This is a genomic window from Streptomyces sp. PU-14G (assembly GCF_041028275.1).
Taxonomy (GTDB): domain Bacteria; phylum Actinomycetota; class Actinomycetes; order Streptomycetales; family Streptomycetaceae; genus Streptomyces.
Window position 1 is genome coordinate 1 of the sequence record NZ_JASKYT010000007.1, and the last position, 54490, is coordinate 54490.

General features: G+C 72.0%; 40 protein-coding genes and 1 pseudogene. 31 read left to right on the plus strand and 10 right to left on the minus strand.

The window, feature by feature from the left end; translation table 11 throughout:
* The first annotated feature begins 481 nt into the window (after positions 1-481).
* The 4 genes and pseudogenes from rpsA to AB8Z75_RS01795 all read left to right on the plus strand — a co-directional run bounded on the left by rpsA (position 482) and on the right by AB8Z75_RS01795 (position 4617).
* A complete protein-coding gene (rpsA, locus tag AB8Z75_RS01780; protein WP_369199537.1) occupies positions 482-1996 on the plus strand; it encodes a 30S ribosomal protein S1 in 1515 nt (504 codons plus the stop codon).
* Positions 1997-2320: 324 nt separating this feature from the next.
* Positions 2321-3301 carry a proteasome assembly chaperone family protein gene (locus tag AB8Z75_RS01785; protein WP_369199538.1) on the plus strand — a complete coding sequence of 327 codons (981 nt, stop codon included), beginning with the start codon at positions 2321-2323 and terminating at the stop codon, positions 3299-3301.
* Positions 3302-3339: 38 nt separating this feature from the next.
* A pseudogene (gene coaE, locus AB8Z75_RS01790) lies at positions 3340-3930 on the plus strand (dephospho-CoA kinase); the annotation flags it as partial.
* Between the two features lie 288 nt (positions 3931-4218).
* Positions 4219-4617, plus strand: a complete 399-nt coding sequence (locus AB8Z75_RS01795) for a tetratricopeptide repeat protein (RefSeq protein WP_369199539.1) — start codon at positions 4219-4221, stop codon at positions 4615-4617.
* 69 nt (positions 4618-4686) lie between these two features.
* Here the strand turns inward: AB8Z75_RS01795 and AB8Z75_RS01800 are convergent, their stop codons facing one another.
* On the minus strand, positions 4687-5205 hold the full coding sequence (locus AB8Z75_RS01800; protein ID WP_369199570.1) for a hypothetical protein: 519 nt from the start codon (positions 5203-5205) through the stop codon (positions 4687-4689).
* 41 nt (positions 5206-5246) lie between these two features.
* Positions 5247-6734 carry an amidase family protein gene (locus tag AB8Z75_RS01805; RefSeq protein ID WP_369199540.1) on the minus strand — a complete coding sequence of 496 codons (1488 nt, stop codon included), beginning with the start codon at positions 6732-6734 and terminating at the stop codon, positions 5247-5249.
* Positions 6735-6799: 65 nt separating this feature from the next.
* On the opposite strand from AB8Z75_RS01805, the gene AB8Z75_RS01810 reads away from it, so the two are divergent.
* Positions 6800-7195 (plus strand): hypothetical protein, encoded by a 396-nt coding sequence (locus AB8Z75_RS01810; protein WP_369199541.1) that lies wholly within the window; start codon positions 6800-6802, stop codon positions 7193-7195.
* A 124-nt stretch (positions 7196-7319) separates the two neighbouring features.
* Here AB8Z75_RS01810 and AB8Z75_RS01815 read toward each other — a convergent pair whose 3' ends face one another.
* Positions 7320-8144, minus strand: coding sequence for an endonuclease/exonuclease/phosphatase family protein (locus AB8Z75_RS01815; protein WP_369199542.1), 825 nt, complete (start codon positions 8142-8144; stop codon positions 7320-7322).
* Between the two features lie 231 nt (positions 8145-8375).
* On the opposite strand from AB8Z75_RS01815, the gene AB8Z75_RS01820 reads away from it, so the two are divergent.
* On the plus strand, positions 8376-11624 hold the full coding sequence (locus AB8Z75_RS01820) for a DEAD/DEAH box helicase (protein ID WP_369199543.1): 3249 nt from the start codon (positions 8376-8378) through the stop codon (positions 11622-11624).
* Positions 11621-13615, plus strand: coding sequence for an SWIM zinc finger family protein (locus AB8Z75_RS01825; RefSeq protein ID WP_369199544.1), 1995 nt, complete (start codon positions 11621-11623; stop codon positions 13613-13615). The genes AB8Z75_RS01820 and AB8Z75_RS01825 overlap by 4 nt, the downstream gene beginning before the upstream one ends.
* Positions 13616-13736: 121 nt before the next feature.
* Here AB8Z75_RS01825 and AB8Z75_RS01830 read toward each other — a convergent pair whose 3' ends face one another.
* Complete coding sequence (locus AB8Z75_RS01830) at positions 13737-14822, minus strand: NAD(P)/FAD-dependent oxidoreductase (RefSeq protein ID WP_369199545.1); 1086 nt, start codon at positions 14820-14822, stop codon at positions 13737-13739.
* 80 nt (positions 14823-14902) lie between these two features.
* On the opposite strand from AB8Z75_RS01830, the gene AB8Z75_RS01835 reads away from it, so the two are divergent.
* The 5 genes from AB8Z75_RS01835 (at position 14903) to AB8Z75_RS01855 (ending at position 19180) form a co-directional block, all read left to right on the plus strand.
* Complete coding sequence (locus tag AB8Z75_RS01835; protein WP_369199546.1) at positions 14903-15508, plus strand: helix-turn-helix domain-containing protein; 606 nt, start codon at positions 14903-14905, stop codon at positions 15506-15508.
* Positions 15509-15826: 318 nt separating this feature from the next.
* Entirely contained in the window at positions 15827-16510 is a 684-nt protein-coding gene (locus AB8Z75_RS01840) for a GPP34 family phosphoprotein (RefSeq protein ID WP_369199547.1), read from the plus strand.
* Positions 16511-16885: 375 nt separating this feature from the next.
* On the plus strand, positions 16886-17635 hold the full coding sequence (locus AB8Z75_RS01845; protein WP_369199548.1) for a hypothetical protein: 750 nt from the start codon (positions 16886-16888) through the stop codon (positions 17633-17635).
* Positions 17628-18068 (plus strand): type II toxin-antitoxin system PemK/MazF family toxin, encoded by a 441-nt coding sequence (locus tag AB8Z75_RS01850; RefSeq protein WP_369199549.1) that lies wholly within the window; start codon positions 17628-17630, stop codon positions 18066-18068. The genes AB8Z75_RS01845 and AB8Z75_RS01850 overlap by 8 nt, the downstream gene beginning before the upstream one ends.
* A 329-nt stretch (positions 18069-18397) precedes the next feature.
* Positions 18398-19180, plus strand: a complete 783-nt coding sequence (locus AB8Z75_RS01855) for a PIG-L deacetylase family protein (RefSeq protein WP_369199550.1) — start codon at positions 18398-18400, stop codon at positions 19178-19180.
* Between the two features lie 162 nt (positions 19181-19342).
* Here AB8Z75_RS01855 and AB8Z75_RS01860 read toward each other — a convergent pair whose 3' ends face one another.
* The 3 genes from AB8Z75_RS01860 to AB8Z75_RS01870 form a co-directional block, all read right to left on the minus strand.
* Positions 19343-20608: an MFS transporter gene (locus AB8Z75_RS01860; protein ID WP_369199571.1), complete on the minus strand. Its 1266-nt coding sequence runs from the start codon at positions 20606-20608 to the stop codon at positions 19343-19345.
* 260 nt (positions 20609-20868) lie between these two features.
* A complete protein-coding gene (locus AB8Z75_RS01865) occupies positions 20869-21495 on the minus strand; it encodes a methylated-DNA--[protein]-cysteine S-methyltransferase (RefSeq protein ID WP_369199551.1) in 627 nt (208 codons plus the stop codon).
* 303 nt (positions 21496-21798) lie between these two features.
* On the minus strand, positions 21799-22785 hold the full coding sequence (locus tag AB8Z75_RS01870) for a glycerophosphodiester phosphodiesterase (RefSeq protein WP_369199552.1): 987 nt from the start codon (positions 22783-22785) through the stop codon (positions 21799-21801).
* Positions 22786-22991: 206 nt separating this feature from the next.
* Here AB8Z75_RS01870 and uvrB point away from each other — a divergent pair, with 206 nt between their 5' ends.
* The 4 genes from uvrB (at position 22992) to AB8Z75_RS01890 (ending at position 29267) form a co-directional block, all read left to right on the plus strand.
* Positions 22992-25115, plus strand: a complete 2124-nt coding sequence (gene uvrB / locus AB8Z75_RS01875; protein ID WP_369199553.1) for an excinuclease ABC subunit UvrB — start codon at positions 22992-22994, stop codon at positions 25113-25115.
* Between the two features lie 173 nt (positions 25116-25288).
* On the plus strand, positions 25289-25867 hold the full coding sequence (locus tag AB8Z75_RS01880) for a TerD family protein (RefSeq protein WP_114020900.1): 579 nt from the start codon (positions 25289-25291) through the stop codon (positions 25865-25867).
* Between the two features lie 55 nt (positions 25868-25922).
* A complete protein-coding gene (locus tag AB8Z75_RS01885) occupies positions 25923-27977 on the plus strand; it encodes a TerD family protein (RefSeq protein ID WP_369199554.1) in 2055 nt (684 codons plus the stop codon).
* 252 nt (positions 27978-28229) lie between these two features.
* Entirely contained in the window at positions 28230-29267 is a 1038-nt protein-coding gene (locus tag AB8Z75_RS01890; RefSeq protein ID WP_369199555.1) for a TerC family protein, read from the plus strand.
* 101 nt (positions 29268-29368) lie between these two features.
* Here the strand turns inward: AB8Z75_RS01890 and AB8Z75_RS01895 are convergent, their stop codons facing one another.
* On the minus strand, positions 29369-32635 hold the full coding sequence (locus tag AB8Z75_RS01895; protein WP_369199572.1) for a phosphodiester glycosidase family protein: 3267 nt from the start codon (positions 32633-32635) through the stop codon (positions 29369-29371).
* Between the two features lie 635 nt (positions 32636-33270).
* Between AB8Z75_RS01895 and AB8Z75_RS01900 the strand changes: the two genes are divergently transcribed.
* Complete coding sequence (locus AB8Z75_RS01900) at positions 33271-34797, plus strand: sugar porter family MFS transporter (protein WP_369199573.1); 1527 nt, start codon at positions 33271-33273, stop codon at positions 34795-34797.
* Positions 34798-34872: 75 nt separating this feature from the next.
* Here the strand turns inward: AB8Z75_RS01900 and AB8Z75_RS01905 are convergent, their stop codons facing one another.
* Positions 34873-35307 (minus strand): Rieske (2Fe-2S) protein, encoded by a 435-nt coding sequence (locus AB8Z75_RS01905; protein WP_369199556.1) that lies wholly within the window; start codon positions 35305-35307, stop codon positions 34873-34875.
* Positions 35308-35475: 168 nt separating this feature from the next.
* Between AB8Z75_RS01905 and AB8Z75_RS01910 the strand changes: the two genes are divergently transcribed.
* Together AB8Z75_RS01910 and AB8Z75_RS01915 are read left to right on the plus strand one after the other, a co-directional pair.
* Positions 35476-36303: an alpha/beta fold hydrolase gene (locus AB8Z75_RS01910; RefSeq protein ID WP_369199557.1), complete on the plus strand. Its 828-nt coding sequence runs from the start codon at positions 35476-35478 to the stop codon at positions 36301-36303.
* Positions 36304-36313: 10 nt separating this feature from the next.
* The gene (locus tag AB8Z75_RS01915; RefSeq protein WP_369199558.1) at positions 36314-37261 is read left to right on the plus strand and encodes a helix-turn-helix domain-containing protein; all 948 of its coding nucleotides are present in this window, start codon (positions 36314-36316) and stop codon (positions 37259-37261) included.
* A 719-nt stretch (positions 37262-37980) separates the two neighbouring features.
* Here AB8Z75_RS01915 and uvrA read toward each other — a convergent pair.
* Positions 37981-41034 (minus strand): excinuclease ABC subunit UvrA, encoded by a 3054-nt coding sequence (gene uvrA / locus AB8Z75_RS01920; protein ID WP_369199559.1) that lies wholly within the window; start codon positions 41032-41034, stop codon positions 37981-37983.
* A gap of 207 nt (positions 41035-41241) precedes the next feature.
* On the opposite strand from uvrA, the gene AB8Z75_RS01925 reads away from it, so the two are divergent.
* The 12 genes from AB8Z75_RS01925 to pgi all read left to right on the plus strand — a co-directional run bounded on the left by AB8Z75_RS01925 (position 41242) and on the right by pgi (position 54227).
* Entirely contained in the window at positions 41242-41943 is a 702-nt protein-coding gene (locus AB8Z75_RS01925) for a maleylpyruvate isomerase family mycothiol-dependent enzyme (protein WP_369199560.1), read from the plus strand.
* Positions 41944-41953: 10 nt separating this feature from the next.
* Complete coding sequence (locus tag AB8Z75_RS01930) at positions 41954-42610, plus strand: MBL fold metallo-hydrolase (RefSeq protein ID WP_369199561.1); 657 nt, start codon at positions 41954-41956, stop codon at positions 42608-42610.
* A 109-nt stretch (positions 42611-42719) separates the two neighbouring features.
* Positions 42720-44855, plus strand: coding sequence for an excinuclease ABC subunit UvrC (gene uvrC, locus AB8Z75_RS01935; RefSeq protein ID WP_369199562.1), 2136 nt, complete (start codon positions 42720-42722; stop codon positions 44853-44855).
* A gap of 93 nt (positions 44856-44948) precedes the next feature.
* On the plus strand, positions 44949-45893 hold the full coding sequence (gene rapZ / locus AB8Z75_RS01940; protein WP_369199563.1) for an RNase adapter RapZ: 945 nt from the start codon (positions 44949-44951) through the stop codon (positions 45891-45893).
* A gap of 5 nt (positions 45894-45898) precedes the next feature.
* The gene (gene yvcK / locus AB8Z75_RS01945; protein WP_369199564.1) at positions 45899-46924 is read left to right on the plus strand and encodes a uridine diphosphate-N-acetylglucosamine-binding protein YvcK; all 1026 of its coding nucleotides are present in this window, start codon (positions 45899-45901) and stop codon (positions 46922-46924) included.
* A complete protein-coding gene (gene whiA, locus AB8Z75_RS01950; RefSeq protein ID WP_027736604.1) occupies positions 46915-47892 on the plus strand; it encodes a DNA-binding protein WhiA in 978 nt (325 codons plus the stop codon). The genes yvcK and whiA overlap by 10 nt, the downstream gene beginning before the upstream one ends.
* Positions 47893-48151: 259 nt before the next feature.
* Positions 48152-49156, plus strand: coding sequence for a type I glyceraldehyde-3-phosphate dehydrogenase (gene gap / locus AB8Z75_RS01955; RefSeq protein ID WP_242750339.1), 1005 nt, complete (start codon positions 48152-48154; stop codon positions 49154-49156).
* Between the two features lie 117 nt (positions 49157-49273).
* A complete protein-coding gene (gene pgk, locus AB8Z75_RS01960) occupies positions 49274-50506 on the plus strand; it encodes a phosphoglycerate kinase (protein ID WP_369199565.1) in 1233 nt (410 codons plus the stop codon).
* A gap of 96 nt (positions 50507-50602) precedes the next feature.
* Positions 50603-51379 carry a triose-phosphate isomerase gene (gene tpiA / locus AB8Z75_RS01965; protein WP_369199566.1) on the plus strand — a complete coding sequence of 259 codons (777 nt, stop codon included), beginning with the start codon at positions 50603-50605 and terminating at the stop codon, positions 51377-51379.
* Positions 51380-51591: 212 nt separating this feature from the next.
* Positions 51592-51825: a preprotein translocase subunit SecG gene (gene secG, locus AB8Z75_RS01970; protein ID WP_369199567.1), complete on the plus strand. Its 234-nt coding sequence runs from the start codon at positions 51592-51594 to the stop codon at positions 51823-51825.
* 210 nt (positions 51826-52035) lie between these two features.
* Entirely contained in the window at positions 52036-52371 is a 336-nt protein-coding gene (locus AB8Z75_RS01975) for an RNA polymerase-binding protein RbpA (RefSeq protein WP_369199568.1), read from the plus strand.
* A 200-nt stretch (positions 52372-52571) separates the two neighbouring features.
* A complete protein-coding gene (gene pgi, locus AB8Z75_RS01980; protein WP_369199569.1) occupies positions 52572-54227 on the plus strand; it encodes a glucose-6-phosphate isomerase in 1656 nt (551 codons plus the stop codon).
* The last annotated feature ends 263 nt before the right edge of the window (positions 54228-54490 follow it).

Consider the following 54490-nt stretch of genomic DNA (forward strand, 5'->3'; position numbering starts at 1 on the left):
GGGTGCTTCGAGGGGGCCGGGGGAGCCCGGGCGGTCACCGTCCGTCATCGGAGGCCCACCGGAGGGGCGGACGGCGCCACCCACCTCGTGCTTTTGTTCCATCGCACCTGTAGTCGTACCCTTCGTCGCAGCTCGCTGCCGTGCGCCGCGGGGGTCCGTCGGGTGGTCCCTCGGACACCGCGGGAGCGGGCCGTGCGGGGCCATCTGCCCTTCCGCCGAGGCGAGTTCTGCCGGAAATGGCGCCTTCCGCCCCAGGTGTGCTCTTTCGCGCATTGACCATGCCCAGCGGCCCCCGTATGCTACAAGTTGCGCTGCGGGCCTGCGTGCCTCGGACGGAGCAGGCCGCGCTCGCATCTGTTGTATGTCCCCTCGGGTTTCCGGCTTATCTGGCTGTCCGGCTGACTTGCATGCGGTGCGATCAAAGGGCTCTCGGCGTAGCAGTACCTACGACTTCATGTCCGTACCGGAGACCCTTTCCCACATGACGAGCAGCACCGAGACTTCCGCCACCAGCCCGCAGGTTGCGGTCAACGACATCGGTTCCGAGGAAGCCTTCCTCGCCGCGATCGACGAGACGATCAAGTACTTCAACGACGGCGACATCGTCGACGGCGTCATCGTGAAGGTCGACCGGGACGAGGTCCTGCTCGACATCGGTTACAAGACCGAAGGTGTCATCCCTTCCCGAGAGCTGTCGATCAAGCACGACGTCGACCCCAACGAGGTCGTCGCCGTCGGTGACGAGATCGAGGCCCTCGTTCTCCAGAAGGAGGACAAGGAAGGCCGCCTGATCCTCTCGAAGAAGCGCGCCCAGTACGAGCGCGCCTGGGGCACCATCGAGAAGATCAAGGAAGAGGACGGGATCGTCACCGGTACCGTCATCGAGGTCGTCAAGGGCGGCCTCATCCTCGACATCGGCCTGCGCGGCTTCCTCCCGGCCTCCCTGGTCGAGATGCGCCGCGTCCGCGACCTCCAGCCGTACGTCGGCAAGGAGCTCGAGGCCAAGATCATCGAGCTGGACAAGAACCGCAACAACGTGGTTCTCTCCCGCCGCGCCTGGCTGGAGCAGACCCAGAGCGAGGTCCGCCAGACCTTCCTCACCACCCTCCAGAAGGGCCAGGTGCGCTCCGGCGTCGTCTCCTCCATCGTCAACTTCGGCGCCTTCGTCGACCTGGGCGGCGTGGACGGTCTGGTCCACGTCTCCGAGCTGTCCTGGAAGCACATCGACCACCCCTCCGAGGTCGTCGAGGTCGGCCAGGAGGTCACGGTCGAGGTCCTGGACGTCGACATGGACCGCGAGCGCGTGTCCCTGTCGCTCAAGGCGACCCAGGAAGACCCGTGGCAGCAGTTCGCCCGGACCCACCAGATCGGCCAGGTCGTGCCCGGCAAGGTCACCAAGCTGGTGCCGTTCGGTGCGTTCGTCCGCGTCGACGAGGGCATCGAGGGCCTGGTCCACATCTCCGAGCTGGCCGAGCGCCACGTGGAGATCCCGGAGCAGGTCGTCCAGGTCAACGACGAGATCTTCGTCAAGGTCATCGACATCGACCTGGAGCGCCGCCGCATCAGCCTCTCGCTGAAGCAGGCCAACGAGGCCTTCGGCGCCGACCCGACCGCGGTCGAGTTCGACCCGACCCTCTACGGCATGGCCGCGTCCTACGACGACCAGGGCAACTACATCTACCCCGAGGGCTTCGACCCGGAGGCCAACGACTGGCTGCCGGGTTACGAGAAGCAGCGCGAGGAGTGGGAGCGCCAGTACGCCGAGGCGCAGTCGCGCTTCGAGGCGCACCAGGCCCAGGTCATCAAGTCCCGCGAGGCCGACGAGCAGGCGGCGGCCGAGGGCACCACCAGCGGCGGCAGCGCCGGCGGTGGCCAGGGCGGCGGCCAGGGCGGCGGCTCGTACTCCTCGGAGGGTTCCGACGAGGACTCGGGCGCGCTGGCCTCCGACGAGGCCCTGGCGGCTCTCCGCGAGAAGCTGGCGGGTGGCCAGAGCTGAGCTCATCTCCCGGCCGATGCCGGGAGGCGCCTCCGGCCGCTGAGATGATTCGGCAGCCGCTGAGGTGATCAGCCGACACGAGGCCCGCATCCCCCCGGGGGATGCGGGCCTCGCTGCGTGTGCCGCCGCCCCTGCCGACAGGCGTTCCCGTCGGCGGGGGCCGTTCTTGTCGGCGGACCGTCTCCCGGTGAGAGACGACGGGCTCCCGATGAGAGACGACGGGCCGTCGCCGGGGACGGGTCGTTCCCGGCGACACGGCTGTCTGCGGGACGCCCGAGGCGGAAGTGCGGGAATGCGGGGCGGTGGGACGGCGTTGCCAGTGGTATGCGAATGGAGCGGGAATCCTTGTACGCGTGGGATCAGGCCGGGCTCGACGCCGTAGACGCGGTGATCGGGGAGCCCGACAGTGCCGGGCTGGTCATGCTGTACCACTTCGAGGGCTTCATGGACGCCGGCGACACCGGCGAACAGATCGTCGAACAATTGCTGGAGACCCGGCCCTACGTCACGGTCGCCCGCTTCGACGTGGACCGTCTCATCGACTACCGGGCGCGGCGCCCGATGATGACGTTCCGCAGTGACCGCTGGGTGTCCTACGAGACGCCCCAGCTGGAACTGCGGCTGATGCGGGACGCGACGGACGCGCCGTTCCTGCTGCTCTCCGGCCCTGAACCGGACAACGAGTGGGAGGGGTTCACCCAGGCCGTGGGCGAGATCGTGGAGCGGGTCAGGGCCCGGCTGTCCGTGACGTTCCACGGCATCCCGATGGGCGTCCCCCACACCCGCCCCGTCGGCCTCACCCCGCACGGCAACCGCACCGAGCTGGTGCCCGCGCAGCGCTCCGTCTTCGAAGAGGCCCAGGTACCGGGCAGCGCGGCTGCGCTGACCGAGCTGCGGCTGTCGGAGAGCGGGCACGACGTCCTCGGTGTCGTCGCGCACGTCCCCCACTACATCGCCCGCTCCCGGTACCCGGACGCGGCGCTCGTCGTCGCGGAGGCGATCACCTCCGCGACCGGCCTCGTCCTGCCCGACACGGCGCACGCGCTGCGCACGGAGGCGCTGCGGACGCAGAACGAGATCGAGCGGCAGCTCGCGGAGGGGGACGAGGAACTCGTCTCGGTGGTCCGCGGTCTGGAGCAGCAGTACGACGCCGTGGCGGGCGCTGAGACCCGCGGCAACCTGGTGGCCGAACCCGTGGAACTGCCCTCGGCCGACGAACTCGGCGCCGTCTTCGAGAAGTTCCTCGCCGACCGCGAGAGCGACCAGGGCCGCGGGCAGGGCCCGGACCACGGCGACCGGGACTGACCGGCCCGCCCGGCGCCGCACCGTATAGCGTGGCCCGCATGCTGAAGGTGGGTCTGACGGGTGGGATCGGAGCGGGCAAGAGCGAGGTGTCGCGGCTGCTCGCGGAGCACGGCGCCGTCATCGTGGACGCCGACCGGATCGCGCGGGAGGTCGTGGAGCCCGGCACGCCGGGTCTTGCGGCGGTCGTCGCCGAGTTCGGCGAGGAGGTCCTCACCCCGGACGGCAGCCTCGATCGGGCACGCCTCGGCTCCGTCGTCTTCGCGGATCCGGACCGCCTCGCCGCGCTGAACGCCCTCGTGCACCCCGCGGTGGGCGAGCGTTCGGCGCAGTTGGAGCGAGAGGCGGCCGAGGCGGATCCGCAGGCGATCGTCGTCCACGACGTGCCGCTGCTGACCGAGAACGGGCTCGCGCCGCTCTACGACCGGATCGTGGTCGTGGACGCGTCACCGGCGACGCAGCTGGACCGGCTCGTGCGGCTGCGCGGCATGGCCGAGGAGGAGGCCAGGGCCCGGATGGCGGCGCAGGCCGACAGGGACCAGCGGCTGGCCGTCGCGGACCTCGTGATCGACAACGATGGCCCGCTGGAGAATCTGGCGCCCCGCGTGCGCGAGGTGTGGGAACAGTTGCGCGAGGCCGGCCGACAGTCCGACACCGAAGAGAACGCCGGGACAGGGACCGGGACGGGGACAGGGACCGGCATGGGCTCCGGGACCGGAACCGGCAGGGGCTCCGGCGCCGGCACGGGTTCCGGCCCCGGCTGAGCGGCGGGGGGTCGTCGGGCTCCGGCCCCGGCTGAGCGGCGGGCGGTCGTCGGGCTCCGGCCCCGGCTGAGCGGCGGCCACCGGCGCCCGTATCCCGGGAATGGTCATGGCCGATTCGGCGTTGTGCTGTGCCGGAACCCGAAGGAGGGCGATGCTGTGACGAGCCCCGAGACGAACCTCATCCAGTTCCGTGCCGCGGAACAGCTGCTGGAAGCGCGCGATCCGCGCGGCGCGGTCGACCTCCTCGACGGTGTGATCGAAGAGCACCCCGAACACCGGGGCGCGCGGCTGCTGCGCGCCCGTGCGTACTTCCTGGCGGCCCGCCTCCGGTCGGCCGAGCAGGAGTTCCAGTGGGTGCTGGAGCGCGAGCCCGACAACGCGTTCGCGCACTTCGCACTGGCCCGTACCCTCCAGCGGGCGGCGCGGGACCAGGAGGCCCGCGGGCACTTCAAGCTGGCCGCCGCGCTCAATCCGCGGCCCGACTTCGTGGAGGCGGCGGGCTTCGACGACTTCGCGCCACCTGAGCCGGGCTCGACGGAGGATCTCGGCAACTGAGGCCGGGCGCTCAGGCCGCGTGCCCGGCGCTGCCGGGCGGCCCGTCGGGCAGCGCGGGCTCGGCTTCCGCTACCCGTTCGGGTGGTCGTGTGCCCAGCGGGCGAGCGTGGCGAAGTCGTCGTCGCGCAGCCCGCGCCGGGCATCCACGTGGTGGACGAGCGCCGCGCCGGGGTGGTGCGCGGCGACGAACCGGCGTTCCTTCGCCGTCACCGCGTCGTCCACCCAGGCGAACGGCCTTCCGGCCGCCCACGCCACCACGTGCCGGGTCTTGAACAGCAGCCCGTCCACCTCGGGCACGATCTCGTCGGGCCAGTCGACCACGGGCAGCCGGGGGAGCCCGATCAGGGGCGCTATGTAGTCGTTGGCCTCGGCGGCCCAGGTGGTCGCCCACACGAGGTCGTAACCGAGTCCCAGCAGCCGGGCGCCGTGCGCGGCGTTCAGCCGCACGCGCAGCGGTTCTGTGCTGCGGCCCGCCGCCTGCCTGCGCGCGACGTAGCTGGGCGGCGACATCCGGTGGGTGCGGTAGCCGCGCGGGCGGCGCGGCCAGCGCGCCGCGAACGGGTTGAGGGGCCCGTCCACATCGAGCATCAGCAGCGGACGTGCCGCCTGGGCGGAGCGCGTCTCGTCCCTCACACCAACCCCTCCCTCTCGGCTGCGGCTGCCACGGCGAGGAGGTCGGCTTCCCGACCGTGCGGTGCCACCAACTGCAGTCCGACGGGCGCGCCGCTCGCCGTCCGTCCGGCGGGAAGACTCAGCGCGGGATGCCCCGTGACGTTGAAGGCCCAGGTGAGCGCGACGCTGAGGGACGCCCCCGGCCCGTCGTGCCCGTGGGGCGGCCCGGGAGTGGTGGGCGTGGCGAGCATGTCCACCTCCGCGAAGACCTCCTCCAGGGCGCGGGCGAGACCGGACGCGGTACGTGCCGCCGCCGCCCCCGACACGCGGTCCGCGTGGTCTGCCCGGGCCGCGTGGTCGGCATGGCCCGCATCGTCTGCATGGTCCGTCCGGGCCGCACGGTCCGTCCGGGCCGCACGGTCCGTCCGGGGTGTGAGGGCCGTGAGGGCCGTATGAGGGGGCGCGAGGGAGGAAGGCCTCGCGCGCCCCGCGCGCGTGCGGTTCGAGACGGGCGCGGCGCCGGATGTGCTCGCTGTGCCCGTCGGTCGAGGCACCCGCGCGCGCAGGTGACGCCAGCAGTCGGCGGGGTCGGGCAGCACGACGGTGACGGCGGGGCGCGGGGCGGTGATCCGCGCGCTCGTCAGCGCCTCCAGGAGCCCGCGCGCCGTGTCCGCCACCTCGCCCTCGGTTTCCGCGCATCCGAGCGTCGCGGACCAGGCGGTACGGACCGGGTGCGGGGGCACCGTATGCCGCACCGGGCCCAAGCCGGTGCCCTCACCGACGCTCTCGCCGATGCGGCTGCCGACGCTCTCACCGACACCGGTGCCGCTGCCCTGGAGCGCCGCGACGTAGGCGGCGGCGTCACCGGCCGTACGGGCCAGCGGACCAGGCGCGCTGCGCACCGTGCGGCCGTGTGCCGGCGCGAGCCCACCCGTCGTCTTCAGCCCGATGACGGCGCACCAGGCGGCCGGGATACGGATGGACCCCGCACCGTCGCTCCCCGTCGCGAGCGGCACCATGCGGGCCGCCACGGCCGCCGCCGACCCCGCGGAGGAACCGCCGGGAGACCACCGGAGGTCGAGAGGGTTACAGGTGGGACCGCGCTCGGTGGCGCCCCAGGTCTGCCAGTCGGTGCCGGGGCCCGGCGTGGCGGTGGCACCCACGGGCACACAGCCCGCGGCCGTCAGCCGGGCCAGCCGTGGCGACGTCACCCGCTGCGTGTTCTTCACCGCCAGCGGGACTCCGGCGAGCGGCAGCCGCGCCCCCGCACGGACGGCGCGGTCGACCTCGGCGGCGCGTTCGGCGGCCCACGCGGGCCACGTCTCGGTGAAGGCACGCACCGCCCCGTCGGCCTCGGCGATCCGCGCCAGCGCGGCCTCGGTGACCTCCCGCGCGCTCAGACGCCCTCCCGACACTTCGGCGGCGATCTCACACGCGCTCATGCCGCCGTACGCGGCCGTGTCGAGCCCCGCAGGCGACCGGCGGCGCCCCCCGTCCCCGTCCATGCGGAAAACGGTACAACCGGCGGCGGCCTGGCACGGTGCCGACGGCGGCATCTACCGTATGACGCATGGACATTGACGCCGCTCTCAGTCTCGCCACGACCGCCGCCTCAGTCGCCGCGGGCAGTGCCGCGGGCGCGGCCGGGCAGTCGGCATGGGAGTCGCTGCTCTCCCTCGTACGGCGGGTGGGCGGGCGCCGTCCCGACGGGGTGCCTGACGAGGACGGTCCTGCGGCGGTCGACCCCTCCGACGAGGGACAGGTCCGCGTACTGACCGGCTGGCTCGGCGAGCAGGCACGCGCCGACGAGGAGTTCGCGGCACTGCTGCGCGGGTGGGCCGAACGGCACGCCCCCGTCCTGCGCGCCGAGCGCTCCGAGGTCCACAACACCGTCTCGGGAACCGCGCACGTGAGCGGCCCCGTGATCCAGGCACGCGACATCCACGGCGGCATCAACCTGGGCTGAGTGGACGGGCAAGGTCTCGCCCCGTTTCTCCTCCGGCGGCGCGTTCGGCATCCCGGTCGCGCCGCCGCCCCCCCCCCGCGGGCCTCGTCGGACTCCGCGTCGCTCCGGCGCCTAGGTGGGCCGGTCAACGCGCCCAGGCGCCGGGCGGATGGTCCGGCGGAACGAGATCGGCGACGAGCCCGTAATGGTCGCTCACCTGCACCCCGTCCACCGGTTCGACCATGACGCGTTCGCAGCCGGAGACGTGCAGCGTGGGACCGTGCGGCCCGCAGCCGACCAGGATGTAGTCGAGGCGCCGCTCCGCCGCCTCCGGCATGTCGCCACGGCGGACCAGTGGGTTCTCGGGCGTGAACGTGGGCCCGGCCGCCCCGCCGGGGTGCGCGCTCACCCACGCGTCCTGGTAGCAGACACTCGTCCCGCCCAGCGACTGGAAACCCCGCAGGAACCGGACGCTCGCCGCGTCGGGCGTGGCGTCGAAGTCGCCCAGCAGCAGCGTGTGCCGTGCGGAGTGCGCGTCGGCCATCTCCTCGACCAGCCGGGCGGTGACCAGCGCCTGCTGTTCGCGTTCCGCCTCGTACCCGTAAGGCCAGCTCGGCTTGTGGTGCCCGACGAGCAGCGGACCGAACGGCTCCGGCAACGGCAACAGCGCGGCCACGACGCCGCACCACTCGGTGCGCGCCGTACGGTCCGACACACTGAGCGGGTCAGTCGTGACGGCGGAGAAGGGTGCGCGCGCGGCCAGCACCGCCCCGACCCCGTCCGAGCCGTACCGGGGATGAGGCACGACATGCCACCCGTCCCCGGCGAGCGCGGCCACGTCGGCACGGGTGACCTCTTGGAGCGCCAGCACGTCCGGGGCCAGCCTGGTCAGCTCGCGGGCCAGCACAGCCCTTCGGCCGGTGCCGTCGGCGTACTCGGGCGCCAGCACGTTCATGGTCACCACTCGCACGGAACGCAACGCTACCCCCACCGGCGCGGCGGTGGGCGCCGCACTGCTCTGACCTGGGTGCCCCTTGATCGCGGGAGGGTTTGTCAGTGGGCGCTCCTAGACTCGTTCGCGAGTTGAGGCCGGTGTGTGGTGAGTGCGGAAGCGGTGGCGCGTATGGGGTCGGGAAGCGGTGCGGACCTCCTGCGGTGCGCTGCGGTGTTCCTGCCGGGGGAGGTGCCGCGGCAAGGGCGCGTGGCGTTCTGGGCGGTCGACGGGGGCGAGCTGCCGCAGGTGGGCGAGCCGGGAGAGCTGACGGTGCTGCGACCTCACGCGCAGGAGGTCAGGCCGCAGGTGGTGGCGGCCCGCCGGCTGGGGGTGGCAGAGGCGCTGCCCGTCCTGATGAGGGCGCGCACCGCCGGTGGGGCGCACCCGGCCGCCGCTTGTTGGGGCGCCGCCGCGTTGCAGGGCATGCGGTTGGTGGCCCGGGGCCGTCTGGTGCCGGGCGTGGGGGAGGGCGGCACGGATGTGTGGCGGGCGGGCCCGCTGGACGAGGAGGATGTGACGCATCTGCGCGCCGTGGCCGCCGCGATGCCCCCGGAGGCGCACGCGGTACCTGTGGCGCCGGACGACCGCGCGGGGCCGCCGGACGACCGCGCGGGGCCGTCTGTTGACCGCACCGGGCCGCCGGACGACCGCGCGGGGCGGGGCGCTCTGGCGAGCGACGCGCGCACGGCGGACGCGCCGCGAGGGCTGCTCATGTCCCATCCGGTGGCGGACGCGCCACCGGATCCGCTCACGTCCGGTCCGGCGGCGCCCGGGCCGCTGCGGGTGCCGGAGCCGGAAGGACTGGTGCGTGCCTTCCTCGACGCGGTCGCCGACGTGCTGCCCCGTACGCCCGCGGGGCCCGCCGCCGCGGGGCCCGCCTTCGCCGCGAGGGAGCCGCAGCGGCTCGCGGAGCGTTATCCGCGGCTGCGCCAGTGGGCGGCCGAGGTGGCGTCCGGCACCGAGGCCGGAATCCGCATCTCCCTGCGTCTCGACCTGTCGGCCGACCGCATCTTCGACGGCGGCCCGGACGAGCTTCCCGCTCCAGCGGAAGCCGAAGCGGAAGCCGAAGCCGAAGTCGAAGCGGTGGCCGGCAGCGGCAGCGGCAGCGGCATCGGCACGGGCACCGCTGTGGCCTCTGTCCGCGGCGGCACCCCGGACGGCGGGTTCTCCGACGGCCGGGCCTCCGCGGGGGACCGGTCCGCTCGGGTCGCCCCCGCTGACCCTTACGTCGCCGCCGCCGTCGTGCAGGCCGCGAGCATCGCGGACGCCCTGCTGGTCGCGGACGTGGGCGCGCTGTGGCGCGGCGAGGCGGAGTATCTGGGCCCTCGCGCCCGCGTGGACACGGTGCTTGCCATCCGGCGTGCGGCGCGCGTCTGGCCGCCGCTGGAGAGGCTGTTGGAGCGGCCGGCACCTGACGTGTTGCCGTTGACGGAAGCGGAACTGAACGATCTGCTGGGCCGCGCGTCCCGCGATCTGGCCGCGGCGGACGTGGCCGTGCACTGGCCGCGCACGCTGGTGCGTGAGCTGCTCAGCGCGACGGCGGTCGTCCGTCCCGGCCCGCAGGCCCCCGGCTCGTCGGCGGATGGTTTCGGCTTCTTCAAGGAAGAGCAACTTCTGGAGTTCCGCTGGCAGATCGCCCTCGGAGGCGAGCCGCTCACCGACGGTGAGATGGACGAACTGGCGGAGGCCCACCGTCCCCTGGTGCGGCTGCGGGACCAGTGGGTGATGGTGGATCCGGAGCTGGTCCGCAAGGCACGTAAGCGGCATCTCGGACTGCTCTCGCCCGGGGACGCGCTCGCGGCTGCCCTCTCGGGGGAGGCCGAGGTCGACGGCGAGCAGGTCACGGCGGTCCCCGAGGGCGCGTTGGCTGCTCTGCGCGACCGCCTCGCCGAGGCGGCGCGCGGTGCGGCCGGCCCGCCGGAAGAGGGCATCGGTCCGAGCGTGACCGCTCCCGCCCGGCTGAACGCCGAGCTGCGCGGCTACCAGCTCCAGGGCCTCGCCTGGCTGGAACTGATGGCGTCGCTGGGGTTGGGCGGCTGCCTGGCCGACGACATGGGGCTGGGCAAGACCGTCACCCTCATCGCGCTGCACCTGCGCCGTGCGGAGCGCGGCGAAGCGGCACCGACGCTGGTCGTCTGCCCGGCGTCGCTGCTGGGCAACTGGCAGCGGGAACTGGCCAGGTTCGCGCCGGACGTGCCCGTCAGGCGCTACCACGGGCCTGGCCGCACCCTCGACGGGCTCGACACCACGGAGGGCGGATTCGTCCTGACGACCTACGGCACCCTGCGCGGCAGCGCTGAGCGCCTCGCCGGCCGGCGGTGGGGCCTGGTCGTCGCGGACGAGGCGCAGCACGTCAAGAACGCGTACTCCGCGACCGCCCGCGCCCTGCGCACCCTTCCCGCCGCCGCACGCGTCGCCCTGACCGGCACACCGGTGGAGAACAACCTCTCCGAGCTGTGGGCGCTGCTCGACTGGACGACGCCGGGGCTGCTCGGCCCTCTCAAGACGTTCCGCGCCCGCCACGCGCGGGCGGTCGAGAGCGGCGAGGACCCGGAGGCGACGGCGCGCCTGGCCCGGCTCGTGGGGCCTTTCCTGCTGCGCCGCCGGAAGTCCGACCCCGGCATCGTCCCGGAGCTGCCGCCCAAGACGGAGACGGACCACACGGTCGAGCTGACCCGCGAGCAGGCGTCGCTGTACGAGGCGGTGGTGCGCGAGACGATGGCCCGTATCGAGGCGGCCGAGGGCATGGAGCGGCGCGGCCTGGTGATGAAGCTGCTGACCTCGCTCAAACAGATCTGCAACCACCCGGCGCAGTACCTGCGGGAGGGCACCGGAAGAAGCGCGGCCGGTCGTCCCGCGAGCCGCTCCACCGACCGTGACGCAGCGCGTTCCCCAGGCCGGTCGGGTCTTCTCGGCAGCGGCCGTGCCCGCTCGGGCAAGCTGGGCCTGCTGGAGGAGCTGCTGGCCACGATCCTGGCCGAGGGCGATTCGGTGCTGGTGTTCACCCAGTACGTGGAAATGGCACGGCTGTTGGAGAAGCACCTGGCCCAGCGGGGCATCGGTTCGCAGCTGCTGCACGGGGGCACGCCCGTCGCCCGACGGGAGGAGATGGTGGACGCCTTCCAGGCGGGCGAGGCGCCCGTCTTCCTGCTCTCCCTCAAAGCGGCGGGCACCGGCCTGAACCTGACGCGGGCAGGGCACGTCATCCACTACGACCGCTGGTGGAATCCCGCCGTCGAGGAGCAGGCGACCGACCGCGCCTACCGCATCGGCCAGACCCAGCCCGTGCAGGTTCACCGCCTGGTGACATCGGGCACCGTGGAGGACCGCATCGCCCAGCTCCTGGCTGCCAAGCGGCAGTTGGCCGACGCCGTCCTCAGCGGCGGCGAGGCGGCGCTGACGGAGCTGACGGACGCACAACTCGCCGACCTGGTGTCGCTGCGGAGGCGCTCGTGAGCGGGTTCGCGGAAGGGGACGAGGCGGCCGGGGGAGAACGGAACGGTAAGCCGCGTCCGCTGCCGGACGACGCGGGCGAGTACGGCCCCCTGGGCAGCGCGTGGGTGCGGGCGGTCCAGGCCACGGCGGGCGACGGCGCACGCGATACGGCGCGGCTGGCGCGGGGGCGCGCCTACGCCCACGAAGGCGGAGTGTTCACGGTGCGGGTGGGGCCCGGCCGGGTCTCCGCATATGTCAGCGGTAGCCGTCCGCGCCCCTACCGCGCCCAATGGCGCCTGCCCGCGCTGTCGGAGCGGGAGTGGCACACCTTTCTGAAGACGCTCGCGGCCCGGCCGGCGCACGTGGCCGCGGTGCTGGACGGCGCGATACCGTCGCAGGCCCTCGCCGAGGCCGCCTCCGCCGGCGCCCGGCTCCTGCCCGCGCCGGGCGACCTGACGCCGGCCTGTAGCTGCCCTGACCAGGGCGCCCCCTGCAAACACGCCGCCGCTCTCGGTTACGAGACGGCCCGCCTCCTGGACGGCGACCCGGGGCTGCTGTTCCGGCTGCGCGGGCGCAGCGCGGAGGCCGTGAGGGCGGAACTCCTCAAGAGGGCCACCGCGCGGGAGGCCACCGCCCGGTTGGGCCGTCCCCCGGGGCCTGGCCCGGGTTCGGTGGCCGATCCGGGGCCTGCGGACGATCTGGCTCCGACGGGCGGCCCCGGCCCGATGACCGATCCGGGGCGGCTGAGCGGCGAGCCGGGGCGGCCGGTGCCGGTACCGGGGCGGCCGGTGCCCGAGCCGGGAGCGGGGCAGGTGGCGGACGGTGGCGCCGGGCGCGACATCGGTCGCTGCGGAGGTGCGACCTCCGCGCCGGGCTCCGCCGAGGTGGGCTCCGCCGGGGCGCACACTCCCGGGGGCGGCGTCTCCGTTCCCGAGTGGGGCGTCTCCACTCCGCAAGGGGAGGTCTCCACTCCGGAGGGGGGCGTCTCGGGGTCGGACACCGCTGAGGGCAGCACTCCCGTCGCCGGCTCGCGGACGACCGAACCGCCTTCCTGCCGGGTACCCGCCCCCGCCCGGACCGCGACGGCGGCAGCGGATGAGGCGTGCGGCAGTGCGACAGGCCCCGCCGGTCTGTCGGCGCCCGCCCGACCGCCTCACGGCGGGGAGGTCGACCTCATCGTCACCGCAGCGACCACCGAGGCTCCCGGTGTCACCGGCGCTCCCGGCATCACCGACGCTCCCGCGGTCACCGACGCTCCCGTGGTCACCGATGCCCCGGGGGGTTCCGGCGCCGCGGGCACCATGCTCGCCAGGGAAGTGTTCGCGACGACCGTGCGGCCTCCCTTGCCGGCCCCTCTGCCGCCGCCGGAGGAGGCGGACGTGCACCAGGCGGTGTATCCGGAGTTGGCGGGTGCGCCCCACGCGGACGCCCTCGCGTTCCTGGCCGCGGATGCGGCGACCCGCGCCCGGCAGGCCCTCAGCGCGGTCGAGGAGGAGGCCGCCGGTGAGCAGCCGGGGCCCGACCCGTTGCCGGAGCTGTCGCTGTGGCACGACACCATCCGGCTCGCCGCCACCCATCCGCGGCTCACCGGCCGCCGTACCCTCTCGCCGCTGTTCGCAGCGCTTGCCCGGTCGGCGGGGCGCGAGGTGCTGGAGCTGGCCCGTGCCGCGGCAGCCTGGCGGCAGGGCGGGCAGGCGGGGCTTGAGGTGATGGACACCGTCTGGGACCCGCCTGCGGGCGCCTTCGACCGGGGCCGCAGCGCCCTCGCCGCCCTGGGCATCACCATGACCATCCACCGCAACCGCCTCACCCACACCTCCCGCCCTGTCCAGCTGCGGTACGGCAAGGACGGCCGCTGGTATCCGTACCGCGCGGATCCCGTCGACGCGCCGGCGGCGGGCGGGAGAGCCGAAGCGGATGCTCAGGACGGCCTGGCGGAGGCGGAGTGGTGGCCCGAGGGCTCGGCCGCCCTCGATCCCGTGCGGGCACTGACCGGGCTGCGGGAGCACTGACGTCTCCCCGCCTGACCGCAGTCTCCGGGCAGGGCATCAGTCCCGGTCAGGGCGTCAGCACCCTGAGCACTCTCAGAGTCCTCACTTGCAGCGTCCTCACTCTCAGCTCCCTCGGCTTCTCCTATGCCGCGTCTGCCGGGCCCTGCGGGCCCTGCGAGCCTGTCGGGTCCACCGCGTCGGCGTGGGCGCGTGCGGCTGCGACGGCCTGCTCCGTCTCCTCGTTGACGAGGTCGGCGTTGATCTGAGCCGCCGCCATGGCGCCCGATGCCGCGGCGGCACCGACCTGGGCGGCCGGATCGGTGAGATTGCCCGCGGCCCACAGGCCTGGCACCTCGGTGCGTCCTGTCGCGTCGCCGGGTACGTACTCGCCCAAGGGGTGCTCGGCGGTGCGCAGGCCAAAAGCGGCGAGGAAGCCGGCTCTGGCCACCAGCCGCGAGGCGACCGCGACGGTGTCGCGGTCGATCACCGTGCCGTCGCCCAGCCTGACCCCCGACAGCCGGTCCTCGGTGATCCGCAGGCCCGCAACCTCTCCTTCCACCACGCGGATACCGCGGGCGGCGAGCTGTTCGGACTGCTCCTCGGTGGGCGGCGGCATGGTGTGCGAGAACAGTGTCACATCCGCGCTCCACTGGCGGAACAGCAGCGCCTGGTGCATCGCCATCGGCCCGCTGGCCAGCACCCCGATGGCCCGGTCGCGGACTTCCCAGCCGTGGCAGTACGGGCAGTGCACCACGTCCCGGCCCCAGCGCTCGCGCAGTCCGGGCACCTGCGGCAGCTCGTCCACCAGGCCGGTGGCCAGCAGCAGCCGACGGGCGCGGACGGTGCGGCCGTCGCTCAGCGTCACCTCGAAGCCGTTCCGGGTGCGGGGGGCCGCGCTCACCTCGCCTCGGACCACGTGCCCGCCGTAGTGGCGTACTTCTCTGCGGCCTCGTTCGAGCAGTTCGGCGGGGCTCATCCCCTCTCTGGCCATGAGCCCGTGCACGGCGTCGGCAGGGGCGTTGCGTGGCTGTCCGGCGTCGATCACGGCCACCGAGCGGCGGGCCCGGGCCAGCATGAGTGCTCCGTTGAGTCCTGCGGCACCGCCGCCGACCACCACGACGTCGTAGCTGTCGGCCAGCGGATCGGCCAGCGGGACGGCCAGTGGGTCGGTCGGCGCGTGCAGCTCGCCGGACACCGCGTTCAGCTTCTGGTTCAGTCCTTCGGTCATCGGTGACCACCTCCACGGAAACCGTGCACGCATGACCGGCGTACTGGCAAACGTGCTTGCTGTTGTGGCAATCTGTGTCCATGGACGACGATCTCGATCAGGCACTCGACGCGGTGGGGCCCAGGATTCGTGCACTGCGCAAGCAGCGCGAGACCACGCTGGCCGAGCTGTCGGCGACGACCGGCATCTCGGTGAGCACTCTCTCCCGGCTGGAGTCCGGGTCCCGCCGCCCCACCCTCGAGCTGCTGCTCCCGCTGGCGCGGGCTCACGGCGTCTCCCTCGACGAACTCGTCGACGCCCCTCCCACCGGCGATCCGCGTGTCAACCTGCGCCCGGTCACGGCCCACGGCATGACCATGCTGCCGCTCACCCGCAAGGCAGGCGGCATCCAGGCCTACAAGCTGGTGCTCCCCGCCGCCGAAGCGCCGAAACAGCCCGATCCGCAGACCCACGAGGGCTACGAGTGGCTCTACATCCTCAACGGCCGGCTCCGTCTCGTCCTGGGTGAACACGATCTGGTGCTCTCGGCGGGAGAGGCGGCCGAGTTCGACACCCGTGTGCCGCACTGGTTCGACGCTGCCGGTCCCCAACCGGTCGAGTTCCTCAGCCTTTTCGGCAGGCAGGGCGAACGCGTCCACCTGCGCGCCCGCTCCCGGTCCAGCTCCGCCTCGCACGAAGCGGACTGACAACGCGCGGCCGGGAGTTGTCACCGGAGTCCTCTTCCGTATCGGCAGCGGAAGCGAGGAGCACGGCTGCCTGGCCAAGAATCGGCTGTTCCGTCACCCGGTTCTGCCACCTTCCGCGACCCGGTGCTGCCACCTTCCGCGACCCGGTTCCGCTCCCTTCCGCCACCCGGTTCTGTCCTCGGTTCCGTCAGCCGCTTCGGCCATCCGGCAGGGGTGTCCCACGCGGACCCGGGACACTTCGAGACGATGCGTGGCCCAAGGCAGCCGAGCGGGCGGCAAAACCTAGGGTGGACGGGCGACCGTAGACCAGGGAGGAACATGCCCGGCTTCCTGCCCCACCCCCTGTCCCTGCCCGAGGAGTTCGTCCTGCTGTCCCACCTCCCTTCGGGAAAGGTGCACGGCTCCACCCGGGCGGCCATCGGCTGTGCGGCGGCCGAACTCGGCGAACTCACCCTGCGGCGCAAGATCCTCCCTCGGCCCTGGAGAACCACCGTGCTCGGCGTCCGAGTCGACGTGACGCACCGCGCCGGGATCGAACTGCTCGACACCACCGCCACCGGCCTGCCGTGGGCCGACGAGGTACTGGCCGAGCTCGGCCACTTCCCCGTTTCCGACGGGGGGCGCATCAGCATCCGGCGGTGGCTCCGGAAGCGCAGTGAAGCGTTTCCGCTGCACAGGGCGGCACTCATGGAGCGTGGCCTTCTCCACCAACGGTCCGGCGTCCTCGCGCGGAAGCGCTGTGCTCCCGACCAGGCGGCCCACGACCCGCTGGTCATGCACCTCCGGGCGATCGGGGCGGGGCAGTGCCCGGTCGACGCGCACGGGCTGTTCCTGTGCGATCTGATCCGTGCGGTCGGGCTGCACAGAACACTGCGAGTCCCCATGGGCATGCACACGAAGCCGTACCGCAGCCGCGGCGCCGGCTCGGCGGAGTCCGTGCCCGAGGAACTGCGCCACGCCAGTACGGCACTCGCCACCTTGGTTCCGAGCCACGACCGCTAGTCGGACGCGTATTTGGATGTGAGATGTGAGGGGCGGTAGGGGAAGCGGCCACCGTCCCGCGTGGTCGGAGTGAGAGCCGACTGTGACGACTGTCACCACGCGAGCGGCCCGACGAGGGGCATGAGGGGCACCGGAGGCCGACACGCCGCCTCAACTCCGCCGGACAGATGGGCTTTTACGGCGGTCCCGTGCGTGGTATCGCGCGGGACCGTGACCGCTCCGGGGCCCCTGTCCGCCCCGGAAGCGGGCCGTGCCCGTTCCCTGTACTGGCCTGCGGTGGCCCCGGGCGGGGGAGTTGTCAGATTCGCCGAGTACTCTGCGCCGAACAAAAACTGCGCCGTCCACACCACGGCGAATCGAGCGAGGAGTGGTCCGATGGCCTTTCGCAAGGCGACGATGAAGAAGCAGGTGGCCGAGGCCATCGCCCAACAGGCGCCGGGAGACCAGCCGCTGGTCTCGGTCGGGACCGTCGCCGGCCCGACCCCGTGGCTCAGCGTCGGGTTCCTGGGCCTGATCGGCCAGTTCCTGATCAAGTACTACTTCATCACGGTCACCGAGCAGGCGTTGCTCTTCCACCGGATGTCCCGCTTCTCGCAGCGGCCGAAGGAGATCGTGCACGCGATCCCGCGCGAGCAGGCCCGCACCCTTTTCGGCGAGATCCAGCTCAACCCGCTGTGGAGCTTCTACTACATGGCGCTGCCGGGTGAGGCCAAGCAGGTGCGGATCAACGTCCACCGCATGTGGCGCAACGAGCTGGAGCAGCTACTCGCCATCGTCAACGGCGCGGCGGGAGCCCAGGGTTACGCCCAGCCCCAGCAGGGATTCGCCCAGCCCCCGCAGGGTTACGCCCAGCCCCAGCAGGGGTACGCGCCGCCCCAGCCGCAGCAGGCGGCCCCGCAGGCCCCGCCGCCCGGGCAGCAGTACGCCGAGCCCCAGCAGGCACCCGGCGGCTACCAGCAGCCCCAGGCGCCCCAGCAGCCCGGCCCCTACTACGACGCACCGCAGAACCCGGGCGCCCCGGCCGCTCCGCCGCAGCAGGCCCCGCAGCCCGGCCCCTACTACGGAAACCCGGGCCAGCAGCAGGGCGGCGCCCCCATCGACCCCCGCAGCAACCCTTATGGGTGAAGGGCCGGCAGCGTCCCCTGCCACCGTGACGACCGAAGTGGACCCCCGGTCGGTCGGACCCGTGCGCATGACGTACGCGCCGGATCCGGACGGTGACCCCGACCCGGGCGAGATCGTGTGGACCTGGGTGCCGTACGAGGAAGCCGACGGCCGGGGCAAGGACCGGCCGGTCCTCATCGTCGCCAGGGAAGGACGCGGCGCCACGGGACCGGTTCTGGCGGTCCAGCTCAGCTCCAGGCAGCACAACGGCGACCACGAATGGGTGCCGCTCGGTTCGGGCCCGTGGGACCGCGAGGGCCGCGAGTCGTGGGTAGGACTCGACCGGGTGCTGCGCGTCCATGCGGACGGCATGCGGCGCGAGGCCTGCGCCCTGGATCGTGCCCGCTTCAACACGGTGGTGCACCGCCTCCAGCAGGTGTACGGCTGGCGCTGAGCCGGAGCGGAACCGCGGCGCGGCAGCGCCGCCGCGACCGAGCCGCGCAGGGCTGGCCCCGGGCCGCCCGCCGACTCACGAGAAACCGGCCTCCGTCGGAACCTCCGGGTCCGGGGCCTCCGTCGGAAGCCCCGGACCCGGCCCCCCGCCGGAAGTCGCGGGCCCTCTCCGGGCCGGGGTCGGGAGCCCCCGGCCCGGTCCACCGTCGGACGGCGGACACGGCTCGGCCGAACGGCCGAAACCGCCGTGGCGGGGAACAGCGTGCTCGCGCTGGGGCGTTGCCCTGGTGACCGGCGCCAACGGGGGCGCGGTGACGGAAGGTGGAACTGATGACGGCCACAGCACAGACCGCGGAGGAACACGGGGCCGCCCCCGGGCTCGCCGCGATGCCTGAGGACTGGTCGCGGGCGCTCGCTGTCGTCGCGCACCCGGACGATCTGGAGTACGGGGTGGCGTCGGCCGTCGCCGAGTGGACGGCAGGCGGCAAGGAGGTCACCTATGTCCTGGCCACGAGGGGCGAGGCGGGGATCGACACCCTGGAGCCGGCCGAGGCGGCCCGCATCCGTGAGGCGGAGCAGCGCGCGAGTGCGGCCGTCGTCGGCGTCACGGACGTGGAGTTCCTCGGCCACCGGGACGGTGTGCTGGAGGAAGGGCCGGCGCTGCGCCGCGACATCGCCGGGGCGATCCGCAGGCACCGGCCCGAACTCGTCCTCACGCTCAACCACTACGACACCTGGGGCGACGGCCCCGGCAGTCCGTGGAACACGCCGGATCACCGCGCCCTGGGCCGCGCCGTCCTCGACGCGGTGGGCGACGCGGGCAACCGGTGGATCTTCACCGACCAGTTGGAGCAGGACGGTGTCCTGCCGTGGCCCGGTGTGCGGTGGGTGGCCGTCGCCGCCACGCCGACCGTGACCCACGCCGCCGCGGTGGGGGAGGAGGCCGCCCGCAAGGGCCTCGCCTCCCTGCTGGAGCACCGCGCCTACATCGAGGCGCTCACCGACGAGGATCCCGAGGCGTACGCGCGCTCGATCGTCTACGGCGGTCTGGACCGGTACGCCCAGCGCAACGGCGGACAGCGCGCGGTCGCCTTCGAAGTCCACCCCCGCTGACGGCTCTCTCCTGGCCCACCCCCGCTGACGGCTCTCTCCCGGGTCATCCCTGCTGACGGCACTCTCGCGGGCCACCGCCGCAGTGGCGCTCGGGCCCCTGTGGGCGTGGCGCTCAGCCTCGCGGACGGGCGTGACGCTCAGCCTCGCGGACGGACGTGACGCTCAGCCTCGCGGACGTCGGCGCAGCACCGCCGCGAGGGCGAGCGCCGCGACGGGCACGAGCAGGGCGGCGGCCATGGCGTTCAGCCATCCGTAACCCGCCTGCGCGACGACCAGCCCGGAGAGGGCACCGCCGACGCCGGCCGCCGCGTTCATGACCGTGTCCGAGAACCCCTGAACGGCTGCACGGGCGTGTTGCGGTACCGCGTCGGTCAGCAGCGCCGAGCCCGACACCAGTCCTGCCGACCAGCCCAGGCCCAGCACGAAGAGTCCCACGGCGGACTGCGCGTGGTTGCCGCCCGCCGTCCCGGCCAGCGCCGTCGCGCAGGCCAGCAGCGCCACCCCCGCGAGCACGACGCTGAGGCGGCCGACGCGGTCCGCGAGCCAGCCCATCACGGGTGAGAAGGCGTACATCCCGGCGATGTGCCCGCTGATGACCAGCCCGATCAGTTCGACTCCGGCGCCGTGCCCACCGAGGTCGACGGGGGTCATCACCATCACGGAGACCATCACGGTGTGGGAACCCGCGATCGCCACCAGAGCCACGCGGGCCCGGGACGAGCCCCGCACCGCGGCCAGCCCGGCTCGCAAGGACCGTCCGTCCCAGCTGCCTGCGGTCCCCTCGCCGTGCTCCTCCTGGGCCCGTGCCAGTGTGCGAGCCGTCAGCAGCGGATCGGGACGCAGCATCAGGTGCAGCACCCCTCCGGCCACCAGGAACGCTCCGGTGGCCCACAGAAACGGTCCGGCCGCCTGCGGCAGTCCGAGCGCGGCGACGCTCGCCCCGGCAGGCGCCGCGATGTTCGGTCCCAGGACGGCGCCGACGGTGGTGGCCCAGACCACCGTGGAGATGGCGCGCGCACGGTGCCGAGGCTGGGCCAGATCGGCTGCCGCGAAGCGCGCCTGCAGGTTCGCCGCGTTGCTCGCTCCGAACGCCGCCATGCCCACCAGCAGTAGAGGGAAGTTACGCAGGGTGGCTGCGACCAGCACCGTCACCCCGCCCGCAGCGGCCACCGCGTACGCCGTCGCGAGTCCGGCGCGCCGGCCGCGCCGGGCCATCAGCGCGGCGAAAGGCAGCGACAGCAGTGCCGCTCCGATGACCGACGAGGTGGACGCCAGCCCCGCGACGGCCTCTGAGCCACCGATCTGCTCCGCCAGCACCGCCGCCAGAGCGGCGGCGGTGGCGTTCCCGAGCCCTCCGAGGATCTGACTGACGACCAGCGCCGTGTGCACCCGCCGCCGCACGGCTTCCAGCCCGCCGCCCCCGAGCAGATCGGCCTCCGCGTGACCGGCCTCCGTCCGACCGGTCTCCCCGGCGCCTCTCGCTGGTCTCTCCGCCTCGCCAGCACCGTCGGCCGTTTCGCGTATGTCCGTCACACGGCGCAGTCTCGCAGCGCTCCCGCCCTCCCCACCACGGACTTACGGCCGCATCTCGAACGTGAGTACGTCGGGGGCATGTGCGGTCACCGCGCCGGGGCAACGTAGAGCGCTCTGACGCCGCGACCCAGAAACACCGGCGCTGACGCCGCGGCTCAGAACAGCGGCTGAGGAAGGAGGCCTTCCAGCGCCAGGAGGCTGCGTTTGGTCTCCAGACCGCCCCCGAAACCGCCGATGGCACCGGAACTCTCCAGCACCCGGTGGCAGGGCACCACGATCGGCAGCGGGTTGGCGCCCATGGCCAGGCCGACCGCACGGGCGGCACCCGCGTCGCCGACCCGTATCGCGAGGTCCTGGTAGCCCACGGTGGTTCCGTACGGCACGCCCGCCGCGAGCTCCCGCAGAACCCGCTCGTGGAAACCGCCGGTCAACGACCAGTCCAGCGCAACGGTGAAGGGACCGGTGGCCCCGTCGAAGTAGCGGTCGAGTTCGGTGACGGCGGCGGAGAGGTGGGCATCGGCCGCAGAGGAGGGCCCTGCGGTGCCCAGCCGTCCCGACAGCCGGGCCAGGGCCTTCTCCAGCGTGCGGCCTCGCGCATGGAAAACCACGTTGACCAGGCCCTTGTCGGTGGTCGCGAGCAGCAGCGGCCCGATGGGGGTCTCCCGTACGGCCCGGGCCGAGGCAGCGGCGGCCGGAGCCCCGGGCGCCGCCGCGCCGGGCACGTCCCGCCCCGCTTTCCCGTCCGACGGGCCGCCGGGCGGCTCCACCGTGGTGTCAGTCATACAGGCACCCTAGAGCCGCCCACTGACAATCCTTACTGACAGGCCTCTCGCGGCCCACGGCCGCCGTTCCCGCGCCCCGTGCCCGCGGCCACCGTGCTTTCGGCCACCGTGCTCTCGGACGCCGGACGCCGGACGCCGGACGCCGGACGCCGGACGCCGGACGCCCGCCGCCGGGGACTCGGCCGACCCCCGCGCGACTCCCGCGCGCCCCCCCCACGCGACCCCTGGGCGGGCCCGGTGCCGGCCGGGCAGGGCGGCCCGGCCGACGCCGGCCGGGCGGGCGTCTCCCCCGACGGCAGGTGCTCAGCTCGCGGGGGTGGCGGCCTTCGCCACGGCGTCGCTGACCACGTCGGGCTTGTTGGAGATGATGCCGTCCACCCCGGCGTCCGCGACCTTGCGGGCGGTCTCGGCGTCGTTCACGGTCCAGGTGAAGACCTCCAGCCGCTTGTGGTGCGGACCCTTGAGCGCGTGGACGGCGTCCACGTACTTCTTGGTGGCGTCCGCCGAGGTGGGGTTGATCTGGTCGGCGAACTTCGCGTAGTCCTTCAGCTCGCTCGTCTTGGGCGTGCCCAGGAAGCCCGTCTTCACCGCCGGGTTCTGCTGGTGCACCTTGGCGATCGCGTTCTTGTCGAAGCTCTGGATGATGAGCTTCCTCTTGGTGTGCTGCCGGTCCAGCCACCCCTCGGTCCGCAGCTCGCCGAGGGTCTGCCGCTCGATGTCGGGGTAGAGCTCGGGCGACTTCAGCTCCAGGAGGAGGTCCTGTCCGTTGCGGGTGATGCGGTCCAGGTACTCCGCCAGGGTCGGGATGCGCTCGCCTTTGAACTCGCTGCCGAACCAGCTGCCCGCGTCGAGCGTCTTGATCTCCTTGAGGGTGAAGTCGGTGACGTTCCAGGGGCTGCGGTCCGGGAAGCGGTCCTCGACGTCTGTGGTGCGGGAGAGCGTGGTGTCGTGGATGACGACCAGCTTTCCGTCCTTGGTGCGCTGCACGTCGTTCTCGACCCAGTCGATGCCCATCTCATGCGCCTTGTCGACGGCGGCCAGGGTGTTCTCCGGCGCGTAACCGGATGCTCCCCTGTGCGCCACCGTCAGCGGCGAGTGGTGGGGTTTCCTGCTCTCCGCCGCCGGCGAGGGAGCATCGGACTGCGGCGAGGCGGCGGAGTCTACGACAGGCTCCGGCGTCTGTCTTGCCGACCGCTCGGTGGCCGTGGCGGCCGGAGCGGCGGTGAGGAAGAGCGCGCTCATACCCAGCAGCGCGCCTGTGGCGGCAGCGGTCAGCGGGCGTATCGACATGCGGGACTCCTCGCTTGTGCCTGCACGGACTGCGGAAACAGTTCCCGATGCGCAATACAAACAAGCGGGGACAAAGTGGCGTAGAGCTGAACGAGCGGTGCGCAAGCCTGTGACCTGCGGCGAAAGAAATTGGCAGCTATCTGCCAGTGGGGGGTAGTTTGCGAGCCCGGGGCCGGGTGTCAGTGCCGAGTCGTACGGTGGTGAACATGCGGCCCAACACCGAGATCGAACGCAAGGTGGCGCCCTTCGAGGTCGTCAGCCCTTATCAGCCCAGCGGCGACCAGCCGACCGCCATCGCGGAGCTCGCACAGCGTGTCACCGGCGGTGAGAAGGACGTGGTCCTGCTGGGTGCGACGGGTACGGGCAAGTCGGCCACCACCGCGTGGATGATCGAGAAGCTCCAGCGTCCGACCCTGGTGATGGCGCCGAACAAGACCCTGGCGGCGCAGCTCGCCAACGAGTTCCGCGAGCTGCTGCCGAACAACGCGGTCGAGTACTTCGTCTCGTATTACGACTACTACCAGCCGGAGGCCTACGTCCCGCAGACGGACACCTACATCGAGAAGGACTCCTCGATCAACGAGGAGGTCGAACGTCTGCGCCACAGTGCCACGAACTCGCTGCTCACCCGCCGTGACGTCGTCGTGGTCGCCTCCGTCTCCTGCATCTACGGCCTGGGCACCCCGCAGGAGTACGTGGACCGCATGGTGAAGCTGAAGGTCGGGGAAGAGTGCGACCGGGACGAGCTGCTGCGCCGCTTCGTGGACGTCCAGTACGCGCGCAACGACGTGTCCTTCACCCGCGGCACCTTCCGGGTGAGGGGCGACACGATCGAGATCTTCCCGGTCTACGAGGAGCTGGCCGTCCGCATCGAGATGTTCGGTGACGAGATCGAGGCACTCTCCACGCTCCACCCGATCACCGGCGAGGTGATCTCGGACGATCAGGAGCTGTACGTCTTCCCCGCCTCGCACTACGTGGCGGGCCCGGAGCGTATGGAGCGCGCCATCACGGCCATCGAGGCGGAGCTGGCCGAGACGCTGACGTCGATGGAGAAGCAGGGCAAGCTGCTGGAGGCGCAGCGGCTGCGGATGCGCACGACGTACGACATCGAGATGATGCGCCAGATCGGCACCTGTTCGGGGATCGAGAACTACTCGCGGCACATCGACGGCCGCGACCCCGGCTCGGCCCCGCACACCCTGCTGGACTACTTCCCCGACGACTTCCTGCTGGTCATCGACGAGTCGCACCAGACGGTCCCGCAGATCGGCGCCATGTACGAGGGCGACGCGGCGCGTAAGCGCACCCTGATCGACCACGGTTTCCGGCTGCCCTCCGCGCTGGACAACCGCCCGCTGAAGTGGGAGGAGTTTCTGGGGCGCATCGACCAGACGGTGTATCTGTCGGCGACCCCGGGCCCCTACGAGCTGGCCCGCTCGGACGGCTATGTGGAACAGGTCATCCGTCCGACGGGCCTGATCGATCCCGAGGTCGTGGTGAAGCCGACCGAGGGGCAGATCGACGATCTGGTGCACGAGATCCGGGAGCGCGAGGAGCGCGACGAGCGGGTGCTGGTCACCACTCTCACCAAGAAGATGGCCGAGGATCTGACGGACTACTTCCTGGAGCTCGGCATCCAGGTCCGCTATCTGCACAGCGACGTGGACACGTTGCGCCGCATCGAACTGCTGCGGGAGCTGCGGTCCGGAGAGTTCGACGTCCTGGTGGGCATCAACCTGCTGCGTGAGGGCCTCGACCTGCCCGAGGTCTCCCTGGTGGCCATCCTCGATGCGGACAAGGAAGGCTTCCTGCGTTCGGGCACGTCCCTCATCCAGACGATCGGCCGCGCGGCGCGCAACGTCTCCGGCCAGGTCCACATGTACGCGGACCAGGTCACGCCCGGTATGCGGCGCGCCATCGACGAGACCAACCGGCGCCGTGAGAAGCAGATCGCCTACAACGAGGAGCACGGCATCGACCCCGAGCCGCTCCGCAAGAAGATCGGTGACATCGTCGCGGACATCGCCCGCGAGGAGATCGACACCGAGGCGCTGCTGGAGACCGGCTACCGCCAGCGGGACGAGACGGGCAAGGGCGGTAAGGCCGCGAAGAGCAAGGCGCCCACTCCGGCCAAGAGCAAGCGGGCCAAGGAGGCCGAGCTGACCGACCGCCCCGCCGCCGAACTGGCGGAGACCATCGAGGAGCTGACCGAGCGGATGCGGTCCGCCGCGGCCGAGCTCCAGTTCGAGGTGGCGGCGCGGCTGCGTGACGAGGTCGGCGAGCTGAAGAAGGAGCTCCGCCAGATGAAGGAAGTGGGGCTCAAGTAGCGCCTGCGTCCCCTGCTTTTCCGACGGCCTGCGGGGCGTTCGCCGAGTGTTGCAAGACCGACACAAGAAGCGGGCGGCGCCCCGGCCTGTCAGTGCTCTTGCGTAGGGTGCTGTGCCGGGTGGCCGTCGCTCGTTCGGCGGCCCCTGTTCAACAGGTCAGAGAGGGGACGCACGTGACGGTCAACTTGTCCAAGGGCCAGGCGATCAGCCTGCAGAAGAGCGACGGGGGCACGCTCACCGCGGTGCGCATGGGCCTGGGCTGGCAGGCCGCGCAGCGCCGCGGGCTGTTCGGCAAGCGCACCAAGGAGATCGACCTCGACGCCTCGGCGGTGCTGTTCGCCGACAAGCAGCCCGTCGACGTCGTCTTCTTCCGTCACCTGGTCAGCGACGACGGCTCGGTCAAGCACACCGGTGACAACCTGGTGGGCGGCGCGGGCCAGGGGGGCGACGACGAGGCGATCATGGTCGACCTCCAGCGCGTTCCGGTCCACATCGACCAGATCGTCTTCACGGTCAACTCCTTCACGGGGCAGACCTTCGCCGAGGTGGAGAACGCGTTCTGCCGCCTCATCGACGAGACCACCGGCCAGGAGATGGCCCGCTACACCCTCACCGGCGGTGGCCAGTACACCGCGCAGATCATGGCGAAGGTGCACCGCCAGGGCGACGGCTGGCAGATGACCGCCCTCGGCGACCCGGCCAACGGCCGCACGTTCCAGGACCTGATGCCGGCGATCCTGCCGAAGCTGTGAGCGCGGGTCCGGTCCTGTCGCGGGTGTGACGAGCCACTGGGGGAGAGGCGCGAGGATGGCGGCGGAGCTGGTGCGGGGGCAGAACCACCCCCTGCCCGGGAGCCGGGTGGAGATCCGGGTGACGGCGGACACGCCCGTCATCGCCGGGGCGACGTTCAACGACGAGCACGGCCGGATGCGCGACGCCGGATGGGTCGCCCATCCGGCCGAGCCGCACCTGCCGGGTGTGGAGGTCTCCCGCCAGGCCGCGGCCGTCCACCGGCTCGCCGTCGACCTGGCGGCTCTGCCCGAGGACGTCCACCGGGTCAACATCCTGCTGGCCCTGCCGGCCCGGGCCGGCGGGCCGGGCCGGTTCGCCGGGCTGGCCGCCCCCTTCTTCGCCGTCACGGGGCTGGACGGGCAGGAGATCGCCGGCTACGCGGTGACGGGGCTGTCCGCCGAATCCGCCGTGGTCGCCCTGGAGCTGTATCTGCGCCGGGGGACGTGGAAGGTACGGGCGGTCGGGCAGGGCTATGCCGACGGTCTCGCCGCGATGCTCGCCGACCAGGGCTTGTCCGACGCACGCGGCCTCGCGGACACCATCAACGAGGCCGTGGCCGCGGGGATGGCCCGCTCCGTGGCGCCTCCGCCCCAGCAGCAGGCCCGCCGCCCTGACGCCGTACGGGCCGGGAATCCGGACGCCGCACCGGCCGAGGATCCGGACGCCGTGCGGGCCGAGAGCCCCGACGCCGTACAGGCCGAGAGCGCGGGCGGTCTCCAAAGCGAGCAGCCCGCCGCCCCCGCGGGCCGTCCCTCGGCCTCGGCCCGGGCCGAGGCACCCCCGTCCGGCAGCGGCGGCCCGATCGACTACCGGCACCCTCGGCGGGCGGCTGCCGCGCCGCCGTCGGCAGGGCAGCAGCAGCCGTCTCCGCGGCCGGCGGTCCCGCCCGCGCGGACGCAGCCCGCCGCCGCCCCGCAGGGCGCGCCCGGCGGCCACGCCGGGCCCGTCGCGGGTGACGCCCCCGGATGGTCGATGGAGGAGCGCCTCCACAACCAGGTGTGGGGCATGTTCGAGGACCTGGCCCGTACGGTCGCTGCCTACCGCTCCGCCGTCGACTTCGCCGACACCCGGATGGAGCGCGAGCTCGAAGGGGTGCTCGGCGATCCCCGCGCCCGCGTCAGCCCCGCCGCCGACGCGGCCCGCAGCGAGGCCCGTGCCAAGCACGGCGCGCTCGTGGAGCAGGCCCGCACCGTGCTGGAGCGGGATGTCGCCCAGCTGGTGGCGGAGGCCGAGGTGGTCGAGCCCGCGCTGCCGCCCGCACTGGCCCGCTGGGACAGCCCGGTCTGGCAGGCGTACGAGCCGCCGACCGAGCGGCCACTGTCCCTGCGCGTGGGCGACCTCAGTCTGGCCGAGAGCGGCGAGCTGCGCATCCCGATGCTGGTGCGGCTGCCGCTGGAGCGCGGACTGTGGATCGACAGCGGGCCGCTGCGCGGCAGCGAGGCGGGCCCGGCGGACCAGGACGGGCTGGCGCACCTCGCGGCGCAGACGGCCACGGTGCTGGCGGCCCAGCTCCTCGCCGTCCACCCGGCCGGCCAGCTGACGCTCCACGTCATCGACCCGGCGGGGTCGGCGGCCACCGGGTTGCTTCCGCTGGTCGAGTCGGGCGCGCTGCGCGATCCACCGGCTGCGGGCGCCTCCGGGGTGGCGCGCACGCTGGAGCGGCTCACCCAGCGGGTGGATCTGGTGCAGATGGCGGTGCGCAGCGGAGCCACCGACGCGCTTCCGCCGGACCTGGACGTGGCGGACCAGCTGCTGGTCGTCCACGACTTCCCGCACGGCTTCGACGACCGCGCCGTCAACCAGCTGCGCTACCTCGCGGACGAGGGCCCCTCGGTCGGTGTGGGCCTGATGATGGTCGCCGACCGGGACGAGGCGCGTGGTTACGGCCCCGTGCTCGACCCGCTGTGGCGCTCGCTGCTGCGGCTGACCCCGGTGCCGGACGACCACCTCGCCGACCCCTGGGTGGGCCACGCGTGGACGTACGAGCCGCCGGCGGTGCCGAACGGCAGCCAGGTCCTTCACCAGGTGCTGCGCCGCGTCGTGGCGGCCCGCCGGTCCACGCAGGGCTGAGCCCTCCGCTTGCGCCCCCGTGCCTGCCGCTTCGCCGCGGTCGGGCCGGGCTCCCGCGAGCCGAGGCTTTACCTTTTCATGGGATTGCTTTACTCTTCTTTGCACGGAGGGGAGTATTCCCAGCCACGCGGCGACCCCGTCAGTACGGGCCGGTCAGGGACGGTCCCGGGGCGCTGGCCCGGTCGCTGTGGGCGCGGTCCCGGGTGGAAGAGACCTCCGGCCCATGCTCGAATGCAAGCCGGAGGAATATTCATGGACGTATCCATGACCGCTTGGGCGCTGACCATCGTGGGTCTGTGCGCCCTCATCGCCGTCGACTTCTTCATAGGCGGCCGCAAGCCGCACGAGGTCTCCCTCAAGGAAGCCGGGATCTGGACCACGGTCTGGATCGTCCTCGCCGGGCTCTTCGGACTCGGCGTCTTCCTGTTCGGCGGAGGCCAGGCCTCGGGCGAGTTCTTCGCCGGTTTCATCACGGAGAAGTCCCTCAGCGTCGACAACCTCTTCGTCTTCGTCCTGATCATGGCGAAGTTCGCGGTGCCGACGATCTACCAGCAGCGGGTCCTGATGGTCGGTGTCCTGATCGCGCTGGTGCTGCGCGGCATCTTCATCGCGGCCGGCGCAGCCATCATCTCGACCTTCTCCTGGGTCTTCTTCATCTTCGGCGCCTTCCTCATCTGGACGGCCTGGAAGCTCATCCAGGAAGCCCGCTCCGACGAGGAGGACGAGGAGTTCGAGGAGAACCGGCTGCTCAAGTCCATCGAGCGCCGCTTCCCGTCCACGGACAAGTACCACGGCACCAAGCTGACGATCGTCGAGAACGGCAAGCGGCTGATGACGCCGATGCTGATCGTGATGCTCGCCATCGGCACGACGGACGTGCTCTTCGCGCTGGACTCCATCCCGGCGATCTTCGGCCTCACCCAGGACCCGTACATCGTCTTCACCGCCAACGCGTTCGCCCTGATGGGGCTGCGCCAGCTGTACTTCCTCATCGGGGGCCTGCTGAAGAAGCTGGTCCACCTCTCCTACGGGCTCTCGGTGATCCTCGGCTTCATCGGCGTCAAGCTGGTGCTGCACGCCCTCCACGAGACCGGGGTGCACGTCCCGGAGATCAGCATTCCGGTGTCCCTCGGGGTCATCTGCGCGGTGCTGATCGTCACCACCATCACGTCACTGATGGCCTCCAAGAAGCAGGCGGTGGCCGAGGACGTCGCCGGGGGCGACGACGCTCGCGGCACCCGGAAGGGCCAGGACGCCGACGCCGAACACCGGGCCGACGTCGACTCCTGACACCGACCTCCCGGCCCCGCCCCGCCACTCCTTCCGGTAGGGGGCGGGGCCGGGAGCTTTTCAGCGGTTCGGTGCGCGGCCGGCGGCGGTCCGGCGAGCGTTCAGCGGGTGACCGTCACCTTCTGTGCGGCACGCTCTCCGTTCACGAGCACCGAAAGAGTGACCGTGCCGGGCCTCTTTCCGGTCAAGGAGCCGCTGCGGGGATCGTAGGAGACCACACAGCGCCCCCGGGGTACGTGTCCCCGCACGCACAGTCCCGGTGATCCCGGCCAGTCCGCGCTCACCGGCCAGCCGACAGGCACCCGGCGTGCGTGAGGACCGCTGCCCTGTTCGACGGTGGCCGAGGCCGTGGCCTCGCCGCCCACCGCCAGACGCACCGGAGCCTGGAGCGTCAGCCGGTCCACGTGGGCGCGGGTCTGGGCCGCGATCCACTCGCCGTCCCGCCCGGGACGGCCCTTGTCGACACCCAGCAGCGACCAGCCGGTGAATCCGCCCTCGTCCGGCGGGGCGGCGGGCGCCTTCCCGGCGTTCCCGTTCACGAGATAGGGCACACCGTCCACCCGGGAGGCGTCGAACGCCCCGACGTGTCCTGCCACCAGCACCGCGCCCTTGCCCGAGCGGGCGCGGAAGCCGGCGAGCCAGTCCTCCAGCAGGTCGGCTTCCATCCGGTCGGTGAGCCGGCTGGCTTTCTGCGGCGTCGGATCGCGCGGCGGCACGTGCTGGATGACGGCGACCGAGGTGATGCCGCGGTCCCGCGCCGCGTCGTCCAACTGCCGTCGCAGCTGACTCAACTGCGCGTATCCGCCGCCCCGGACCGTCAGCGAGGAGGTGTCGAGGGTGATGAACCTCGTCCCCTTGTGGTCGAACGTGCGCTGCGCCGGCCCGAACTCCTTGACGAAGTTGTCGATCGAACCCCCCATCACCTCGTGGTTCCCCGGCACGTAGTACCAGTCGACGGCGTCGCCGAGCTCCTCCTCCAGCAGGGTGCGGGCGAACCGAAGGTCCTCGGGCGACCCCTCGTCCACCAGGTCGCCATTGACGACGACGAAGTCGGGTCGTGCCGCGCGGATCTCGCGCAGCGTGCGCCGGGCCTGCCGCACCGCCTCGCTGTCCGGGTCGCGCGCCACGAACTGGGCGTCGGACATCACCGCGAACCGCCAGTCCCGCCCGGCGACGTCCGAGGCGGTGGAGATCAACGGATCGTGCGGGCGCCCGGCGGACGGCAGGTCCACGTCCGGTGGGGTGCGTGCCACCAGCTCGTCCAGCACCACCTCGCTCTTGTACTGGGCTGTCGGCCGGGTCTCGGCCAGGTAGAAACGGTGCAGCTTCAGCGGATACGCAACCCCTTCGGGTACCTCGAAGGTGATCTGGCGCCAGTCCCGCCAGTCCACCAGCGGGCCGCGCAGCACCTGGTCGGTGCCCGCGGCGTCCTTGAGGTGGAGCGACGGCCACGCTCCGGAGCCGTCGCCTCTGAGCCACAGGGTGAAGCTGCGCGGCTGGCCGGGAACCGCACGGTCGGCGGGCGGGTTGGCGTAGGCGGCACGCGTGGCCGTCGACCCGGTGAAGTCGTAGCTCAGCTTCAGCCCGCCTCCTTCCTTGCCCGACGGTTCGGGAGCCACGGAGCCCTCCGCGCGGGCAGCGCTGAACGTCCAGTCGGAGGCGTCGTCGAAGTCGGCGACCCGCTGCTCGCGCAGTCCCACGGTGACGGCCAGACGGGTCGTGTGCCCGTCGACCGTGACCGTCACGGTTCCCGACGCCGACCCCTGCCCGCCGCGCGCCTTCACGGTGAACGCACCGGTCGCGGCGTCCTCGTCCGGGGTGATCGAGAACAGCGAACGGTCGTACGACAGCCGTGCGTCGGCGGGTTCGACGGGGGCGCTGTTGCCGTCCGCGTCAAAGCCGACCAGCCCGAACGAGGCCGTCGCCGCGCTGTCGGCCAGCCCGACCCGGTCCGTGGTGGGCCGGATGCGGTCCAGTTCCCCGAGCACACGCAGCTTCGTGGACCCTTGCGCCGCGCCCTGCCGCGCGGTGACCGTCGTGCTGCCGTCCCGGCGTGCGTGGAAGACTCCTCGCGCGTCGACCCGTCCCACGCCGGGCCGCGAAGCGTGCCAGGCGGGCCGGGGCGCGCCCTTGGCGGGGCCGTACGTCTCGTCGTACCCGGCAGCGCTCAGCCGCCGGGTCAGACCGGGGAAGACCCGATCCGGGTGGCCGCCCGGCACGGTGTCCGCCGTCGGGGCCTCGTCCGGGTCGATGGCGGTCTCCACCCAGAAGCCGGCCAGTCGCCCGGAGCCCGCGGGGGCGGTCAGGGCCAGTCCGTTGGGCACCTCCCGCTCCTCCCCGTCGGACGGCGCGTTCTCCAGTTGGAGCGCCTGTGTGCCCGGCTCCCGGGCCAGCAGCGTGGAGGAGCCGCCGCCGTCGAGGTTGAGGGCGTTGTAGGCGCCCAACTTCTTCATCATCCGGGCCAGCTCGGTCAGCGTCACGCCACCTGAGGCCTGTTGGCGGCCGTCCACCGTCAGGACGTGCATGGTGCTGCCGTCCTTGGAGAAGCCGACCGCCGTGCGCGGCGCCGCCGTGTTGTTCGGCCTGCCCTCCCAGTCCTGCGGTCTCCCGTCCACGACCAGCAGCCCTCGCCCGCCCACCGCGGTACGTGGCAGGGGCGAACCGTCCGCCGTGCGCACGTGGTACTCCACCGCGACCGGATCGCCCGGGCTCAGTGCTGCCAGCCGTTCGGCGCCGTCACCTCTGCCGAGGAGGACGGTCGCCCCCTGCGGGATGTCACCCTTTCCGGGCTTCCGCGATACGGAGGTGACCTCGCCGTCCTCGACGGTCACCTCTGCCACCTCGGACTCCTGATCGACCGTCAGTGCCCGGTCGGCCTCGCCCCAGTGGGAGTCGTACAGCCCGATACCGTCCTCGGGCACGTTCGCCGCGTCCCGGCCGCCGAGGGGCGCGGTACCACCCGGAAGGGTGACGGTGCCCTCGAAGTACAGGTCCAGGATCCGGCCCGCGGCCCCGGGCCCGACACCGACCGCCTCCGACGTGCCCGGGGCGGGAGAGTGGGCCGGCTCGCCGTCGCGGACGCCGGGGCCGAGGGGGGCGCCCGTCTCGTTGATGTCGAAGAAGTCCGCGTTGATCGCGGCCACGGTACGGCGGCCCTTGCCGGGGTCGTGCGCCTTCGCGAGTTCGCTGACGGTCCGGCGGTCGGAGACCTTGCCCGTGGACAGATAGTCCACGCCGGCGCCCCGGGCGCCGCCCCCCAGATCCAGGGAGAGCGCGTCCGCCCGCAGCCACTTGTCCGGCTCCAACCGGGAGAAGGAGGTGAGCTCGGCGCCGGGGGCGAGGGGCCGGGTCGTACGGGCCAGCTCCATGCCCTGGCCGGACGAGCCGCCGGAGCCCTGGGCGCTGCCGTCGCCGGCGAGGGGCGCGGCGCTGCGGGGTGCCGGGCCTCCGGGCGGCTGCGGTGTCTGTGCCAGCGCGGCCCCGGCCGGCAGCAGGCCACTCAGCAGCGCTGAGACGGCCGCCGCCGCGGGCAGCGCCACCCTCAGACGGCCGCCGCGTCTTCGGACGCTCGTGCTCCCGGTGCTCGATGCGCCCGGGCTCCTGCGGGCGCCGCTTTCGGTGTTCGCGCCCCGGACGCTCCGGGCGCGTCTTGCGCGTGTCGTGGACCTGCTTGCGCGTGCGTGGACTCGTCTCACAACGTCCCCCACAGACAACGGCTTTCTCGGCACTTTCTGCGCACAGTGCGGCACAGGGTCCCAAGGCGGACCGGTCTACACCAGAGGGCGGGAGCGAAGTCGGGGGAAACATCGCCCTGCTGGAGGCATCCGCGGCGTGACGGTCGGGGAAACGGCGTGCTCTGCTCGAACTGCCTCGCGTCAGTGCGCGTTCATGACTCGAAAGAGCTATTTCCGCGCAAGAAGCGGCAGGTCGGCCTCGATTGTTGTTGACAGCTGCGCGAAATCGGCGGAAACCTTGCAGCATCACGCGTCGCGTCGCATGCCGTCTGGTCTCTCAGCCACCACCGAAGGACCGCTCCATGGCAACACCGAGCACCGCCCAACCGCCAGCCTCACCCACCTACCGCACAGGCCGCCTGATCGTGGCGACCGGCGCCGTCGTGGGCGTCGTCTACGGTTACGACACCGGGTCCATCTCCGGTGCCCTGGTCTTCCTGAGCAAGGACTTCGGGCTGAGCGCGAGCGAATCCGGGTTCGTCAACAGCATCCTGGTGCTCGGCACCATTGTGGGCGCCCTGATCGCCGGCCGCCTGTCCGACGCGCTCGGCCGCAAGCCGACCATGGTGATCGTCGCCGCCGCGTACGCCGTCTTCTCCGCGCTCTCCGCGCTTTCCCCCACCGTCGTCGTCCTCGACCTGGTGCGCTTCCTGCTCGGCGTCACCATCGGCATCTCCATCGTGGCCGCACCGCTGTTCATCGCCGAATCCACGCCGGCCCGGCTGCGGGGCGCGGCCGTCGCCGGCTACCAGGTCGCTTGCGTCGCCGGCATCACCCTGACCTACTTCGTCAACTGGGGCCTCTCCGACGGCGGACACTGGCGGATCATGCTCGGAGTGGCCGCCATCCCCTCGGCGCTCGTCATCATCCCGCTGCTGCGGCTGCCCGACAGCCCACGCTGGTACCTCCTCAAGGGCCGGGTGGACGAGGCGGCCCGCGTCATGGCCGCGACCGACCCGGACGTGGACCCGGTGGCCGAGAGCGCCGCCATCCAACGCGAGCTGAACGCCGAGCGCGGCGGTCGCGGCGGCTCTCTCGGCCGGATGGTCCGCCGGCCCTTCCTCCGGGCGACCGTCTTCGTGATCGGCATGGGCTTCTTCTGCCAGATCACCGGCATCAACGCCGTGACCTACTACAGCCCGCAGATCTTCGAGACCCTCGGCTTCCACGGCGACGGGCAGAACTTCCTGCTGCCCGCGATCGTCGAACTGATCTCGCTGGTCGCCACCGTGCTCGCCCTCTTCGTCGTCGACCGGCTCGGCCGCCGCGTCGTACTGCTCTCCGGGATCGGCACCATGCTGGCCACCCTCATCGTGCTGGCCGTGGTCTTCGGTACCCACTCCCTCAGCGGGACCGGCATCTGGATCGGCTTCGGTGCCCTCGCGCTGTTCACCGCCGCCTTCAACTTCGGCTTCGGCTCCCTCATCTGGGTGTACGCCTCCGAGGCGTTCCCCGCGCGGCTGCGCTCGCTGGGCGCCTCCGTGATGCTCACGGCCGACCTCGCGGCGAACTTCCTGGTCGCCCAGTTCTTCCCCGCGGTGCTGGAGGAGCTGGGCGCGACCTGGGCGTTCGGCGGGTTCGCCGTCCTGGTTCTGGTCGCGCTGGCCTTCATGGCCCGGATGGCGCCGGAGACCAAGGGCCGGCAGTTGGAGGAGATCCGCGGCTACTGGCAGAACGGTGGCCGCTGGCCGGACGAGGCACCGGGCGGTCCGGCCAAAGAAGGCGGGCTCAGCCCCGGCGGTGGCGCCGCACTGGGCACGGGCATCGCCACCTCCAGCGAACGCCCACGCCCCTGACCGCCGGCTCTCCGAACCGGCCACCAATGCGGCCACCAGCCACCGTCAGCTGTCCGAACCGACCACCAGTGACCGTCAGCTGTCCGAACCGGCCACCAGCTTGCCGTCCCGCACCTTCACCGGCACCGAGGGCAGCGCCTTGGTGGCCGGGCCATGGGCGACCTCGCCCGTGTCGACGCGGAACCGGCTCCCGTGCAGCGGGCAGACGGCGACCTCCCCGTCGACCTCGCCCAGCAGGCTGCCCTGGTGGGTGCACACGGCGCTGAACCCCTTGAAGTCGCCCTTCTCGGGCTGGGAGACCAGCATCTTCTGCTCGGGATACAGCTTGGCGCCGCCCACGGGCACGGCCTGGGCCTCACCCAGGTCGACGGGCTTGTCGGGGCCCTCCGCATCGTCGGAGCCGGCCCCGCCGCACGCGGCGGCCGTCAATCCCAGCGCTGCCAGCGCGGCGCCGCACAGCACGGTGCGGCGCGTGGCCGGTGATTCCTTGCTCGTCGTCACGCGCCGCACTCTACGTCCTCATCTGTCCCTTCCGAGCACCGGCCTGAGGAGCGGGCACGCGGTCGCCCGGCGCTCGCGCGATGCCTGCTCAGTGCCCCACCGCTGCTCGCTCGGTGCCGGCCCCGGGGCGACATTCGTACAAGACAGGCGGTCGGCGGCCTCCCCATCATGAGCCGCATGAGCGGATACGTTGAGCAGGCGCACGGGATGCACGTGGTCCACGACGGCGCGCGGGAGGCGCCGCCGCTGTTGCTCGTCCACGGCTCGGGGGCCTCGGGCGACACGTGGAGTCCGATGCTCCCGGCACTGGCCGAACGCCGTCATGTCGTCCGTGTCGATCTCCCCGGCTGCGGCCAGTCCCCGCCCGCGCCGTCCTACGAGGTGCCCGCGCAAGCGGCGCGGGTGGCGGGCCTGCTCGACGATCTCGGCCTGCGTCACGTCGCCGCGGCCGGACACTCCAGCGGCGGCTACGTCATCACGGCGCTCGCCGAGCAGCGCCCCGACCTGGTGGGGTCGCTCACGCTGATCAGCACAGGTCCGAGCCCCGATGCGCTCCTTCCGCAGCCGGCCGTCCTCCGGGCGCTGCTGGGCCCGCCGCTCGGGCCGCTGCTGTGGTCGATCCGCTCGGACGCGTGGATCCGCAAGGGGATCAGGGCGACGACCGCCCGCCCGGTGGACGTCCCCGACGACCTGGTCGCGGGCGTAGGCGCCATCACCTACCGGGCCTTCCGGAAGATCGCGAGCCGCAACACCGCCTACCTCGCCGAGCGGAGCGCGCCCGAGCGTCTCGCCGCACTCGACGTGCCCAAGCTGGTGATCTTCGGTGCCGCGGACCCGCGGTGGGAGCCGTCATCGGCACACCAGTACGACTCGGTGCCCGGCACCCGGGTCGAACTGCTGCCCGGGGTCGGACACGTGCCGCTGCTCGAAGCGCCCGAGGCGACCAGCGCACTGCTGCTCGGCTTCACGGCGGCGGACGCTGACACCCCGCCCGTGCTGCCCTAGATTCGGTCTCATGCTGCGGACCGGGACATCAGCCGGGGCACCGGCCGGGACGCTCGACTGGACGTTGTGGGACATCGCCGTCCCCTCCCCCTCATGTCGGCTGCCGGGCATCAGCATGGCCGGTTTCCGCCCCCGCGTTCCCGCGCTCGCGGACATCGCCATGATCGCGCACCCCTCCGTCACCCTGCTGTTCGACCTGAGCGACGGAGCAGACCTCGCCCACGACGCCGGTGGCCGGTACGGACGCGGCAGCGTCGCCGTCGGACTCCTCCCCGGCGACTTCCGGGCGAGTGGCCAGGTGGGCGAGGTCCTCCAGATCAGGCTGGAGCCGGTCGTGGCGGCTGCTCTGTTCGGGGCGCAGACCGACCTGAGCGGGGAGGCGGTGTCCTTGCAGGAGGTGTGGGGCCGCGACGCCGCGCAGGCCGAGGACCGCCTGCGCGCCACCGGATCGTGGGACGAACGGTTCACGGCAGCGCGGGACCTCCTGCTCCGGCGGCTGGCAGAGCCGACGGGGCTGGCACGGCTGGGCACCCGTCCACCGGTCGACCAGGAGGTCGCCCACGCCTGGCGGCGGACGTGCGGCAGCCGGGGGAGAGTGCGCGTCGCCGGCCTGGCGGACGAGGTCGGCTGGAGCCGCAAACGCCTGTCGGCTCGCTTCCGCTCCCAGCTCGGCATCACGCCCAAGCGCGCCGCCCGCCTGGTGCGCTTCGACCACGCCGCCCACCTGCTGGCGGCGGGCCGCACCGCCGTCGGTGTCGCCACCGAGAGCGGCTACGTCGACCAGCCGCACCTCCACAGGGAGGTCAGGGAGTTCACCGGACTCACGCCCGCGGCCGTGGCCGCCGCGCCATGGCTCGCGATCGACGACATTGCGTGGCCCGCTTCGCCACCACCCGCTCCGAACCCCCACCGACCACGGACCCGAGACGAACCGCGTCCCTCCGCACACCAGCCCTGACACTGAGCGGGCGGTGCGGGGCGCCCTGTGCGGGCGCGACACGCGGGGAAGTCGGCCGAAGTCGGCCTGACCTCGGACGGCGACCCGACGCCCGCCCGTGCCCCGACCGAACGTACAGCCACGCCACCGCCGGCCCCGGGCGCCGTGCCGGCCCCCGGGGGGAGGCGGTGGCTCACCGGGCCGAGTCCGGCCCCGGCCCGGCCCTGGCCCGGACTCGGCCCCCGGCCCGGCCCCGGGCGCCGTGCCGGCTCCGGGCGTCGTGCCGGCTCCGGGCGTCGTGCCGGCCCCCGGCAGAGGCGGTGGCTCACCGGGCCGCTCCCCGGCCCCCCGGCCCGGACTCGGGCCTGGGCCCGAACAGAGGCCCTGAGCCCGGATCCGAACCTGGCGCTGGCCGCTTGACGCTGGCTGCCCGGGCACATCGGTCCTGCTCGGGCACCGGCCGCGCCCCGGCACCGTCCCGGGCGCCGCGTTCTGGTGGGCAGGCTGGGACAGGTGTCGGCGCCGGGCCCCCGCTCGGCCCGGGAGCGCGGCCAGCTTGGCGGCCAGCCCGCCAAGGGCCCGGCCTGCCCAGGGCCCGGCCTGCCCAGGGCTCGGCCCGGCCCGGCCGGGCGGCGGCACCGGCGGGCAGCCGCCCAGGCAGGTGGCCGCCAAAGCGAAGGCGGGACCCGCCCCTTCCGGGGCGGATCCCGCCTTCCGGGGCCGGGCCGCGCCCGGCCCCGTCAGCGCTTGCGCGCCGCCGCTGCCTTCGTGCCTGCTGACTTCTTCGCGGCAGCAGGGGCCTTCTTGCCTGTCCCCTTCGCCGCTGCCGTCTTCTTCCCGGCGGAAGCCTGCCCGGCGGAAGCCTTCCCGCCGGAAGCCTTTCCGGCGGAAGCAGCGGCAGCCGTGGCCCTCTTCTTCCGCGTCGCCGGCAAGGCCGACGACGCGTCGCTGACGCGCTCTCCGAGCATGTCCCGCAGGAACTTGCCGGTGTGGCTGGCGGGCTCCGCCGCGACCTGCTCGGGCGTTCCTTCCGCGACGACCATGCCGCCGCCGTTGCCGCCCTCGGGGCCCAGGTCCACGACCCAGTCGGCCGTCTTGATCACGTCGAGGTTGTGCTCGATGACCATGACGGAGTTGCCCTTGTCGACCAGGCCTTCCAGCACGCTGATCAGCTTCCTGATGTCCTCGAAGTGCAGACCGGTCGTCGGCTCGTCCAGGACGTAGACGGTCCGGCCCGTGGAGCGCCGCTGGAGCTCGCTCGCGAGCTTCACCCGCTGGGCCTCACCACCCGAAAGAGTGGGCGCGGACTGTCCGAGCCTGACGTATCCGAGTCCGACGTCGTTGAGCGTCTTCAGGTGCCGCGCGATGCCGGGGACTGCCTCGAAGAAGTCCAGGGCCTGCTCGATCGGCATGTCCAGGACCTCGGCGATGTTCTTGCCCTTGTAGTGGACCTCCAGGGTCTCCCGGTTGTAGCGCGCGCCGTGGCAGACCTCGCAGGGCACGTACACGTCGGGCAGGAAGTTCATCTCGATCTTGATGGTGCCGTCGCCCGCGCAGTTCTCGCAGCGGCCGCCCTTGACGTTGAAGGAGAAGCGGCCCTGCTGGTAGCCGCGGACCTTCGCCTCCGTCGTCTCGGCGAACAGCTTGCGCACGTGGTCGAACACCCCGGTGTAGGTGGCCGGGTTGGAGCGCGGGGTGCGGCCGATGGGGGACTGGTCGACGTGGACGACCTTGTCGACCAGGTCGTCGCCCTCGACGCGCGTGTGGCGGCCCGGCACCGTGCGGGCGCCGTGCAGTTCACGGGCCAGGTGGGTGTAGAGGATGTCGTTGACCAGCGTCGACTTTCCGGAGCCCGAGACCCCGGTGACGGCGGTGAAGACGCCCAGCGGGAAGGAGACGTCGACGTCGCGCAGGTTGTTCTCCCGCGCGCCGCGCACCGTCAGCTGCCGTGCCGGGTCGATGGGGCGGCGGACCTGCGGGGTGGGGATCTCCCGGCGGCCGGAGAGGTACTCGCCGGTCAGCGACTCCTCGTTGTCCAGCAGTTCCTTCAACGGGCCGCTGTGGACGACCTTGCCGCCGTGCTCGCCCGCGCCGGGGCCGATGTCCACGACCCAGTCGGAGGCCTTGATGGTGTCCTCGTCGTGTTCGACGACGATCAGCGTGTTGCCCAGGTCGCGCAGGCGTACCAGGGTCTCGATCAGGCGGTGGTTGTCGCGCTGGTGGAGGCCGATGGACGGCTCGTCCAGCACGTAGAGCACGCCGACGAGTCCCGAGCCGATCTGGGTGGCCAGCCGGATGCGCTGGGCCTCGCCGCCGGAGAGGGTGCCGGCGGCGCGGTTGAGAGTGAGGTAGTCGAGGCCGACGTCGACGAGGAAGCGCAGCCGCTCGTTGACCTCCTTGAGCACCCGCTCGGCGATCTTCTTGTCGCGGCCCGAGAGCGTCATCTCGCGCAGGAAGTCGGCGCACTCGGTGATCGACATCGCGGAGACCTCCGCGATGGACTTGCCCTGCAGGGTGACCGCCAGGATCAGCGGCTTGAGCCGGGTGCCCTCGCAGGCGGGGCAGTTCACTTCGCGCATGTAGCCCTCGAAGCGTTCCCTGCTGCTGTCGGTCTCGGCCTCCGAGTGCCGCCGCTTGACGAACGGGACGACGCCCTCGAAGGCGGTGGTGTAGGCGCGCTCGCGTCCGTACCTGTTGCGGTAGCGGACCTCGACCTGTGTCTTGTGGCCGTACAGCAGCGCCTTCTTGGCGCGCGCGGGCAGGCCCGCCCAGGGGATGTCCGTACGGAAGCCGAGGGCGTCGGCCAGTGCGCCGATCAGCCGCCCGAAGTACTCCCGGGTGTGCCCGTGCGACCAGGGGTGCAGGGCGCCCTCGTCCAGCGACTTGTCCTCGTCGGGGACGATCAGCTCGGGGTCGACCTCCATCCGGGTGCCGATGCCGGTGCACTCCTGGCAGGCGCCGAAGGGGGAGTTGAAGGAGAAGGAGCGCGGCTCCAGCTCCTCGAACGACAGGTCGTCGTAGGGGCAGTAGAGGTGCTCGGAGTACATCCGCTCACGCTGCGGGTCGTCCTGCTCCAGGTCGACGAAGTCGAGGATGACCATGCCGCCGGAGAGCCCGAGTGCGGTCTCGACCGAGTCGGTCAGCCGGCGCTTGGCGGTGGGCTTGACGGTGAGGCGGTCCACGACCACCTCGATCGTGTGCTTCTCCTGCTTCTTGAGCTTGGGCGGCTCGGAGAGCTGGATCGTCTCCCCGTCGACGCGCGCGCGGCTGTACCCCTTCGTCTGGAGCTCGCTGAAGAGGTCCACGAACTCGCCCTTGCGCTCGCGCACCAGTGGGGAGAGCACCTGGAAGCGGCTGCCCTCCTCCAGGGCGAGCACCTTGTCGACGATGGCCTGCGGCGACTGGCGGGCGATGGGGCGTCCGCAGACGGGGCAGTGGGGTTTGCCGATCCGGGCGTAGAGCAGGCGGAGGTAGTCGTAGACCTCCGTGATGGTGCCCACGGTCGAGCGGGGGTTGCGCGAGGTCGACTTCTGGTCGATGGAGACCGCGGGGGAGAGGCCCTCGATGAAGTCGACGTCGGGTTTGTCCATCTGCCCGAGGAACTGCCGGGCGTAGGCGGACAGCGACTCCACGTAACGCCGCTGGCCCTCGGCGAAGATGGTGTCGAAGGCGAGCGAGGACTTCCCCGAGCCCGACAGTCCCGTGAAGACGATGAGCGAGTCACGGGGGAGGTCTATCGAGACGTTCTGCAGGTTGTGCTCGCGAGCGCCACGGACGAGAAGACGGTCGGCCACGCCTGTTGGCACCTTTCATGTGGGAAGGGGGGCCCGCAGCGGAGCGGGAGTCCCCGACCAAGAGTAGGACGGCGCCGCCCGGAGTGTCGTGCGCTTCGGGTGCGGGAGCCTCGCTCGACCATATAGCACGTTCATTCGAATTGCGGGCGGCCTCGCCACCTCCGTGCCGTCTTCCACACGAACGAGTGGTCGCACTAGCTTTGGATCATGACCACGCCTGCGCACGACGCCGAACTCGCACGGACCGCGACAGGGCAGCTGCTGAGCGCCACCGTCAAGCTGGATCCCCCCGAGGTCACCGAGCCCTCCCAGCTACCGGGCTGGACCAGGGGGCACGTGCTCGCCCACCTCGCCCGCAACGCCGACGCCCTCGTCAACGTGCTCGCGGGCGAGCCGATGTACGCCAGTGCGCAAGCGCGCGACGCCGACATCGAGGAGGGCGCGCGCCGCTCCCTCGACGAGCTCGTCGACGACGTGCGCGTCAGCTCCTCCCGCCTGGAGAGCGCCTTCGCCGCGCTCGGCGACGAGGACTGGAACCGCACCGTCACCCTCCGCAACGGTGTGACCGATCTCGCCTCCTCCCTCCCGTTCCGCCGCTGGATCGAGGTCGAGCTGCACCACGTCGACCTCGGCATCGGCTACACGCTCCAGGACCTCCCGGGCACCTTCGTGGACCGGGAGCTGACCACCATGGCGCGCCGCTTCTTCGCCCACCCCGACATCCCCGTCGCCCTGGAGCTGCGCGCGGAGGACGGCAGGACCTGGCGCACCGGCGCGAAGACGGAGGGGCCCGAGGGGCCGCTGGTGGTGGCGGGCAGCTCCGTGGCGCTGGTGGGCTGGCTCACGGGCCGGACGACCGGCAGCGGCCTCTCGGCGAGGGGCCCTCTGCCGGCACTGCCCTCCCTTTAGGGTGAGAGCCATGCCATACACCGGAACGGTCCAGGTCGGCGGACCCGCGGACGTGCACGAGCTGCGGGACCTGATGATCTCCAAGGTCGCCGTCGGCCCCATGGACAACAACGCCTACCTGCTGCGCTGCCGGGCCACAGGCCAGCAGCTGCTGATCGACGCCGCCAACGACGCGGGCACGCTCCTGGAGCTCATCGGGGGCGACGGCATCGCCTCCGTCGTGACCACCCACCGGCACGGCGACCACTGGCAGGCGCTCGCCGAGGTGGTGGACGCCACCGGTGCGCGCACGTACGCGGGGCGGTACGACGCCGAGTCCATCCCCGTGCCCACCGACGTCCCCGTCGAGGACGGAGACACCCTGCGGGTCGGTGAGGTGGAGTTGACGGCGCGGCATCTGGTCGGGCACACCCCGGGCTCGATCGCGCTCATCTACGACGACCCGCACGGTCATCCGCACCTGTTCACCGGCGACTGCCTCTTCCCCGGCGGGGTGGGCAACACCTTCGGTGACGCCGCGAACTTCGTCCGCCTCCTCGACGACGTCGAGGACAAGCTGTTCGGCCAACTCCCCGACGAGACCTGGGTCTACCCGGGCCACGGCGGCGACACCACCCTCGGCGCCGAGCGCCCACGGCTGGGGGAGTGGCGCGAGCGGGGCTGGTAGGAGGCGCCCTCACGCCCCGGCAGCAGGCGGTGTGAGCACCCCTCGGGCGCGCGGCCGACGACTGTGCGCCCGAGGATCGCTGTCACCCCTCCCCAGTAGGGTGTGACGTATGGCAGACCCCTCCACCTACCGCCCGAAACCGGGAGAGATCCCCGACTCGCCCGGGGTCTACCGCTTCCGTGACGAACACCGCAGGGTGATCTACGTCGGCAAGGCCAAGAGCCTCCGCCAGCGGCTGAACAACTACTTCCAGGACCTCGCGGGCCTCCACCCGCGCACCCGCACGATGGTGACGACGGCCGCCTCCGTGGAGTGGACGGTGGTGGGCACCGAGGTGGAGGCGCTCCAGCTCGAGTACACCTGGATCCAGGAGTTCGCCCCCCGCTTCAACGTCAAGTACCGCGACGACAAGAGCTATCCGTCCCTCGCGGTGACGATGAACGAGCAGTTCCCCCGCGTCCAGGTGATGCGCGGCCCCAAGAAGAAGGGCGTGCGCTACTTCGGCCCCTACGGCCAGGCCTGGGCGATCCGCGAGACGGTCGATCTGATGCTGCGCGTCTTCCCCGTGCGCACCTGCTCGGCCGGGGTCTTCAAGCGCTCCGCGCAGATCGGCCGGCCCTGCCTGCTGGGCTACATCGGCAAGTGCTCGGCCCCGTGCGTCGGCCGCGTCTCACCCGAGGAGCACCGCGAACTCGCCGAGGAGTTCTGCGACTTCATGGCGGGCCACACCGGTTCGTACCTGCGCCGTCTGGAGCGTGAGATGCAGGAGGCGGCCGAGGAGATGGAGTACGAGCGGGCCGCCCGGCTGCGCGATGACATCGACGCGCTCAAGCGCGCCATGGAGAAGAACGCGGTGGTGCTCACCGACGCCACCGACGCCGACCTGATCGCCGTCGCGGAGGACGAGCTGGAGGCCGCCCTCCAGATCTTCCACGTGCGCGGCGGCCGGGTGCGCGGCCAGCGCGGCTGGGTCACCGACAAGGTGGAGGCGGTCGGCACCCCGGAGCTGGTCGAGCACGCGCTCCAGCAGCTGTACGGCGCCGAGCAGGGCGACGCGTCCGAGGGTGGCGGCAGCGGAGGCGTGCCCAAGGAGGTGCTGGTCCCGGCGCTGCCCGAGCCGGCGGAGCCGATAGCGCAGTGGCTCTCGGAGCGCCGGGGCGCCCAGGTGAGCCTGCGCATTCCGCAGCGCGGCGACAAGCGCGCTCTGATGGAGACGGTCAAGCGCAACGCCGAGCACGCGCTCGTGCTGCACAAGACCAAGCGGGCCTCCGACCTGACCACCCGCTCCCGCGCGCTGGAGGAGATCGCCGACGCGCTGGAGCTGGACTCGGCGCCGCTGCGCATCGAGTGCTTCGACATCTCGCACCTCCAGGGTGACGACGTGGTGGCCTCCATGGTCGTCTTCGAGGACGGCCTCGCCCGCAAGAGCGAGTACCGCCGCTTCCAGATCAAGTCCTTCGCGGGCCAGGACGACGTGCGCGCCATGCACGAGGTGATCAGCCGCCGGTTCCGCCGCTATCTGGTCGAGAAGCAGAAGACCGGGGAGTGGCCGGAGGAGGAGCTGGGCGGCGAGCTGGAGGCGGGCCCCGAGGGCGGCTCCCCCGACCCGCGGCCCGAAGCCGAGCCCGTACACGAGCCCGTGCACGAGCCCGCACACGAGCCCGCACCTCAGCCGTCGCCGGAGCCCGCGCCCGAGCACGGCGCGCCCGCCCAGGGCGCCGTCAGGGACGAGGAGGGCCGCCCCAAGAAGTTCGCCTACCCGCCGCAGCTCGTGGTCGTCGACGGCGGCCAGCCGCAGGTCGCGGCGGCGAAGGCGGCGCTGGAGGAGCTCGGGGTCGACGACGTGGCGGTCTGCGGGCTGGCCAAGCGGCTGGAGGAGGTGTGGCTGCCGGGCGACAGCGACCCGGTGGTGCTGCCCCGCTCCAGCGAGGGCCTCTACCTGCTCCAGCGGGTGCGGGACGAGGCCCACCGGTTCGCCATCCGCTATCAGCGGGGCAAGCGCGGCAAGCGGCTCCGCAGCAGCCCGCTGGACGCCGTCCAGGGGCTCGGGGAGACCCGCAAGAAGGCGTTGCTCAAGCACTTCGGCTCGGTCAAGAAGCTGCGGGCTGCCCGCGTGGAGGAGATCTCCCAGGTGCCGGGCATCGGCCGCAAGACGGCCGAGACGGTCGCTGCCGCCCTCTCCGAGGGCGCGCCCGCCGGCCCGGCAGTGAATACGGCCACCGGTGAGATCGTTGAAGAGGAGTGAGTGAACGGCACCGGGATCGACGTGCGTGCGACCGCCGCCGGACGGTCGGTGAGGCCGCACCGTACGACGATCGACATTTCGGGGGATGACAGCATGAGCGCGGAACGTGAGCAGCGCGGAGACGGAGCAGTGGTGAGTACGCTCAAGCCGGCGCAGCCGGAGGAGGCGGCGGGTACGACGATCCCGGAGTTGGTGATCATCTCGGGGATGTCGGGCGCGGGCCGCAGCACCGCGGCCAAGTGCCTGGAGGACCTGGGCTGGTTCGTCGTCGACAACCTGCCGCCCGAGCTGATCCCGACGATGGTCGAGCTGGGGGCCAGGTCGCAGGGGAACGTGGCCAGGATCGCCGTCGTCGTGGACGTACGCGGCCGTAACTTCTTCGACAACCTCAAGGGGTCGCTCGCCGACCTGGCGACCTACAACGTCGCCCGCCGCATCGTCTATCTGGAGGCCTCGGACGAGGCGCTGGTCCGCCGCTTCGAGTCCGTGCGCCGCCCGCACCCGCTGCAGGGCGACGGGCGTATCGTGGACGGTATCGCCGCCGAGCGCGACCTGCTGCGGGAGCTGCGCGGCGACGCCGACCTGGTGATCGACACCTCCAGCCTGAACGTGCACGAGCTGCGCGCCAAGCTGGACGCGCAGTTCGCGGGCGAGGAGGAGCCCGAGCTGCGGGCCACCGTCATGTCGTTCGGCTACAAGTACGGCCTGCCCGTGGACGCCGACCTGGTCGTCGACTGCCGCTTCCTGCCCAACCCGCACTGGGTCCCCGAGCTGCGCCCCTACACGGGCACCAGCGAGGAGGTCTCCAACTACGTCTTCAACCAGCCTGGCGCCAAGGAGTTCCTGGACCGCTACACGGAGCTGCTGCAGCTGATCGCCGCCGGCTACCGCAGGGAGGGCAAGCGGTACGTGACCGTCGCCGTGGGATGCACAGGCGGCAAGCACCGCAGCGTCGCCATGTCCGAGAAGCTGGCGCGCAGGCTCTCCGACGGCGGTGTGGAGACGGTGGTCGTCCACCGTGACATGGGGCGTGAGTGACGCCCATGGCCCGTAGGAGCCTGAGGCATCTGGCCGGGCCGCGCGGCGCACTGCGCGGCCTCACCTCCAAGCAGCCCAAGGTGGTGGCGCTCGGCGGCGGCATGGGCCTGTCGGCGTCGCTGACGGCGCTGCGCCGCATCACCGGGGACCTGACCGCCGTGGTCACCGTCGCCGACGACGGCGGCTCCAGCGGTCGGCTCCGCGACGAGCTGGGGGTCCTGCCGCCCGGTGACCTGCGCAAGGCGCTGGCCGCGCTGTGCGGGGACGACGAGTGGGGCCGCACCTGGGCGCAGGTGATCCAGCACCGCTTCGAAAGCAGGGGCGAGCTGCACGAACACGCGGTCGGCAATCTGCTGATCGTCGCGCTGTGGGAACAGCTGGGCGACCACGTGCAGGCGCTGGATCTGGTCGGCAAGCTGCTGGGCGCGCACGGCCGGGTGCTGCCCATGTCGGCGGTGCCGCTGGAGCTGCGCGCCAGCGTGCGCGGGCACGACCCGGCGCGCCCCGAGGAGCTGTCCACGGTCCGCGGCCAGGCCACGGTGGCGCTCACCCGCGGTGAGGTCCAGGAGGTCCACCTGGTCCCCGCCGACCCGCCCGCCGTACCGGAGGCCGTGCAGGCGGTGCTGGACGCCGACTGGGTGGTCCTGGGCCCCGGCTCCTGGTTCTCCTCCGTCATCCCGCACCTGCTGGTGCCCGAGTTGCTGGAGGCGCTGACCGAGACGAAGGCCCGCAAGGTCCTCTCACTCAACCTCGCTCCGCAACCGGGGGAAACGGACGGTTTTTCCCCGCAGCGTCATTTGGAGGTTTTGGGGCGACACGCCCCTAAACTCACCTTCGACGTGGTGCTGGCCGACCAGGATGCCGTGCCCGACCAGGACTCCCTCAGTGAGGCCGCCGATCAGCTCGGCGGAAAGGTCGAGCTGGCACCCGTGGCGGCAGCTGGGGGAGCTCCCCGGCACGACCCGGAGCTGCTGGCCGCCGCGTACGACCGTATTTTTCGGATGCATGGAAGGATCGGCCCATGGCGATGACGCCTGCGGTGAAGGACGAGATCTCCCGGCTTCCCGTCACCCGCACCTGCTGCCGGAAGTCAGAGGTCTCGTCGATCCTGCGCTTTGCGGGTGGGCTGCACCTGGTGAGCGGGCGGATCGTGATCGAGGCGGAGCTGGACACGGGCATCGCCGCCCGCCGGCTGCGCAAGGACATCCTGGAGATCTTCGGACACTCCTCCGACCTGGTGGTGATGGCCCCCAGCGGCTTGCGGCGCAACAGCCGCTACGTCGTGCGGGTGGTGGCCGGCGGCGACCAGCTCGCCCGCCAGACGGGCCTCGTCGACGGCCGCGGGCGCCCCATCCGCGGCCTGCCCCCGCAGGTGGTCTCGGGGGCCACCTGCGACGCGGAGGCCGCCTGGCGGGGCGCCTTCCTCGCCCACGGCTCGCTCACCGAGCCGGGGCGCAGCTCGTCCCTGGAGGTCACCTGCCCGGGACCCGAGGCGGCGCTGGCGCTGGTGGGCGCGGCCCGCAGGCTGCAGATCGCCGCCAAGGCCCGCGAGGTGCGCGGTGTGGACCGCGTCGTCGTCCGTGACGGTGACGCCATCGGCGCGCTGTTGACGCGGCTCGGCGCGCACGAGTCGGTGCTGGCGTGGGAGGAGCGGCGGATGCGCCGCGAGGTGCGTGCCACCGCCAACCGGCTGGCCAACTTCGACGACGCGAACCTGCGCCGCTCGGCCCGCGCGGCCGTCGCCGCGGGTGCCAGGGTGCAGCGCGCGCTGGAGATCCTCGGTGACGAGGTGCCCGAGCATCTGGCCGCCGCCGGACGGCTGCGGATGGAGCACAAGCAGGCCTCGCTGGAGGAGCTGGGCGCGCTGGCCGATCCGCCGCTGACCAAGGACGCGGTGGCGGGCCGTATCCGCCGGTTGCTCGCCATGGCGGACAAGCGTGCGCAGGACCTCGGAATTGCGGGTACCGAGTCCAATCTGACCGAGGAAATGGTCGGCTGAAAGGCCGGGGTAAACGCTTCTCAGGAGAGCGGTGGAATGCTCGTCTGATGAGCGGGGAATGCCGCTTCCGCGCACGCGGAAATGCTTGTCCGACGAGCGGGAAAACGCTCGCCTGAGCGGCTGGTTCGAGCGGCTGCCCGGCCCGCCCGGCCGATGTGGGACCCACCCCGATGGAGAGGTAGGGTCGGACTCGGTCGGGGACATCCCAAACAGCACTCGCCGGTGTCCGTACCGGCGTACCTAGCGAGGAGATCGGTTCGTGACGATCCGCGTAGGCATCAACGGCTTTGGCCGTATCGGTCGTAACTACTTCCGCGCGCTGCTGAACCAGGGTGCGGACATCGAGATCGTCGGTGTCAACGACCTGACCGACAACGCCACCCTTGTCCACCTGCTCAAGTACGACAGCGTTCTCGGCCGCCTCCCTTACGAGGTCAGCCACACCGAGGACACCATCACCGTCGGCAAGCAGACCTTCAAGACGATGGCCGAGAAGGACCCGGCCAAGCTCCCCTGGAGCGAGCTGGGCGCCGACATCGTCGTCGAGTCCACCGGCATCTTCACCAAGCGCGACGACGCCGCCAAGCACCTGGAGGCGGGCGCCAAGAAGGTCCTCATCTCGGCCCCTGCCAAGCAGGAGGACATCACCGTGGTGATGGGCGTCAACCAGGACAAGTACGACGCCGCCGAGCACAACGTGATCTCCAACGCCTCCTGCACCACCAACTGTGTGGCCCCGATGGCGAAGGTCATGGACGAGAACTTCGGCATCGAGCGCGGTCTGATGACCACGGTGCACGCCTACACCAACGACCAGCGCATCCTGGACTTCCCGCACAAGGACCTGCGCCGCGCCCGGGCCGCCGCCGAGAACATCATCCCGACCACGACCGGTGCCGCCAAGGCCACCGCGCTGGTCCTCCCGCAGCTCAAGGGCCGCCTGGACGGCATCGCCATGCGCGTCCCGGTCCCCACGGGCTCCGTCACCGACCTGGTGCTCGACCTCAAGCGCGAGACCACCAAGGACGAGGTCAACGCCGCCTTCAAGAAGGCCGCCGAGGGTCAGCTGCAGGGCATCGTGGAGTACACCGAGGACGCGATCGTCTCCTCGGACATCGTCAACCAGCCCCCGTCCTGCACCTTCGACGCCTCCCTCACGATGGTCGACGGCAACCAGGCCAAGATCATCGGGTGGTACGACAACGAGTGGGGCTACTCCAACCGTCTGGTCGACCTCACCAGCTACGTCGGCTCCCAGCTCTGAGTCCGGGCGGCCGCGGATGAACGACAGGGCTCGTGCCCCGCGCACGGGCCCTGTCCCATGCCGCGTCCGACCGGTGCACACCCCCTGCACTCTCGACTGGAGCCACAGGAGCCAGCCATGAAGACGATCGACGAACTCGTCGCCGACGGCGTGAGCGGCAAGCGGGTCTTCGTCCGCGCCGACCTCAACGTCCCGCTCGACGGCGACACCATCACCGACGACGGCCGCATCCGCGCGGCCGTGCCCACGATCACCAAGCTCGCCGAGAACGGCGCGCGGGTGGTCGTGGCCTCCCACCTGGGCCGCCCCAAGGGCGCCCCGGACCCGCAGTTCTCGCTGGCGCCCGTCGCGCGACGGCTCGGCGAACTCCTCGGCAAGCAGGTCGCGTTCGCGACCGACACGGTGGGCGACAGCGCGAAGGCCACCGTCGGCGAGAGCGCCGACGGCGGGGTCACGCTGCTGGAGAACCTCCGCTTCAACGCCGGCGAGACGAGCAAGGACGACGCCGAGCGCGGTGGATTCGCCGACGAACTGGCCGCGCTGGCCGACGCCTACGTGGGCGACGGCTTCGGCGCCGTGCACCGCAAGCACGCCTCGGTCTACGACCTGCCGGCCCGCCTGCCGCACGCGGCCGGCTACCTGATCACCACCGAGGTCGGCGTCCTGAAGAAGCTCACCGAGGACGTCGAGCGGCCCTACACCGTCGTCCTCGGCGGCGCCAAGGTCTCCGACAAGCTCGGTGTCATCGACCACCTGCTGGGCAAGGCGGACCGGCTGGTCATCGGCGGCGGCATGGCGTACACCTTCCTCGCGGCCCAGGGCCACGAGGTCGGCAAGTCGCTGCTGCAGAAGGACCAGATCCCCGCGGTCAAGGGCTACCTGGAGCGCGCCGAGCAGCTGGGCGTGGAGTTCGTGCTGCCCGTCGACGTGGTGGCCGCGGCCGACTTCCCCGACCTGAAGACCAAGGCGCCGGCCGACCCGACGGTGGTCGCCGCGGACGCGATCCCCGCCGACCTGGAGGGCCTGGACATCGGCCCCGAGAGCCGTAAGCTCTACGCCGCGAAGCTCGCCGACGCGGCCACGGTCTTCTGGAACGGTCCGATGGGCGTCTTCGAGCACCCTGACTTCGCCGAGGGCACCAAGGCCGTCGCCCAGGGCCTGCTCGACGCCGCGTCCTCCTCGGAGGGGAGCGGGGCCTTCACGGTCGTCGGCGGTGGCGACAGCGCCGCCGCGGTCCGTCAGCTGGGCTTCGACGAGAACGCGTTCGGTCACATCTCGACCGGCGGCGGTGCCAGCCTCGAATACCTCGAGGGCAAGACGCTCCCTGGCCTGGCCGCACTGGAGGACTGACGCCGTGAGCGTCGCACGCGCGGCTGCCGGGCCGCGGTCAACCACGAAACTCGCACTGCGCCGCGTGGGCGGAGAAGCGAACAACAAAGGAGGGGCATGGCCACCCGCACCCCGCTGATGGCGGGCAACTGGAAGATGAACCTCAACCACCTCGAGGCCATCGCCCACGTCCAGAAGCTCGCCTTCGCGCTCACGGACAAGGACTACGAGGCCGTGGAGGTCGCCGTCCTGCCGCCCTTCACCGACCTGCGCTCCGTGCAGACGCTGGTCGACGGCGACAAGCTGCGGATCAAGTACGGCGCCCAGGACGTCTCCGCGCACGACTCCGGCGCCTACACCGGTGAGATCTCCGGGCCGCTGCTGGCGAAGCTCAACTGCACTTTCGTCACCATCGGCCACTCCGAGCGCCGCCAGTACCACGGCGAGGACGAGCCGGTCGTCAACGCCAAGGTCAAGGCCGCCCTCAAGCACGGGCTGACCCCGATCATGTGCGTCGGCGAGGAGCTGTCCGTCCGCGAGGCGGGCAACCACGTCTCCCACACCCTCGCCCAGGTCGACGGCGGCCTCGAGGGCGTGGCCGCCGAGTCCGTGGCCGGGCTGGTCATCGCCTACGAGCCCGTCTGGGCCATCGGCACGGGCAAGGTCTGCGGCGAGGAGGACGCGCAGGAGGTCTGCGGCGCGATCCGGCAGCGGATCGGCGAGCTGTACGACGAGGAGACGGCGCAGCAGGTCCGCATCCAGTACGGCGGCTCCGTCAAGTCCGGCAACGTCGCCAAGATCATGGCGCAGCCCGACATCGACGGCGCCCTGGTCGGCGGCGCCTCCCTGGACGCCGAGGAGTTCGTCAAGATCATCCGCTTCCGCGACCAGTGAGGTACTTCCGCGACCAGTGAAGTACTGGCGCGACCAGTGAGATCCTTGCGCGGCAGGTGCGCGCCCCCGTACCGGGCGCGTCGCTCCTGTGCAGCGTGTGACGAGGGGCGCTCGCCCGTCGTAGGCTTACGGGGCCGGGGCACACGCGTCGGCCCCGTAAGCACTTTGTAACCGAAAGTGTTCAGCGACGATCCGAGAGAGTTGGTCCAGCCGTGGTCATGGGGTTCTCTATCGCCCTCATCGTCTTCAGCGCGCTGCTGCTGCTGCTGGTGCTGATGCACAAGGGCAAGGGCGGCGGCCTCTCCGACATGTTCGGCGGCGGCATGCAGTCCTCCGTCGGCGGTTCGTCGGTCGCCGAGCGCAACCTCGACCGGATCACGGTCGTCGTCGGCCTGCTGTGGTTCGCCCTCATCGTCGTGCTCGGCCTGCTGATGAAGTTCAAGTGAGGCCTCCCGCCCGGCTGATCGCCAGTTGACGCCTGCACAACGGCTGACAGGGCCTCGCATCCCCTGCCTATCATGAGGGCTCGCGTCCGGTACCGACGCAGTAACTCCGGTCACCGGGCGCGCGTTGGGCCCTACGTACACTAGGGCGCCCGCAGCGGAGCGCGCGTTTGGACCGCTGCTCCGTAGCACCGTGAGGCAGGAGTTACGACCGTGGCAAGTGGCAACGCGATCCGGGGCAGCCGGGTCGGAGCGGGGCCGATGGGCGAGGCCGAGCGAGGCGAGTCCGCGCCCCGCCTCCGCCTCTCCTTCTGGTGCTCCAACGGGCACGAGACCCAGCCGAGCTTCGCCAGCGACGCGGACATCCCGGAGACCTGGGACTGCCCGCGCTGCGGCTTCCCCGCAGGCAAGGACCAGGACAACCCCCCGGACCCGCCGCGTACGGAGCCGTACAAGACCCACCTCGCCTACGTGCGGGAGCGGCGCAGCGACGCGGACGGCGAGGCGATCCTCGCCGAGGCGCTCGCCAAGCTCCGCGGGGAGATCTGAGCGCACGGCCCGCCTCACCGCCCGTACCCGAGGCCGCGCCGCGCCAACCCCCAGCCCACAGCCTCCGCGCCACACCCGCATAGCACCGAACGATGGACGGCTCGGCCGCACACCGCCCCTGCGGTCCGCGGCCGAGCCGTCCATCGTCTAGGTTGGAGATCGGCGGGGATCATTACGAGAGGAATGGGCTGATTTCGCTGATGAACGCTGAAGGCCGCACCCAGCTCGACCAGATGCCCGAGTGGCACGCGCTGTCCCAGCACCGCGAGGAGTTCGGCCAGACGCACCTGCGGCGGCTGTTCGACGACGACCCGGAGCGCGCCGAACGCTACACCGTGCGGGTCGGCGATCTTTATATCGACTACTCCAAGCACCTGGTCACCGACGAGACGCTGCGCCTGCTGCGGCAGCTCGCCGAGGCGGCGGGCGTCGCACCGCTGCGCGACGCCATGTTCGACGGCGAGAAGATCAACGTCACCGAGGACCGCGCCGTCCTGCACACGGCACTGCGCACCCCGGAGTCCGCCACCGTGCGCACGGACGGCGAGAACGTCACCCCCAAGGTGCACCAAGTCCTCATCCGCATGGGCACGTTCGCCACCAAGGTGCGTGAGGGGCACTGGGTCGGGCACACCGGCAAGCGCATCAAGAACATCGTCAACATCGGTATCGGCGGATCCGACCTCGGCCCGAAAATGGCCTACGAGGCGCTGCGCCCCTACGCGCGTCGCGACATGGACTTCCGCTTCGTCTCCAACGTCGACGGAGCCGACCTGCACGAGGCGGTCCGCGACCTCGACCCGGCCGAGACACTGTTCATCGTCGCCTCCAAGACCTTCACCACGATCGAGACGATCACCAACGCGAAGGCCGCGCGCGCCTGGCTGCTCGGCGCCTTCGACGGCGACTCCTCGGCCGTGGCCAAGCACTTCGTCGCCGTCTCCACCAACGCGGAGAAGGTCGCCGAGTTCGGCATCAACACCGACAACATGTTCGAGTTCTGGGACTGGGTCGGTGGCCGCTACTCCTACGACTCCGCCATCGGCCTCTCCCTCATGGTCGCCATCGGCCCCGAGTGCTTCGGCGACATGCTCGCCGGCTTCCACCTCATGGACGAGCACTTCCGCACCGCGCCCTTCGAGTCCAACGCGCCGCTGCTGCTCGGTCTGCTCGGCATCTGGTACGGCAACTTCCACGACGCCCAGTCGCACGCCGTACTGCCCTACAGCCACTACCTGTCCCAGTTCACCGCCTACCTGCAGCAGCTGGACATGGAGTCCAACGGCAAGTCCACCACGCGCGGCGGAGACCCCGTGCGCTGGCAGACGGGACCCGTCGTCTGGGGCACCCCCGGCACCAACGGCCAGCACGCCTACTACCAGCTGCTGCACCAGGGCACCAAGATGATCCCCGCCGACCTCATCGGCTTCGCCGACCCCATCGCCGAACTCGGCGACCTGCGCGACCAGCACGACCTCCTCATGGCCAACCTCTTCGCCCAGGGTCAGGCCCTCGCCTTCGGCAAGACCGCCGACGAGGTACGCGCCGAGGGCACCCCCGAGGCCCAGGTGCCGCACCGCACCTTCCCCGGCAACCGCCCCACCACCACCATCCTCGCCTCGGCGCTGACCCCGTCCGTCCTCGGCCAGCTCGTCGCCCTGTACGAACACAAGGTCTTCGTCCAGGGCGCCGTCTGGGACATCGACTCCTTCGACCAGTGGGGCGTCGAACTCGGCAAGGTCCTCGCCAAGCGCCTGGAACCCGCCCTCACCCAAGGCGCGGACGTCTCCGGCCTCGACGCCTCGACCACCACCCTGGTCGAGCGCTACCGCTCCCTGCGGGGGCGCACGGCCTGAGGCGCCCGCGCGCCGAGTGCGCGCTGCCGCGCGCACGTCTCGCACAGCCGAACACGCTGCCCGGAGGGGCGGAGACCGGCGGGGTCTCCGCCCCTCCCGCATGCCCTCCGGTCACTCGATCGAGTGGCGCACCCACACACAACCGGCGATCAGCGAAGAGGACGGTCGGGAAGAGGACGGTCAGGGGGGAGACGACGCACGCCGTCGGGGCAGCTCGTGCAGGCGGCCATGGCTGAGGTGGTGGGGGAGTTGCCGTGTGAGGG

Bases quoted from the DNA above. Each gene is read 5' to 3' on its own strand.
- rapZ (WP_369199563.1), top strand. From the start codon at position 44,949: ATGAGCGCGGAACGTGAGCAGCGCGGAGACGGAGCAGTGGTGAGTACG.
- AB8Z75_RS01870 (WP_369199552.1), bottom strand. From the start codon at position 22,785: ATGTCGATACGCCCGCTGACCGCTGCCGCCACAGGCGCGCTGCTGGGT.
- AB8Z75_RS01925 (WP_369199560.1), top strand. From the start codon at position 41,242: ATGACCACGCCTGCGCACGACGCCGAACTCGCACGGACCGCGACAGGG.
- AB8Z75_RS01845 (WP_369199548.1), top strand. From the start codon at position 16,886: ATGGCCTTTCGCAAGGCGACGATGAAGAAGCAGGTGGCCGAGGCCATC.
- uvrB (WP_369199553.1), top strand. From the start codon at position 22,992: ATGCGGCCCAACACCGAGATCGAACGCAAGGTGGCGCCCTTCGAGGTC.
- AB8Z75_RS01895 (WP_369199572.1), bottom strand. From the start codon at position 32,635: ATGGAGCTGGCCCGTACGACCCGGCCCCTCGCCCCCGGCGCCGAGCTC.
- AB8Z75_RS01850 (WP_369199549.1), top strand. From the start codon at position 17,628: ATGGGTGAAGGGCCGGCAGCGTCCCCTGCCACCGTGACGACCGAAGTG.
- AB8Z75_RS01805 (WP_369199540.1), bottom strand. From the start codon at position 6,734: ATGGACGGGGACGGGGGGCGCCGCCGGTCGCCTGCGGGGCTCGACACG.
- pgi (WP_369199569.1), top strand. From the start codon at position 52,572: ATGAACGCTGAAGGCCGCACCCAGCTCGACCAGATGCCCGAGTGGCAC.
- AB8Z75_RS01830 (WP_369199545.1), bottom strand. From the start codon at position 14,822: ATGACCGAAGGACTGAACCAGAAGCTGAACGCGGTGTCCGGCGAGCTG.
- AB8Z75_RS01835 (WP_369199546.1), top strand. From the start codon at position 14,903: ATGGACGACGATCTCGATCAGGCACTCGACGCGGTGGGGCCCAGGATT.
- AB8Z75_RS01890 (WP_369199555.1), top strand. From the start codon at position 28,230: ATGGACGTATCCATGACCGCTTGGGCGCTGACCATCGTGGGTCTGTGC.
- AB8Z75_RS01785 (WP_369199538.1), top strand. From the start codon at position 2,321: ATGCGAATGGAGCGGGAATCCTTGTACGCGTGGGATCAGGCCGGGCTC.
- uvrC (WP_369199562.1), top strand. From the start codon at position 42,720: ATGGCAGACCCCTCCACCTACCGCCCGAAACCGGGAGAGATCCCCGAC.
- AB8Z75_RS01885 (WP_369199554.1), top strand. From the start codon at position 25,923: ATGGCGGCGGAGCTGGTGCGGGGGCAGAACCACCCCCTGCCCGGGAGC.
- AB8Z75_RS01810 (WP_369199541.1), top strand. From the start codon at position 6,800: ATGGACATTGACGCCGCTCTCAGTCTCGCCACGACCGCCGCCTCAGTC.
- AB8Z75_RS01800 (WP_369199570.1), bottom strand. From the start codon at position 5,205: ATGCTCGATGTGGACGGGCCCCTCAACCCGTTCGCGGCGCGCTGGCCG.
- yvcK (WP_369199564.1), top strand. From the start codon at position 45,899: ATGGCCCGTAGGAGCCTGAGGCATCTGGCCGGGCCGCGCGGCGCACTG.
- AB8Z75_RS01915 (WP_369199558.1), top strand. From the start codon at position 36,314: ATGCTGCGGACCGGGACATCAGCCGGGGCACCGGCCGGGACGCTCGAC.
- AB8Z75_RS01855 (WP_369199550.1), top strand. From the start codon at position 18,398: ATGACGGCCACAGCACAGACCGCGGAGGAACACGGGGCCGCCCCCGGG.
- rpsA (WP_369199537.1), top strand. From the start codon at position 482: ATGACGAGCAGCACCGAGACTTCCGCCACCAGCCCGCAGGTTGCGGTC.
- whiA (WP_027736604.1), top strand. From the start codon at position 46,915: ATGGCGATGACGCCTGCGGTGAAGGACGAGATCTCCCGGCTTCCCGTC.
- AB8Z75_RS01930 (WP_369199561.1), top strand. From the start codon at position 41,954: ATGCCATACACCGGAACGGTCCAGGTCGGCGGACCCGCGGACGTGCAC.
- tpiA (WP_369199566.1), top strand. From the start codon at position 50,603: ATGGCCACCCGCACCCCGCTGATGGCGGGCAACTGGAAGATGAACCTC.
- AB8Z75_RS01910 (WP_369199557.1), top strand. From the start codon at position 35,476: ATGAGCGGATACGTTGAGCAGGCGCACGGGATGCACGTGGTCCACGAC.
- pgk (WP_369199565.1), top strand. From the start codon at position 49,274: ATGAAGACGATCGACGAACTCGTCGCCGACGGCGTGAGCGGCAAGCGG.
- AB8Z75_RS01865 (WP_369199551.1), bottom strand. From the start codon at position 21,495: ATGACTGACACCACGGTGGAGCCGCCCGGCGGCCCGTCGGACGGGAAA.
- AB8Z75_RS01840 (WP_369199547.1), top strand. From the start codon at position 15,827: ATGCCCGGCTTCCTGCCCCACCCCCTGTCCCTGCCCGAGGAGTTCGTC.